General features: G+C 63.4%; 53 protein-coding genes, 1 tRNA gene and 3 pseudogenes (2 of these 57 cut by a window edge). 12 read left to right on the top strand and 45 right to left on the bottom strand.

The genetic code is table 11. The features are described 5' to 3' along the window. The 11 genes and pseudogenes from pyc to AC0L2X_RS06090 all read right to left on the bottom strand — a co-directional run. Window positions 1-325, bottom strand: partial view of a pyruvate carboxylase gene (pyc, locus tag AC0L2X_RS06140; protein ID WP_473599415.1) — the 5' portion only. Its footprint begins 3,134 nt before the window's first position; only the first 325 of its 3,459 coding nucleotides appear in the window; it begins with the start codon at window positions 323-325; the stop codon falls past the left edge of the window. A 229-nt stretch (window positions 326-554) separates the two neighbouring features. Then, entirely contained in the window at window positions 555-1,685 is a 1,131-nt protein-coding gene (locus AC0L2X_RS06135; RefSeq protein WP_473599414.1) for a branched-chain amino acid ABC transporter substrate-binding protein, read from the bottom strand. Window positions 1,686-1,823: 138 nt separating this feature from the next. After that, window positions 1,824-2,171, bottom strand: a complete 348-nt coding sequence (locus AC0L2X_RS06130) for a DUF6867 family protein (RefSeq protein ID WP_254816421.1) — start codon at window positions 2,169-2,171, stop codon at window positions 1,824-1,826. Window positions 2,172-2,189: 18 nt separating this feature from the next. Further along, window positions 2,190-2,918, bottom strand: a complete 729-nt coding sequence (locus tag AC0L2X_RS06125) for an ABC transporter ATP-binding protein (protein WP_254816420.1) — start codon at window positions 2,916-2,918, stop codon at window positions 2,190-2,192. An 8-nt stretch (window positions 2,919-2,926) separates the two neighbouring features. Beyond that, window positions 2,927-4,066 (bottom strand): annotated as a pseudogene (locus tag AC0L2X_RS06120) (ABC transporter ATP-binding protein); the annotation flags it as partial. Continuing rightward, window positions 4,066-5,274 (bottom strand): annotated as a pseudogene (livM, locus tag AC0L2X_RS06115) (high-affinity branched-chain amino acid ABC transporter permease LivM); the annotation flags it as partial. The pseudogenes AC0L2X_RS06120 and livM, both read right to left, overlap by 1 nt. 117 nt (window positions 5,275-5,391) lie before the next feature. Further along, a pseudogene (locus tag AC0L2X_RS06110) lies at window positions 5,392-5,694 on the bottom strand (DUF3382 domain-containing protein); the annotation flags it as partial. Window positions 5,695-5,698: 4 nt separating this feature from the next. Continuing rightward, window positions 5,699-6,601 (bottom strand): branched-chain amino acid ABC transporter permease, encoded by a 903-nt coding sequence (locus tag AC0L2X_RS06105; protein WP_023678052.1) that lies wholly within the window; start codon window positions 6,599-6,601, stop codon window positions 5,699-5,701. 334 nt (window positions 6,602-6,935) lie between these two features. Beyond that, the gene (locus tag AC0L2X_RS06100) at window positions 6,936-7,937 is read right to left on the bottom strand and encodes a 4-hydroxyproline epimerase (RefSeq protein ID WP_473599413.1); all 1,002 of its coding nucleotides are present in this window, start codon (window positions 7,935-7,937) and stop codon (window positions 6,936-6,938) included. A 28-nt stretch (window positions 7,938-7,965) separates the two neighbouring features. Next, on the bottom strand, window positions 7,966-9,216 hold the full coding sequence (locus AC0L2X_RS06095; protein WP_473599412.1) for an NAD(P)/FAD-dependent oxidoreductase: 1,251 nt from the start codon (window positions 9,214-9,216) through the stop codon (window positions 7,966-7,968). Window positions 9,217-9,264: 48 nt separating this feature from the next. After that, window positions 9,265-10,158, bottom strand: a complete 894-nt coding sequence (locus tag AC0L2X_RS06090) for a dihydrodipicolinate synthase family protein (protein WP_473599411.1) — start codon at window positions 10,156-10,158, stop codon at window positions 9,265-9,267. Window positions 10,159-10,261: 103 nt separating this feature from the next. Here AC0L2X_RS06090 and AC0L2X_RS06085 point away from each other — a divergent pair, with 103 nt between their 5' ends. Then, entirely contained in the window at window positions 10,262-10,915 is a 654-nt protein-coding gene (locus AC0L2X_RS06085) for a GntR family transcriptional regulator (protein WP_352714511.1), read from the top strand. A gap of 14 nt (window positions 10,916-10,929) precedes the next feature. On the opposite strand, the gene AC0L2X_RS06080 is transcribed toward AC0L2X_RS06085, so the two are convergent. The 3 genes from AC0L2X_RS06080 to AC0L2X_RS06070 form a co-directional block, all read right to left on the bottom strand. Beyond that, the gene (locus tag AC0L2X_RS06080) at window positions 10,930-11,244 is read right to left on the bottom strand and encodes a hypothetical protein (protein WP_352465658.1); all 315 of its coding nucleotides are present in this window, start codon (window positions 11,242-11,244) and stop codon (window positions 10,930-10,932) included. A 305-nt stretch (window positions 11,245-11,549) separates the two neighbouring features. Then, window positions 11,550-11,846, bottom strand: a complete 297-nt coding sequence (locus AC0L2X_RS06075; RefSeq protein WP_473599410.1) for a hypothetical protein — start codon at window positions 11,844-11,846, stop codon at window positions 11,550-11,552. Between the two features lie 306 nt (window positions 11,847-12,152). Continuing rightward, window positions 12,153-13,649 carry a CoA-acylating methylmalonate-semialdehyde dehydrogenase gene (locus AC0L2X_RS06070; protein WP_473599409.1) on the bottom strand — a complete coding sequence of 499 codons (1,497 nt, stop codon included), beginning with the start codon at window positions 13,647-13,649 and terminating at the stop codon, window positions 12,153-12,155. 376 nt (window positions 13,650-14,025) lie between these two features. Here AC0L2X_RS06070 and AC0L2X_RS06065 point away from each other — a divergent pair, with 376 nt between their 5' ends. After that, window positions 14,026-14,907, top strand: coding sequence for a LysR family transcriptional regulator (locus tag AC0L2X_RS06065; protein ID WP_473599408.1), 882 nt, complete (start codon window positions 14,026-14,028; stop codon window positions 14,905-14,907). A gap of 39 nt (window positions 14,908-14,946) precedes the next feature. Here AC0L2X_RS06065 and AC0L2X_RS06060 read toward each other — a convergent pair whose 3' ends face one another. The 8 genes from AC0L2X_RS06060 to rsfS form a co-directional block, all read right to left on the bottom strand. Next, window positions 14,947-16,203, bottom strand: coding sequence for a D-amino acid dehydrogenase (locus AC0L2X_RS06060; RefSeq protein ID WP_473599407.1), 1,257 nt, complete (start codon window positions 16,201-16,203; stop codon window positions 14,947-14,949). Window positions 16,204-16,341: 138 nt separating this feature from the next. Then, window positions 16,342-17,523: an alanine racemase gene (gene alr, locus AC0L2X_RS06055; protein WP_473599406.1), complete on the bottom strand. Its 1,182-nt coding sequence runs from the start codon at window positions 17,521-17,523 to the stop codon at window positions 16,342-16,344. Between the two features lie 29 nt (window positions 17,524-17,552). Beyond that, complete coding sequence (locus tag AC0L2X_RS06050) at window positions 17,553-18,074, bottom strand: RNA pyrophosphohydrolase (protein ID WP_473599405.1); 522 nt, start codon at window positions 18,072-18,074, stop codon at window positions 17,553-17,555. Between the two features lies 1 nt (window position 18,075). After that, entirely contained in the window at window positions 18,076-19,272 is a 1,197-nt protein-coding gene (locus AC0L2X_RS06045; protein WP_473599404.1) for a divergent polysaccharide deacetylase family protein, read from the bottom strand. Between the two features lie 201 nt (window positions 19,273-19,473). Next, the gene (locus AC0L2X_RS06040; protein ID WP_352489210.1) at window positions 19,474-20,799 is read right to left on the bottom strand and encodes a S41 family peptidase; all 1,326 of its coding nucleotides are present in this window, start codon (window positions 20,797-20,799) and stop codon (window positions 19,474-19,476) included. Then, a complete protein-coding gene (locus tag AC0L2X_RS06035) occupies window positions 20,800-22,143 on the bottom strand; it encodes a murein hydrolase activator EnvC family protein (protein WP_473561866.1) in 1,344 nt (447 codons plus the stop codon). Window positions 22,144-22,294: 151 nt separating this feature from the next. After that, window positions 22,295-22,777, bottom strand: coding sequence for a 23S rRNA (pseudouridine(1915)-N(3))-methyltransferase RlmH (rlmH, locus tag AC0L2X_RS06030; protein WP_473561865.1), 483 nt, complete (start codon window positions 22,775-22,777; stop codon window positions 22,295-22,297). A 61-nt stretch (window positions 22,778-22,838) separates the two neighbouring features. Beyond that, the gene (rsfS, locus tag AC0L2X_RS06025; RefSeq protein ID WP_023678068.1) at window positions 22,839-23,216 is read right to left on the bottom strand and encodes a ribosome silencing factor; all 378 of its coding nucleotides are present in this window, start codon (window positions 23,214-23,216) and stop codon (window positions 22,839-22,841) included. Between the two features lie 239 nt (window positions 23,217-23,455). On the opposite strand from rsfS, the gene AC0L2X_RS06020 reads away from it, so the two are divergent. Continuing rightward, entirely contained in the window at window positions 23,456-24,313 is an 858-nt protein-coding gene (locus tag AC0L2X_RS06020; protein ID WP_352489207.1) for a mechanosensitive ion channel family protein, read from the top strand. A 26-nt stretch (window positions 24,314-24,339) separates the two neighbouring features. On the opposite strand, the gene AC0L2X_RS06015 is transcribed toward AC0L2X_RS06020, so the two are convergent. The 5 genes from AC0L2X_RS06015 to obgE all read right to left on the bottom strand — a co-directional run bounded on the left by AC0L2X_RS06015 (window position 24,340) and on the right by obgE (window position 30,028). Beyond that, complete coding sequence (locus tag AC0L2X_RS06015; RefSeq protein ID WP_473561863.1) at window positions 24,340-25,629, bottom strand: MFS transporter; 1,290 nt, start codon at window positions 25,627-25,629, stop codon at window positions 24,340-24,342. Between the two features lie 72 nt (window positions 25,630-25,701). Continuing rightward, window positions 25,702-26,289, bottom strand: coding sequence for a nicotinate-nucleotide adenylyltransferase (locus AC0L2X_RS06010; RefSeq protein ID WP_352489440.1), 588 nt, complete (start codon window positions 26,287-26,289; stop codon window positions 25,702-25,704). Window positions 26,290-26,539: 250 nt separating this feature from the next. After that, window positions 26,540-27,826 (bottom strand): glutamate-5-semialdehyde dehydrogenase, encoded by a 1,287-nt coding sequence (locus AC0L2X_RS06005; protein WP_473561861.1) that lies wholly within the window; start codon window positions 27,824-27,826, stop codon window positions 26,540-26,542. A gap of 13 nt (window positions 27,827-27,839) precedes the next feature. Then, window positions 27,840-28,994 carry a glutamate 5-kinase gene (proB, locus tag AC0L2X_RS06000; protein WP_473561859.1) on the bottom strand — a complete coding sequence of 385 codons (1,155 nt, stop codon included), beginning with the start codon at window positions 28,992-28,994 and terminating at the stop codon, window positions 27,840-27,842. 2 nt (window positions 28,995-28,996) lie between these two features. After that, window positions 28,997-30,028: a GTPase ObgE gene (gene obgE, locus AC0L2X_RS05995; protein WP_352465645.1), complete on the bottom strand. Its 1,032-nt coding sequence runs from the start codon at window positions 30,026-30,028 to the stop codon at window positions 28,997-28,999. 172 nt (window positions 30,029-30,200) lie between these two features. On the opposite strand from obgE, the gene AC0L2X_RS05990 reads away from it, so the two are divergent. Continuing rightward, complete coding sequence (locus tag AC0L2X_RS05990; protein WP_473561858.1) at window positions 30,201-31,070, top strand: endonuclease/exonuclease/phosphatase family protein; 870 nt, start codon at window positions 30,201-30,203, stop codon at window positions 31,068-31,070. A 172-nt stretch (window positions 31,071-31,242) separates the two neighbouring features. Here AC0L2X_RS05990 and AC0L2X_RS05985 read toward each other — a convergent pair whose 3' ends face one another. The 3 genes from AC0L2X_RS05985 to AC0L2X_RS05975 form a co-directional block, all read right to left on the bottom strand. Beyond that, a complete protein-coding gene (locus AC0L2X_RS05985) occupies window positions 31,243-31,830 on the bottom strand; it encodes a GNAT family N-acetyltransferase (RefSeq protein WP_473558450.1) in 588 nt (195 codons plus the stop codon). Window positions 31,831-31,947: 117 nt separating this feature from the next. Continuing rightward, window positions 31,948-32,217 (bottom strand): 50S ribosomal protein L27, encoded by a 270-nt coding sequence (gene rpmA, locus AC0L2X_RS05980; RefSeq protein ID WP_023678077.1) that lies wholly within the window; start codon window positions 32,215-32,217, stop codon window positions 31,948-31,950. Window positions 32,218-32,314: 97 nt separating this feature from the next. Beyond that, window positions 32,315-32,992 (bottom strand): 50S ribosomal protein L21, encoded by a 678-nt coding sequence (locus tag AC0L2X_RS05975; RefSeq protein WP_473558448.1) that lies wholly within the window; start codon window positions 32,990-32,992, stop codon window positions 32,315-32,317. A gap of 338 nt (window positions 32,993-33,330) precedes the next feature. On the opposite strand from AC0L2X_RS05975, the gene AC0L2X_RS05970 reads away from it, so the two are divergent. The 6 genes from AC0L2X_RS05970 to AC0L2X_RS05945 all read left to right on the top strand — a co-directional run bounded on the left by AC0L2X_RS05970 (window position 33,331) and on the right by AC0L2X_RS05945 (window position 38,631). Then, window positions 33,331-33,420, top strand: a tRNA-Ser gene (locus AC0L2X_RS05970). A gap of 263 nt (window positions 33,421-33,683) precedes the next feature. Next, on the top strand, window positions 33,684-34,322 hold the full coding sequence (locus AC0L2X_RS05965; RefSeq protein WP_023719685.1) for a DUF1326 domain-containing protein: 639 nt from the start codon (window positions 33,684-33,686) through the stop codon (window positions 34,320-34,322). 60 nt (window positions 34,323-34,382) lie between these two features. Then, window positions 34,383-35,192, top strand: a complete 810-nt coding sequence (locus AC0L2X_RS05960) for a DUF2182 domain-containing protein (protein WP_473558445.1) — start codon at window positions 34,383-34,385, stop codon at window positions 35,190-35,192. Window positions 35,193-35,865: 673 nt separating this feature from the next. Then, entirely contained in the window at window positions 35,866-36,783 is a 918-nt protein-coding gene (locus tag AC0L2X_RS05955) for an alpha/beta fold hydrolase (protein WP_473558443.1), read from the top strand. Window positions 36,784-36,956: 173 nt separating this feature from the next. After that, window positions 36,957-37,211, top strand: a complete 255-nt coding sequence (locus AC0L2X_RS05950) for a hypothetical protein (protein WP_473599403.1) — start codon at window positions 36,957-36,959, stop codon at window positions 37,209-37,211. 688 nt (window positions 37,212-37,899) lie between these two features. Then, complete coding sequence (locus AC0L2X_RS05945) at window positions 37,900-38,631, top strand: hypothetical protein (protein ID WP_473558438.1); 732 nt, start codon at window positions 37,900-37,902, stop codon at window positions 38,629-38,631. Between the two features lie 2 nt (window positions 38,632-38,633). Here AC0L2X_RS05945 and recQ read toward each other — a convergent pair whose 3' ends face one another. From recQ to uxaC, 9 genes are all read right to left on the bottom strand, one after another. After that, on the bottom strand, window positions 38,634-40,463 hold the full coding sequence (gene recQ, locus AC0L2X_RS05940) for a DNA helicase RecQ (RefSeq protein ID WP_473599402.1): 1,830 nt from the start codon (window positions 40,461-40,463) through the stop codon (window positions 38,634-38,636). Window positions 40,464-40,823: 360 nt separating this feature from the next. After that, window positions 40,824-41,162, bottom strand: a complete 339-nt coding sequence (locus tag AC0L2X_RS05935) for a cupin domain-containing protein (protein WP_352489193.1) — start codon at window positions 41,160-41,162, stop codon at window positions 40,824-40,826. A gap of 23 nt (window positions 41,163-41,185) precedes the next feature. Further along, on the bottom strand, window positions 41,186-41,953 hold the full coding sequence (gene kduD, locus AC0L2X_RS05930) for a 2-dehydro-3-deoxy-D-gluconate 5-dehydrogenase KduD (protein WP_473599401.1): 768 nt from the start codon (window positions 41,951-41,953) through the stop codon (window positions 41,186-41,188). Beyond that, window positions 41,950-42,807 (bottom strand): 5-dehydro-4-deoxy-D-glucuronate isomerase, encoded by an 858-nt coding sequence (kduI, locus tag AC0L2X_RS05925; protein ID WP_473599400.1) that lies wholly within the window; start codon window positions 42,805-42,807, stop codon window positions 41,950-41,952. The genes kduD and kduI overlap by 4 nt, the downstream gene beginning before the upstream one ends. 28 nt (window positions 42,808-42,835) lie before the next feature. Then, entirely contained in the window at window positions 42,836-43,612 is a 777-nt protein-coding gene (locus AC0L2X_RS05920) for a FadR/GntR family transcriptional regulator (protein WP_352489190.1), read from the bottom strand. Between the two features lie 10 nt (window positions 43,613-43,622). After that, on the bottom strand, window positions 43,623-44,903 hold the full coding sequence (locus AC0L2X_RS05915; protein ID WP_352489189.1) for a TRAP transporter large permease: 1,281 nt from the start codon (window positions 44,901-44,903) through the stop codon (window positions 43,623-43,625). 4 nt (window positions 44,904-44,907) lie between these two features. Beyond that, entirely contained in the window at window positions 44,908-45,435 is a 528-nt protein-coding gene (locus AC0L2X_RS05910; protein ID WP_473558469.1) for a TRAP transporter small permease, read from the bottom strand. A 103-nt stretch (window positions 45,436-45,538) separates the two neighbouring features. After that, window positions 45,539-46,516, bottom strand: a complete 978-nt coding sequence (locus AC0L2X_RS05905; RefSeq protein ID WP_352489188.1) for a TRAP transporter substrate-binding protein — start codon at window positions 46,514-46,516, stop codon at window positions 45,539-45,541. Window positions 46,517-46,553: 37 nt separating this feature from the next. Further along, window positions 46,554-47,963 (bottom strand): glucuronate isomerase, encoded by a 1,410-nt coding sequence (uxaC, locus tag AC0L2X_RS05900; RefSeq protein ID WP_473558423.1) that lies wholly within the window; start codon window positions 47,961-47,963, stop codon window positions 46,554-46,556. A 175-nt stretch (window positions 47,964-48,138) separates the two neighbouring features. Here uxaC and AC0L2X_RS05895 point away from each other — a divergent pair, with 175 nt between their 5' ends. Together AC0L2X_RS05895 and uxuA are read left to right on the top strand one after the other, a co-directional pair. Continuing rightward, window positions 48,139-49,638, top strand: a complete 1,500-nt coding sequence (locus AC0L2X_RS05895) for a mannitol dehydrogenase family protein (protein ID WP_473558420.1) — start codon at window positions 48,139-48,141, stop codon at window positions 49,636-49,638. After that, window positions 49,635-50,813, top strand: a complete 1,179-nt coding sequence (gene uxuA, locus AC0L2X_RS05890) for a mannonate dehydratase (RefSeq protein ID WP_473599399.1) — start codon at window positions 49,635-49,637, stop codon at window positions 50,811-50,813. The genes AC0L2X_RS05895 and uxuA overlap by 4 nt, the downstream gene beginning before the upstream one ends. Before the next feature lie 169 nt (window positions 50,814-50,982). On the opposite strand, the gene AC0L2X_RS05885 is transcribed toward uxuA, so the two are convergent. The 6 genes from AC0L2X_RS05885 to AC0L2X_RS05860 all read right to left on the bottom strand — a co-directional run. After that, window positions 50,983-51,390: a F0F1 ATP synthase subunit epsilon gene (locus tag AC0L2X_RS05885; protein ID WP_473599398.1), complete on the bottom strand. Its 408-nt coding sequence runs from the start codon at window positions 51,388-51,390 to the stop codon at window positions 50,983-50,985. Window positions 51,391-51,508: 118 nt separating this feature from the next. Then, window positions 51,509-53,071 carry a F0F1 ATP synthase subunit beta gene (gene atpD / locus AC0L2X_RS05880; RefSeq protein WP_473599397.1) on the bottom strand — a complete coding sequence of 521 codons (1,563 nt, stop codon included), beginning with the start codon at window positions 53,069-53,071 and terminating at the stop codon, window positions 51,509-51,511. A gap of 67 nt (window positions 53,072-53,138) precedes the next feature. After that, window positions 53,139-54,023, bottom strand: coding sequence for a F0F1 ATP synthase subunit gamma (locus tag AC0L2X_RS05875; RefSeq protein ID WP_473599396.1), 885 nt, complete (start codon window positions 54,021-54,023; stop codon window positions 53,139-53,141). Window positions 54,024-54,051: 28 nt separating this feature from the next. Beyond that, a complete protein-coding gene (gene atpA, locus AC0L2X_RS05870) occupies window positions 54,052-55,581 on the bottom strand; it encodes a F0F1 ATP synthase subunit alpha (protein WP_352489181.1) in 1,530 nt (509 codons plus the stop codon). Beyond that, a complete protein-coding gene (locus AC0L2X_RS05865; RefSeq protein ID WP_352636906.1) occupies window positions 55,581-56,141 on the bottom strand; it encodes a F0F1 ATP synthase subunit delta in 561 nt (186 codons plus the stop codon). The genes atpA and AC0L2X_RS05865 overlap by 1 nt, the downstream gene beginning before the upstream one ends. Window positions 56,142-56,387: 246 nt before the next feature. Continuing rightward, on the bottom strand, window positions 56,388-56,639 hold the 3' portion of the coding sequence (locus AC0L2X_RS05860) for an AGROH133_08824 family phage infection protein (RefSeq protein WP_473599395.1). The gene runs 144 nt beyond the window's last position; only the last 252 of its 396 coding nucleotides appear in the window; its start codon lies off the right edge, out of view; it ends in the stop codon at window positions 56,388-56,390.

Genomic DNA, 56,639 nt, shown 5'->3' with positions numbered 1-56,639 from the left:
TGATGCCGGCCTTGGCGCAGGCTTCGGCGAATTCCGGGCTTTCCGACAGCAGGCCGTAGCCTGGATGGATGGCATCGGCGCCCGAAAGCCTGGCGACGCGGATAACCTCCTCGATCGACAGATAGCTTTCGATCGGCCCCATATCCCTGGCCAGATGCGGCCCGCGCCCGACCTGGTAGCTTTCGTCGGCCTTGAAGCGATGCAGCGAGTATTTGTCCTCCTCTGCCCAGATCGCCACGGTTTTGAGACCGAGCTCATTGGCCGCGCGGAAGACGCGGATGGCTATTTCGGAGCGGTTGGCGACAAGGATCTTCGAGATTGCCAAGGACAGGGCTCCGGACGCGGGGAAGGGAACTGCCGGACATGATTAGCGCGAAAATGCTGCAGTGCAAACAAAATCGGAGCGAGGATTAAACCGATTTAGTTTGATCTATCGCTGACACATTGCGTGTCGGTCCGAAGAACGCCTGGGCAGTTCCGATCCAGGCTTTCGGGAACTCTCATAAAAAATGCCCGGCGCGCGGCGCCGGGCATTTTCATCTAGCAACGTCCGGTTATTTGCCGGGTGCGTTCTCGACATAGGTGTACTTGCCGTCGTCACCCTTCTTCCAGGTGTACATGACGTAGTCCGGACGGGTGATATCGCCCTTCGCGTCGTAGCCGATCTCGCCGATCGCGGTCTTCCAGGGGCCGGCCGACTTGATGGTCTCGGCTACCTTCTGAGCGTCGTCGGCTGAACCGGCCTTGGTGATGGCGGCCGCGATGATTTCCATCGCTGCGTAGGAGTAGAGGGTATAGGCTTCAGGCTCGAAGCCGGCCGCACGGAACTTCTCGACGAGCTCCTTGGCGTTCGGATTCTTGCGCGGATCCGGAGCGAACGTCATCAGCGTGCCCTCGACGGCGTCGCCCGCGATGGAGGCCAATTCGTTCGACACGATGCCGTCGCCGGACATGAAGGTTGCCTTGAGGCCCTGGTCAGCGAGCTGGCGTATGATCAGGCCGGCTTCGGTGTGCAGGCCGCCATAGTAGACGACCGTGACGCCCGCGTCCTTCATCTTGGCGATGAGGGCCGAGAAATCCTTGTCGCCGACATTGATGCCTTCATACATGGCCTCAGTCACGCCGTTGGCTGCGAGCGCCTTCTTGGTTTCGTCGGCGAGGCCCTGGCCATAAGGCGTCTTGTCATGGATGACAGCGATCTTGGCATCCTTGAAGTTCGCGGCGAGATAGTCGCCGGCGACCTTGCCCTGCTGATCGTCGCGTCCGCAGGTGCGGAAGGTGTTCCACATGCCACGTTCGGTGAACTTCGGATTGGTCGCGGCCGGCGTGATCTCAAGGATGCCGTTCTCGGCGTAGACTTCCGACGCCGGAATCGAGACGCCGGAGTTGAAGTGGCCATCGACGTACTTGACGCCGTCGGCGACGAACTTGTTGGCGACCGAGATGCCTTGCTTGGGATCGGAGACGTCGTCGCCGACTTCAAGCTTCAGCTGCTGGCCAAGAACGCCGCCCGCCGCATTGATATCGGCGACTGCCTGTTCGGCACCCTTCTGAAGCTGGGCGCCGAACGCTGCGTTCGGACCGGTGATCGGACCGGCAACGCCGATCAGGATGTCAGCCCACGCGTTGCCGCTGAACGCGACAAGCGCGGTCAGGGCGACGGCGGACAAAAGTGACTTTTTCATTGAAACGCTCCCATTTACCGAGTGGGCGTGGATGTTGCTTTCATGCGATGCCCACTCTTGCTCGCAGAAAGAGTACTTTGCCGATTTTCAGGCACTTGTCACGCCGATTCATCCCTGAAACGCCGTTAATGATAAATGTCAACCTTTTGGTTTCCAGCTCAAAAGAGAGGCTCTTTCGTAAAGCCAATTATACTGCGTTACCATCTGGTTGGTGCGCGTGTATTGGTAGCCAATGAAGCCCAATATCATCAGCACGATGGTATCGACCACGTAGTAATGCAGCGAAAACATCGTTCCGCCGAACAGCGCATGATGGATGAATCTTACGCCGATGCCGAGCCCCAGCATATAGGCGAATAGCTGGGCGAAGCTGCGCCATGTTTGGGCACACGCCTTGCCCGTCATCCAGGCCGCCCAGCCACCGAGCAGGCAGGTGACGAAGAAGAACTGCCAGATCGAGGGTTCCTCATAGAGAATGCCCTGCATGATGAAGACTCCTGAAACTCAGTGATGGCCGCCCTCGAGATAGGCGGCGCGCACTTCCGGATTGGCGAGCAGTTCCTTGCCGGTGCCGCTCATCGTCACATTGCCGTTGACCATGACATAGCCGCGCGTGGCGAGCTTGAGTGCGCCGAAGGCGTTCTGCTCGACCAGGAACACGGTCAGTCCCTGCGTGCGGTTTAGCTCGCGGATGGCGTCGAAGATCTGCTTGACGATCAAAGGCGCCAGGCCCAGCGACGGCTCATCCAGCAAGAGCAGCTTCGGCCGTGCCATCAGCGCGCGGCCGATCGACAGCATCTGCTGCTCGCCGCCCGAAAGCGTGCCGCCACGTTGGCCGACACGTTCCTTGAGCCGCGGGAACAGCGTGAAGACCCTTTCGACGTCCTCGTCGTAATGCTTGAGACCGTCGAGGCTGGCGCCCATCTGCAGGTTTTCCATCACCGTCATGCGCGGAAAGATGCGCCGGCCCTCCGGCGACTGCGCGATACGCATGCGCGCAATCTCGTGGGTCGGCATCTGGGTGATATCGGTGCCGGCGAAGGTGATGGTGCCGGCGCGGGCGCGCGGCGCCCCGAAAATGGTCATCATCAGCGTCGACTTGCCGGCGCCGTTGGCGCCGATCAGCGCCACGATCTCGCCCTGCTTGACGGTGACGTCGACGCCGTTCAGCGCCCTGATGTTGCCGTAGTAGGTCTGGACGCCCTTGATATCGAGCAGCGTTGTGCCGGCCATTATTTCCGCCCTCCGCGCCGATTGGAGGTGCCGGGAGTTTTCGGCTTCGCCGGAGCCTTGCCCGGCTTTGCCGTGGAAGATTTCGCGGCCGATTTGGCTTTGGCCGACGATCCGGACTTTGCAGCAGCGCTCGACTTTGCATCGATCTGCCCGGCCTTCGAAGCGCCCTTTGACACTGTGACGCGTTCGCCCTCGCTATGGCCGACCGTATCGACCACCGGCCCGGCGAGATAGGAAGACGATGTGCCCGGGCCGTGTGCGTAATCCGGACCGGTATCCAGTTGCTCGATGACGTCCTCGTCGCCGACCTCGGTCAGCACCGTCTCGACGTCCTCGTCTTCGACACCGAGATAGGCGGCGATGACGCGCGGGTCGGTTCGTACCGATTGCGGATTGCCGTCGGAGATCTTGCGCCCGTATTCGAGCACGACGACATGGTCTGAAATCTGCATGACCACCGCCATGTCGTGCTCGATCAAAAGGATCGACGTGCCGGTGTTGTCCTTGATGTCCATCAGCAGCGCATTGAGTGCCGCCGATTCCTTCGGATTAAGGCCGGCAGCCGGTTCGTCGAGGCACAGAAGCTCAGGGCCGGTGCACATGGCGCGAGCAATTTCGAGCCGTCGCTGCGCGCCATATGGCAGATCGCCGGCAGGATCGTCGGCGCGGTCGACGAGATCGGCCTTCTCCAGCCAGTGCTCGGCCAGTTCAACCGATTCCGCCGAAGCCTGTCTGTATCCGCTATAGCCGAACAGGCCGAGAATGGTATAGCCGGACGCCTTCATCAGCTTGTTGTGCTGGGCGACCAGAAGGTTCTCCAGCAGCGTCATGCCCGAGAACAGGCGGATGTTCTGGAAGGTGCGCGCCACCTTGGCACGCGCCGGGATCTCATGGTTCGGCAAGCGTTCGAGCAGGAAGGTCGAGCCGTCGCGCCGGTTGAGCGTGATCATGCCTTCCGACGGCTTGTAGAAACCGGTGATGCAATTGAACACGGTGGTCTTGCCGGCGCCGTTGGGACCGATCAGAGCGGTGATCTCGCCACGTTTGGCCTGGAATGACAAATCGCCGATGGCGACGAGACCGCCGAACTTCATCGACAGATGCTCGACCTGCAGGATGGCATTGTTCACGGAGGGGTTCGCGTTCATCAGCCGTGTCCCTCCTTGGTGAAGGACCCCGACACCGCCCTGCGCACCTTGAGGAAGGCCGTCGGCTCGCGGCTGCCGACGAAGCCACGCGGCTTCCACAGCATGACGATGACCATGGCCATGCCGAACAACAGCATGCGATAAAGCTCCGGCGTGAAGTCGGGGCCGAACCCGGGTATGACCTTGATGTTGCCCCAACTCAGGCCGGTCTTGAGGAAATCCAGTTCGCGCAGGATTTCGGTGCCGCCTATCATCACCATGGCGGCGACGGCAATACCGACCAGCGAGCCCATGCCGCCGAGCACGACGATGGCAAGGATGATCGCCGATTCCAGAAAGACGAAGGATTCCGGGCTGACGAAGCCTTGCCGCGCGGCGAAGAACGAGCCGGCGAAGCCGCCGAACATCGCGCCCGTGGCAAAGGCCGTGAGCTTGGTGGTGGTGGTGTTGATGCCGAGCGAGCGGCAGGCGATCTCGTCCTCGCGCAGCGCTTCCCAGGCGCGGCCGACCGGCAGCCGCCTGAGCCTCACCGTGACGAAGGCGGTCAGCAGGCAGAGTCCAAGGATCAGGTAGTAGAGGAAGATCTTGTAGTAGGCGCCGGACTGCGCGATGCCGAGCACCTTGGAGATGTAGTTCGGGTCGGAGACGTTGAACGACATCAGGCCGAAGAAAGAGACCTTCGGGATGCCGGAAATCCCGGCCGAGCCGTTGGTCACTTCGCGCCAGTTGATGATCACCAGCCTTATGATCTCGCCGAAAGCGAGCGTCACGATCGCCAGATAGTCACCGCGCAGGCGCAGCACCGGGAAGCCCAGCATCACGCCCCAGAATGCAGCCATCAGGCCGGCGGCGGGTAGCAGGATCCAGAAGGAAAGGCCGAAATGCGTGCCGAGCAGCGCATAGGCATAGGCACCGACGGCGTAAAAGGCGACATAGCCGAGGTCGAGCAGGCCGGCCAAGCCGATAACGATATTCAACCCCCAGGCCAGCATCACGTAGATCAGGATCTGGATGCCGAAATTGTCGACATACTTCAGCGAACCCTGGAAACCGACCGCCATGGACCCGGCATATAGCGCCAGCACCAACACCACGACGATCGGGTAGAGCGCCAGTGCGGTTATGCCCAATGCCGAGAAATGAGCATGAATGAAGGCCCGGAAACGATAAATCAGCCACGCCAGCGCATAGATGATTGCGAGCGCCCGCAGGAACCGCACAAAATCGGAAATTTCCGGCCCTAAGGCCTCGGTCAGGAAGCCACTGAGCGCGAGCAGAATAACGGCGACGGCGAGCGCCACGATGAACGCGGGAAGGCGGAAGAATCGCGAAGCCAGGCTGACCGGCAGCAGGCCGGTGGCGACGTCGACGATCTTCTGGTTCGCCAGGAAGGGTTGGCCATAGGCGACGTAAAGGAAGCGTCCGGCCATGGTGGCGATCACGACGCCGGCGAGCAAGCCCCAGCGCTGCACCAGGATCAGTTCGTTGGAGATGTTCTGGTCGGTCTTCAGGCCGATGAACAGCACGAACAGGCCAAGCGAGATGGCGCCGGCATAGAGTGCTTCGCGAAAAGCGCGCTGGACCGGAGTGGCGACGACGGTGCTATCCGGAGATACGGTAACCGCCATGATCTCAGACCTTTTCGACTTCTGGCCGGCCGAGAATGCCGGAAGGCAGGAAGATCAGCACGATCGCCAGGATGGAGAAGGCGGCGACGTCCTTGTAATCGATCGAGAAATAAGCCGACCACATGCTTTCGATAAAGCCAATCATCAGCCCGCCGAGCACGGCGCCGGGCAGTGAGCCGATGCCGCCGAGCACCGCAGCAGTAAATGCCTTCACACCGGGCGTAAAGCCGTCGGAAAACACCACCACACCGTAATACATCAGGAACAACGTGCCGGCGACGGCGGCAAGGGCGGCGCCCATGATGAAGGTGATCGAGATGGTGCGGTCGACGTCGATGCCGAGCAGTGCGGCCATCTTGCGGTCCTGCTCGCAGGCGCGCTGCGCCCGGCCGAGCGAGGTCTTGTTGACCAGGTACCAGAACAGCGCCAGCAGGACTATGGTGACCAGGACGATGATGATCTGCTTCAGCGAGACGCTGATGCCTTCGATGTTGTAGACCTTGGACACCATTGGCGGGACCGGCTTGTTGCGCGGCCCTTGCGTCACCTGGACGAAATTGGACAGCGCAATCGACATGCCGATCGCGGTGATCAGCGGCGCCAGCCGGAATGAACCGCGCAAAGGCCGGTAGGCCACCTTCTCGATCGTCCAATTATACAGGCTGGTCAGCAGCATCGCGACGATCATCATGATCAGCAGCGCAACGACGATCGGCAGCGAATAGAACAACGCACCGAGGATAAGGAAAACGATGAGCGCGGTGAAAGCGCCGATCATGAAAATGTCGCCATGGGCGAAATTGATCATGCCGATGATGCCGTAGACCATCGTATAGCCGATCGCTATCAGCCCATAGATCGATCCCAGCGTCAGCCCATTGATAAGCTGCTGGACAAAATACTGCATGCTGTCGTGGCTCCCCTGGAATGTCGTCCATGCAGACGCATTCCTTTTCGTATTTCCCCTAGTCGTAAAGTTTCGAGCCCGGATTGCAACGTGATTTTTCGATCATTATGCGTGTTTTCGCCGCACGCCATCCGATTGCCCGTTTTGTTCCCGGCCGACCCCTGGACCATCGCGGACCCTATCATTGGCCTAACGCAATGTCTTTGACGATTCAATCGCAGCATGAGCCCCATTTCGAAGAAATCGGCGTCAAAATAAGTTAATGAGCGGGATCGTTGCGTGATCGATCGCAATTCGTTTGCGCTCTCTTTCCTTCCCCTGCGTCAGTGATTTCCTATTTGACGACGAAACCATGCGCGAACGGGTCGCGGTCGTCCATGAAGATCGTGTTCAATCCGGTCATCCGCGCCCAGCCGCCGATCGAGGGAATGATTGCCGGCTTGCCAGCGACGGTGACCTCTTTCTCCACCCTGCCCTTGAACCGCGACCCGATGATCGATTCATGGACGAAGTCCACGCCGACCCCAAGCTTGCCCTTGGCGTGAAGCTGCGCCATCCGCGCCGAGGTGCCGGTGCCGCAGGGCGAGCGGTCGATTGCCTTGTCGCCGTAGAAGACGGCGTTGCGGGCATCGGCTTGCGGGTTGGTCGGCGCGCCGGTCCACAATATGTGCGACAGCTTGTTGATGCCGGGATTCTCCGGATGTACGAAGGTATATTTTTCGTTGAGCCGTTGCCGCACCACCGGGCTCCAGGCGATCAGTTCGCCGGCCGAATGCTCGGCCATGTCGCGATAGTTCTTTTGCGGTTCGACGATGGCGTAGAAATTGCCGCCATAGGCGACATCGACGCTGATCTCGCCGAGCCCGGGGCATTCGACCGTCAGCCCTTCGGCATAAAGGAAGGACGGCACATTGGTGATGCGCACCTCCTCGACATAGTCGCCGACTTGGCTGTACTCGGCGACGACCACGCCCGCCGGCGTATCCAGCCTGAGCACGCCCGGCGTCTTCGGTTTGATCAATCCATGTTCGACCGCAAAGGTCACCGTGCCGATGGTGCCATGGCCGCACATCGGCAGGCAGCCCGAGGTTTCGATGAACAGGATGGCGATGTCGCAATCTTCACGCGTCGGCGGATAGAGGATCGAGCCGGACATCACGTCATGACCGCGCGGCTCGAACATCAGGCCGGTGCGGATCCAGTCATATTCGGCCAGGAAATGCGCTCGCCGCTCCATCATCGTCGAGCCCTTGAGTAAAGGCCCACCGCCGGCGACCAGCCGCACCGGATTGCCGCAGGTGTGGCCGTCTATGCAGAAGAAGGAATTCTTGGCCATGCCGGCTCCCAACTGAATGTCTTCGATCTCAAAACCGTTGCGGGCTGAACGGGCCGAGATCGAGCGATGGATCCTGCCCGAGAACGAGCTCGCGGATCAAGCGTCCGGTCGCCGCGGCCTGGGTCAGCCCGAGGTGACCATGGCCGAAACCATACACCACCGACGGCGTTTGTTGCGATCGCCCGATCACCGGCAGCGAATCCGGCAGCGACGGTCGGAAGCCCATCCATTCGCGACCATTTGCCGGATTCAGTCCCGGCAGGAATTTCTGCGCCTTTTCGAGCAGCGCTTTCGAGCGCGCATAATTGGGCGGCCTCTCGAGGCCGCCGAGTTCGACCGCACCACCGACCCGCAGGCCCGTCTCGAGCGGCGTGATGACGAAGCCATGCCCGGAGAAGATCAATTGTCGCTTTACGTCGAAGGCAGTCTTCGGCAACGTCGTGTTGTAGCCACGCTCGGTCTCCAGCGGGATGCCGTCGCCGAGATGTCTCGCCAGCAGATGCGACCAGGCCCCGGCAGCAATGACGACGTGCTTCGCCCGTCGCCGCGTGCCGTCGGCCGTGGTCAGGATCGCGCCGTCCTGTCCCGCCTCGACACGCTCGATCCGGGCCTTTTCGAACCCGGCGCCCAATCCCTCGGCATAGGCCCACAAGGCCTTTCCAAGCAGCTTGGGATCGGCTACGGTTTTCCACCCCGGCACGAACGTTCCCGTGACGAAGCGCGGCGACAGGCCGGGCTGCAGGGCTGTGAGAGCCCTGCCCTCGACATGGCTGAAGCCGATGCCGAAGCGCTGCCTTGCCGCCCAGCCGGGCAGCGAAGCCTTGAACTCGGCCTCGCTTTCGTAGAGTTCGAGCGAGCCGTCCTCGTGCAGCATCGGCCGTGTCCCGGAACGGTCGAGCAAGCCCATCCATTCCGCCTCGGCGAGCTTCATCATCCCGGCCTGCGCGGCAAGGCCGGCTTCATAGCGGTCGCTTCGGCCGGCACGCCAGAAGCGGACCAGCCAGGGCAGCAGCTTCGGCAGATAGGCGGGCGGAATGCTGAGCGGGCCGAGCGGGTCGGCGAGCCATTTCGGCAACTGCCTGATCATGCCCTTGTGGGTCAGCGGCAGCACGTCGGAGAAGGCAAAGGCGGCGGCATTGCCGGAACTGGTCTCCTCGCATATCCCTGTCCGATCGAAGATCGTGACGTTTCGGCCCGCCTCGGCCAGAAAGGCGGCGGCACAGATGCCGATAATGCCGCCACCAATGATGGCGACATCGAGCGTAGCATTGTCATTCATTGCCATGCGCCGCGCTGCACATCTGCAAATGCCATCAAAGCGACTGGATCAGAATGCCGGCAGCTCTGGCCGCACCGCCAGCGCATCCCTGACGATCTTTTCGACTGCCTTGCGCCGCTCGCCCGACAATGGCTGGCGCGGCATGCGCACGCGGTCGTTGGTGTTGATCGCCAAGACTTCGGCGAGCTTGATGTTCTGCACCAAATAGGTCGAGACGTCGAGGTCGAGCAGCGGCCGGAACCAGCGGTAGATTTTCAACGCCTCCTCGCGGCGGCCCTGTCTCATCAGCTGGTAGATGGCGACGGTCTCGCGCGGGAATGCGGTGACCAGGCCCGCCACCCAGCCGATGGCGCCGACCGACAGCGCCTCGAAGGCAAGATTGTCGACGCCGGTGAACAGGTCGTAGCGGTCGCCGAGACGGTTGATGATCTCGGTCGAGCGGCGGATGTCGTCGGAGGACTCCTTGATGGCGACGAAGCGCTGGTCCTTCGCCAACTCCTCCATCTGGTCGACAGTGACGTCGACGCGGTAGGCAAGCCGGTTGGAGTAGATCATCACCGGCAGGTCGCCGGCCGCGGCGACGGCGCTGAGTGCCGCGACCGTCTCCTCGGCATTGGTATGGTAGATCGGGCTCGGCACCACCATCAAACCGTTGGCGCCTTCCTTTGCGGCGCGGCGCGCGATCGCCGCAGCCTCGCGTGTACCGGCCTCGTTGACCGTCAACAGCACCGGTTTCTTGCCGGCGATCTTCTGCGCGGTCTTCAGCACGTCGATCTTCTCGTCATGCGACAGCATCGGGCCTTCGCCAAGCGACCCGCAGACGATGATGCCGTCACAGCCGGCCTCCATCTGCAGCGCAAAGCAGCGCTCCATCTCGGCATGGTCGAGGCGGTCGTCCTCGGTGAATTTGGTCGTAACGGCGGGGAAGACTCCGGCCCACATGTCGGTCGCTCCATCTGATATATCAGTCGTATATTTCTTAAGAAGCCGGCTGTCAACATTGAATCCGCTATGATATATCAACAATATATCAGGAGACACCGCATTGGTATATGACAACCCGGGCTCCGAGCCGGCAACTGCGAAGGCCTACCGCAGGCTCGAGCACATGATCGTAACGCTCGAACTGGCGCCGGCGAGCTTCATCACCGAGGGGGCGCTGATCGACAGGCTCGGCCTCGGCCGCACCCCGGTTCGCGAAGCGATCCAGCGGCTGGCCTGGGAGGGGCTGCTCGAGGTCCGGCCGCGCGCCGGCATCGCCATCGCGCCGCTTCACCCCGGCGACTGGCTGCGTGTCCTCGACGCCCGCCGTGGCGTCGAGGTGGTGCTTGCCCGCTCGGCCGCCCGCTTCGTCACCCGCGAGGCCGCCGACCTGTTTCATGACGCTGCCCTTGCCATGCAAAAGGCGGTGATTTCGGAAAATGTGTTTTATTTCATCCAGGCCGACAAGGCGCTCGACGAAGCGCTGGCGCTGGCTGCCGACAACCCGTTCGCCGCGCGCCTGGCGGCGCCCTTGCAAACCCACAGCCGCCGCTTCTGGTTCCGCTACAAGGCCGATACCGGACTGGCCGAATCCGCCGAGCACCACGTCGCGCTGATCCGCTCGATACTCGCCGGCGACGAAGAGGCCGCGGCCAAGGACGCCAAGCGGCTGATGGCGCTGCTGCGCGGCCACGCTGAGGCAGCTGCTACGCGCTGACGCCGCCCGCTCCCTCATGAGTTTTGGCCGGGCAGGGCCTCCACGCTTTCCCAATTTTCGCCGGCTGCGACAATGCAGCTTCTGCCGGCGACGTCGGTCACGATGACCGTCCAGCTTCCGCTATCGGCGACAAAAACTTCCATGACCGCCTCCTGACCGATCAGTCCGAGAGCAAACTGTTTTTCCTGGAAATTCTCAGTCAGGTGGGCGACGAGGGCGCCATGTTCAACGCAGTATTGATATTGGGCGCTTGCGGCATTCGTACCCACCGCGAACAAGCCGGCAAAAGCTACGGTCTTCACCCATCCTAACAGCGATTTGCGTGCCATAGGGCACCTCCTTTGCCATCGCGATCCGGCAAAGGGAGGTGATTGACGGCCTCATTTTGCCGGAGCGATCCAGGCCGGTTCCGACGTCATCATCGCGTCGCTCCTTTCCGTGTTCCGGTCTGCCGTCAGCGGGAACGATTCTGGATGTTCTCGCTATGTTCGATATATGGTATCGCTAACGAAAAATAGCAAGCGATGCGCGCCTCAAGCGGGCGCGGGGAGATCCGTTTCAAGGTCGCCGAGAATAAGGCCGCTGCCCGGCTACCGTGCCGAGGCTGCGGCCAGGTGAATAGGAAAGGCCTACTTCAGGTGCCTGGCAGCGCCGCTATCGTCATCGCGCTTTCCCAGCCTTCGCCGACTGAAATCACGCAGCTTTGACCTTTTGTGTCGCTGGCGAGGATGGTCCATGTGCCCTTGTCGGAAACGAAGACTTCAAGCACCACATTCGGATTGACGACGCCGACCGCGCTAGGGTTTTCATGAAACTTCTCGCCGAGCGCCTTGACCATATCGGCGCGTGCCGCACATTGCTCGGCAGTCATTGCCGGGACGGCGGAAAGCGCCATCGCAGCGCAAGCTATAGTCGCCATGAGACGTGTCATCTGACACCTCCTTTGCGCCGGACGATGTCCCCCGGAGCCGTCACCAGCGCCGTTGGTTGATCTGCCAGCGTCTCCTTCGCGGCAGGACTGAAACCTAAGAAGATTGCTGGCTTCTTGGTTCCATCACATTAGTGTTCATGCCGATGAAGACCGCGACAAAAAGGCCCGAGCTTGGTGCTCGGGCCTTGTCTGCTTTCTGCGATTTGGATCAGTTCATCGTCGGAATGACGAACTCGGCGCCATCCTTCACGCCGGCCCGCGCGCCCGAAGCCGAAGGCGAGGACGCGCAGACAGAAAACCGTCCGGCTAATTCATCGTCGGGATGACGAACTCGGCACCATCCTTCACGCCGGACGGCCAGCGCGACGTCACCGTCTTGGTCTTGGTGTAGAAGCGGAACGCGTCCGGCCCGTGCTGGTTGAGATCGCCGAAGGAGGACGCCTTCCAGCCGCCAAAGGTGTAGTAGGCGATCGGCACCGGGATCGGCACGTTGATGCCGACCATGCCGACCTGGACCCGCGAGGCGAAGTCGCGCGCCGCGTCGCCGTCGCGGGTGAAGATGGCGACGCCATTGCCCATTTCGTGCTCGTTGGCGAGCTTGATGGCGTTCTCGTAGGTCGGTGCGCGCACCACCGACAGCACCGGCCCGAAGATCTCTTCCTTGTAGATGCGCATGTCGGCGGTCACGTTGTCGAACAGGCAGCCGCCCATATAATAGCCGTTCTCGTAACCCTGCATGGAAAAGCCGCGGCCGTCGACGACCAGCTTGGCGCCTTCCTTGACGCCGGTGTCGACATAGGACTTGACCCGCTCCAGGGCCTGCGCCGTGACCAGCGGGCCGAAATCGGCGGACGAATCCGTCGACGGACCGACCTTCAGGCTCTCGACGCGCGGCACCAGTCTTTCCATCAGCCGGTTGGCGGTGTCGTTGCCGACGGGGACGGCCACCGAGATCGCCATGCAGCGCTCGCCGGCCGAGCCGTAGCCGGCGCCGATCAGCGCGTCGACGGTCTGGTCCATGTCGGCATCCGGCATGATGATCATGTGGTTCTTGGCGCCGCCGAAGCACTGCACGCGCTTGCCGGCCGCGCAGCCGCGCGAATAGATGTACTGGGCGATCGGTGTCGAGCCGACGAAACCGATAGCCTTGATGTCGGGATCGTCGAGGATGGCGTCGACCGCTTCCTTGTCGCCGTTGACGACATTGAGGATGCCCGCCGGCAGGCCGGCCTCGATGAACAGTTCGGCAATGCGCATCGGCACGCCCGGATCGCGCTCCGAGGGCTTGAGGATGTAGGCATTGCCGCAGGCGATGGCCGGCGCGATCTTCCACAACGGAATCATCGCCGGAAAATTGAACGGCGTTATGCCGGCGACGACGCCGAGCGGCTGGCGCATCGAATAGACGTCGATGCCGGGGCCGGCGCCATCGGTGAACTCGCCCTTCATCATATGCGGCGCACCGATGCAGACCTCGACCACTTCGAGGCCGCGCTGGATGTCGCCCTTGGCGTCGGCGATGGTCTTGCCGTGTTCGCGCGCCAATATCTCGGCCAGCGCGTCATACTCCTTGGCGACCAGCTCGAGGAACCGCATCAGGACGCGGACACGCCGCTGCGGATTGGTCGCCGCCCAGCCGGGCTGTGCGGCCTTGGCGTTTTCGACCGCAGCGCGCAATTCCGCCTGCGAAGCCAACGCCACCGTGCCGCGCACCGTGCCGTCCATCGGCTGCATGACGTCCTGCTTGCGGCCGCTGGTTCCGGCGACGCGCTTGCCGCCGATGAAATGACCGTATTCGATCATGATCTCTCTCCCTGGTTCGTGATCATGCATTGTCCGCCTTTGCGGAAGCGATGGCAACGCGAGCGAAAACGCAACCGTTGTGCAGAGAATAGAGTGCGATTGACGACAGGGCATCAATTCCCGCAAATGAGAGAGATGTAGTTGCAGATATACGGATTGAGATTGAGATCCTTCACCGCCCCCCTCTGTCCTGCCGGACATCTCCCCCTCAAGTGGGGAGATTGGACGTCACGCCCGCCTTCGCAAATCTTCACCGCAGCAAGAGAGGCGCCTGCAGCGAAGCTGCTAATCTCCCCCCTTGAGGGGGAGATGTCCGGCAGGACAGAGGGGGGCGCCGTAGAGCGCTGCTGTAGTCGTTATCATCCGGACCATCCCGATGAACTGGGATGATGCCCGCATCTTCCTTGCCGTGGCGCGTGCGGGCCAGATCCTGGGCGCTGCCAGGCGGCTGGAGCTCAATCACGCGACCGTCTCGCGCCGCATTGCCGCACTCGAGGATGCGCTCAGGACAAAACTGTTTCGCCGGCTTACCACCGGGAGTGAGCTGACGCCGGCGGGCGAGCGTTTCCTCGAGATCGCCGAACGCATGGAGGGCGACATGATCGCCGCGCGCTCGACTGTTTCAGGCGAAGGCGACGACGTCTCGGGCACCGTGCGCATCGGCGCGCCGGACGGTTTTGGCGTCGCCTTCCTGGCCAGGCGCCTCGGCGCGCTGACTGCTCTGCACCGTGAACTCACCATCCAACTGGTGCCGGTGCCGCGCTCCTTCTCTTTGTCCCGGCGCGAGGCCGACATTGCCATCACCGTCGAACGGCCGACGGAAGGCCGCCTGGTGGCGGGAAAGCTGGTCGACTACACGCTCGGCCTGTTCGCGTCGCGCACCTACGCCGGCACGCATGGCCTGCCGGGAACCGCCGCCGAGCTAGGCCAGCATACGCTGATCGGCTACGTGCCGGACCTGATCGTCAGTCCCTCGCTCGACTACGCGGCCGAATTCAGCGCCGACTGGCGCACCAGCTTCGCCATTTCCTCAGCGCTCGGCCAGGCCGAAGCGGTGCGTTCCGGCGCCGGCATCGGCATACTGCACACCTTCGTTGCCCGCTCGATGCCGGAGCTGGTGCCTCTCGATATCGTCGCACCCATCCGCCGCGCCTACTGGCTGGTCTATCATGAATCGGTCAGGCCGCTGCGCCGCGTCCAGATCGTCTCGAGCTTCATCACCAAGGCCGTCGAACGGGACAGGGGTTTGTTCGCGTGAAGCCTATCGGCCGGCGGCTGTCTTAAGCTGCTGGGGGTCTTACTTGGCGTATCGTCCCGGCCCGAGATCGCCGACGTCGATGTCCGGCACTCGGCTGGAGATGATGTCGGCCAGAACCTTGGCCGAGCCGCAGGCCATGGTCCAGCCGAGTGTGCCATGGCCGGTGTTGAGATAGAGATTGGAGAAATCGGTGCTGCCGATCAACGGCGGCCCGTCCGGTGTCATCGGCCGCAGCCCGCACCAGAAGGTCGCCGATCGCATGTCGCCGCTGCCCGGGAACAGGTCGCCGACCGAATGTTCGAGCGTGCGCCGCCGCGATTCGTGCAGCCGCAGGTCGAAGCCGGAAATCTCCGCCGTGCCGCCGACCCGGATACGGTCGCCGAGCCTGGTGATCGCTACCTTGTAGCTCTCGTCCATCACGGTCGAGACCGGTGCGGCGGCGGCGTCCCTGATTGGCAAGGTGATCGAATAGCCCTTGACCGGGTAGACCGGGATGGGCCGCTTCAGCATGCGCATGAACCGCGCCGAATAGCTGCCCATCGCCATCACATAGGCATCAGCGACCATCCAGCCCTTGCTGGTGCTGATATTGGTGATGCGATCGCGCTTCTTGACGACGCGCCGTATCTCCGTGTCGTATTCGAAAGTGACGCCGCGTGCCGCGCAAAGCTCGGCAAGCCTGTCGGTGAACATCTTGCAGTCGCCGGTTTCGTCGCCGGGCAACCGCAGGCCACCGACGAATTTTTCGCGCACGCCGGCCAGCCCAGGCTCGGCCGCAATGCAGCCGTCGGGGTCGAGGACCTCGTAGGGGACGCCATAGGTCTTCAGCACCTCGACATCGCCGCCGACGCCGTCGAGCTGCTTTTGCGTTCGGAAGAGCTGCAGCGTGCCCTTGGCGCGCTCGTCATAGGCGATGCCGGTCGCCGCGCGCAGCGCCTTCAGCGTGTCGCGGCTGTACTCGGCCAGCGGCACCATGCGCGCCTTGTTCAGCGCGTAGCGTTCAGCCGTGCAATTGCGCAGCATCTTGATCAGCCATATCCACATATGCGGATCGAGGGCCGGTCGCACCACCAGTGGACCGTGCTTCATCAAAAGCCATTTGATGGCCTTCAGCGGAACGCCGGGCCCGGCCCAGGGCGAGGCATAGCCGGGCGAGATCTCGCCGGCATTGGCAAAGCTGGTTTCCAGCGCCGGGCCTTTCTGGCGATCGATCACCGTCACCTGATGGCCGGCCTCGGCAAGAAAATAGGCGGTGGTGACCCCGATCACGCCGCCGCCCAGCACGAAGATCTTCATCGTTTGGTTCTCCGCGGCGGCATCTCGTCGGGATTCGAGACCGGGATCATCGCCGCCTTCTGTCTGCCGGATTCTGTGGCGTCAGCCAAGTGCCGATGCTTAGGGAAAAGACATGCGTGAGGACAACAAGCTTGCGTCCTAGCCATTCACATAGCGCCGGTGGAAACGGTGGCCTAGGCTGGTCAAGACCTCATAGCCGATAGTGCCGGCCTGGCCGGCTACCTGGTCCACCGTCTGCGACGACGGCCCGATCAGTTCGACAAGGTCGCCGGCCTGCAGCCTGCCGGGCGGCAATGCGGAAATGTCGAGGATGATCGAATCCATTGAAACCCGGCCGATGAAGGGCAGCCGTACATTTTCGAACCAGGCGGCAGAAGCGGCGCGTCGATGCCAGCCATCGCCATAGCCGAGCGAGATCGTCGCAGCGGCAAGCGGGGCCTTGGTGTGGAAGGTGTGGCCGTAGCCGACACCGGCGCCGGCCTCCAATATCCGCGTCTGGATGACCTTGGCTTGCAATCGCACCACCGGCAGCATCGGATTGTCCTTCGCCGGCGTCGGATTAATGCCGTAGAGAGCGGCACCCGGACGGACGAGGTCGTAGTGATAGCGCTGCCCGAGAAAAATGCTTGATGAATTGGCAAGCGAAGCCGGCGCCTCCGGCAGCATCCGGCGCAGCCGTTCGAATTCCAGCCGCTGCCGCTCGTTGGCCGGTTGCTCGGGTTCGTCGGCGCAGGCGAGATGGCTCATCACGAACGTCAGTTCGACACCGTCGAAAGCCTGCGGATCCCGCGCCACTGCCTTCACCTCGGACGGCGTCATGCCGAGCCGCGACATGCCGCTGTCGATCTGGAGGGCGGCCGGCAACTTACGGCCCACCCGCCCGGCCATCTCGCGCCATGCCGCGAGTTGGCTGGCGCTGTTGAGTACGGTGCAAAGCCCCGCCGCAACCGCTTCAGCCTCCGCACCCGGCGGAATGCCGTTCAGCACGTAGATGGCCGGGTCTGAGCCGAGCGCCTTGCGCAGCAAGATGCCGCCGGCCAAATGCGCGACAAAGAAAATGTTACAGCCCTCAGCCATCAGCGCCGCGGCCACCGGCGCCGCGCCAATCCCGTAACCGTCGGCCTTGACCACTCCAGCGCAGCCGACGCCGCCCAGCCGCGCCTTCAGCCGCCGGTAATTCTCACGGACGGCGCCGAGATCGATGGTCAGGATCGCCCCCGCCGCCGATTCGCTGATCGGCTCGCTCGGGGCGCCAGCCTGCGGTGGAGCGACGGTCTGCGGAAGAGATTTGCTGGATTTCCTGGAGGAGATGTCGTTCATGCCGACCTGTTTTAGCGGAAGGCCGGCGGCTACGCCACCAGGTGCCGGAACGCTGCCACCACGTCTTCGTAGACCTTGCGCTTGAACGGCACGATCAGATCCGGCAATTCCAGCATCGGCCGCCACGCCCACCGGTCGAACTCGGCCTTGTGGCCACCAGGTGGCGGATTGATCGCGATCTCGCTTTCGTCGCCGTGGAAGCGGAAGGCAAACCATTTCTGCGTCTGGCCGCGATATCGTCCCTTGAAGGCGACGCCGACCAGATGCGCCGGCAGGTCGTAGTTGATCCAGTGCGGCGCCTCGGCCAGCAGCGACACCGAGCGCATGCCGGTCTCTTCGTAGAGCTCGCGCTCCGCCGCGAGCAGCGGCTCCTCGCCATCGTCGATGCCGCCCTGCGGCATCTGCCAGAGCTGTGTCGTTCCAGCGAATTCACTGTCCGGCTCGGCAATGCGACGGCCGACCCAGACCAGGCCGGCCTCATTGAGGACCATCACCCCTACGCAGGGCCGGTAGGGCAGTGTCTCGGCGTCAACGAGCTTGTTCTTTGCCATCTCAGCCTTTTTCCGGATCTCTGGCCACCGCCGAAATCGGCACGATCTCGATGCCGCGCTTCTTGGCCTCGGTCACCCAGGAAGACACGGTATCCACCGTCAGGTCGAAGGCCGAGCCGATGCCGACGGCAAAGCCTTTCGCTCGCGCCGTCGCTTCCAGCCCATCCAGTTTCTTCAAAATGGCGCCGCGGTCCTGCACCGCGTCGATCGCCGTATCGCCGCCGACGAACGGCACGCCGTCCTTCAGCGCCAATTCTGGTGCTAGGCTGCGCGCCGACGAACCGTCGTCGACATAGGCCAGACCACGCTTGCCAAGCTCGGCCATCAACGGCCCCATCGCCGTCGCGTCGGCCGAAAAGCGGGCGCCCATATAGTTCATGACGCCGGTGTAGTTGGTCGTTCGTGACAGCGCCCAGCGTAAATTCTTCAAATTCTCATCCGGCGTTGCAGCAACGGTCAGCGTGTTACGGCCGGGATTGACGTTCGGATAGTCGAACGGCTCGAGCGGCACCTGCATGATGACCTCATGGCCGCTCTGCCGCGCCACCTGCATCCAGCGGCCGATGCTGTTGCCTTGCGGCGCGAAGGCCAGTGTCACTTCCGCCGGCAGCTTGGCGATGGCCGCCTGCGTGCCGGTCTGCGACACGGCAAGCCCGCCGATGACGAGCGCCACGCGTGCGCCGCGAGCCCCGGACCACGGCCGCGCATAGACATCGAACGGGCGCCGGCCGTCGGCGGCGCGGATCGGCAGCAGACCGGTCTCGCTGGCCTCGACCAGCGCCTTGTCGGGAATGTGCGCGATCCTGAGATTCTGGCCGATCGTCGAAGGGTCGCGAATGACGATGGCCGCCTCGGGTGGACCGTCGCCCTCTTCGGTCTGGACATGGATGATCTGCGGACCGCCCGTCTTCGGCCCGCTTATGTTGGCGCCACTTGCGTTGCTTGGCGCTGCTAAGTCGGGCGTCGCCTTGGCCGACGCCACGGCGGTATCCGCCGCCGGCGTCTTCGGCGTCGAAACGGCTACTTCTTGCAGCTTCCGGAACGGCTTGTCGCGTAGGGCGATCGCGCTGGAGACGCCGACCACGGACAGCACGACAAGCGCGGCCGCGAACGCACCGGCGCTGATCCCGCTGCCTGAGCGCGGCGGCCGGATCGCCTGTCCAAGCGGTCGTTCTATGTCCCTGCCGATATCAGCCAAGCCCGCACCCCCGGCGTGCATCCCCGAAGTAAACCTTCTCCGGAGGCGCAAAATCCAAAATGTCGGCGCGTCCCCTTGCTTCACTGGACGCGCAGCATGCCGGCCGCAGCCCCGAATCAAACTGCCGGAGCCTCGCGGCCCCGGCAGCATCGCATCGCTTCGCTCAGGCAGCCAGACCTGTTTGGCCCGGCTTGCCCGCCCTTACTGGTTCAACACGGCCTTTTGCGGATTCGGCGGGAACGCCGGATCGGTCTTCTGGCCGCGCAGCAGCTGCTCGGCAAAGATGAGCTGCAAATCGTCCTTCGGTTCCGGCGGCACATAGGCTGCCGAACCCGAACCGGTCGTGCCTTCGTCGGCGCCCTTGATGTGGCCCTTGAGGTCGGATTCACCGCGCGTCAGGTCCCTGCCCTGCAGTTCCGCCGGCAGCGGCTGGTCGACCTTGATGTCGGGCGTGATGCCCTTGCCCTGGATCGACTTGCCGGACGGCGTGTAATAGAGCGCCGTCGTCAGCCGCAGCGCCCCGTTCTCGCCAAGCGGGATGATGGTCTGCACCGAACCCTTGCCGAAGGACTGCGTGCCGACCACCGTGGCGCGGCGCAGATCCTGCAGCGCGCCGGCGACGATTTCCGAGGCACTGGCCGAGCCGCCGTTGACGAGCACGATCAGCGGCTTGCCGCCGATGTCGTCGCCGGCCCGCGCGTCGAAGCGGGTGACGTCCTTCGGATCGCGGCCGCGCGTCGAGACGATCTCGCCACGGTCGAGGAAGGCATCCGACACGCTCACCGCCTGGTCGAGCAAACCGCCCGGATTGAGGCGCAGGTCGAGCACGTAGCCCTTGAGCTTGTCGTTCGGCACCTGCTTCTTGATGGTGTCGATGGCATTCTCGAGGTCGTCATAGGTCTTTTCGGTAAAGGAGGTGATCTTCATGTAGCCGATGTCGTTTTCGACCCGGAACTTGACCGCCTTGACCTTGATGATATCGCGCACGACCGTCAGTTCGATCGGCTTGTCGGCGCCCTGGCGCAGGATGGTGAGCTTGATCGGCGTGTTGACCAGCCCGCGCATCTTCTCGACGGCGTCGTTGAGCGTCAGGCCGCGAACCTCCTCGCCGTCGATCTTGGCGATATAGTCGCCGGCGAGCACGCCTGCCTTGGCGGCCGGCGTATCGTCGATCGGCGTGATCACCTTGACCAGGTCGTTTTCCATGGTGACCTCGATGCCGAGGCCGCCGAACTCGCCCTTGGTTTGCACGCGCATGTCCTGCGCTTCTTCGGCGTTCATGTAGGAGGAGTGCGGGTCGAGCGAGGACAGCATGCCGTTGATGGCATTTTCAACCAGCGACTTGTCGTCGGGCGGCGTCACATAATTCGCACGTACCCGTTCGAAGATGTCGCCGAAGATCGCCAGTTGCTTATAGGTCTCGGAGCCCGCAGCCTTCGCCGTCGAGCCGGGCGCGCCATAGACCAGGCTCATCGCCGATGCACCCATCAGCGCACCGGCAAACAGAAGCGACAGTTTCCGCATCATTCACGTCCTTCCAGAAAAACGGTCCGCCCACCATGGGGCCGGATCGACGGGTTTTCCATCCTTGCGGAACTCGACATAGAGCTCCGGCGTGGCATTTCCATTCTTCGATGCCGAGGTGCTCGCCACCCGGGCCTCTCCCATCGCGCCGACCGGCTCACCTGCGAGCACCGACTGGCCAGACGCGACGCTGATTCTGCTCATCCCCGCCAGGACGACATGATAGCCGTCACCCGCATTCAGGATCAAGAGTTGACCGTAAGAGCGGAAAGGCCCCGCATAAAGCACATTTCCATCCGCCGGCGCTGTGACGATGGCTCCCGATTGTGTCGCAACCATGTCACCGAGCATCACCGCGCCGTTACCGTCATTGGCCCCGAAGCGCCGCTTGATCCTGCCGGTGACCGGCAGCGCGATCTGTCCTTGAAGCGCGGAAAACGGCGCAGCAGCGGTGAGCCTGTTGCTCTCCGGCACCGGCAGCGAGGCCAATTCCGTGGGCGGTGGGGCTGATGCCGGGCCCTTGTCGGCGTCCGCGGTCTTTTGCTCGGCCGCCTTGGCCGCATCCGCCGCCTTGCGGGCCCTGTCGGCCTCGAGCGATGCGATCAGCTCTTTCAGGCTGCCGGCCTTGGCCGCCAGCGTCGCGGATCGCTGCTTTTCGGCGGCCAGCGCGGTTTGCGTATCGGCGGCGAGCTTCTGCTTGGCTTCGAGCAGCATGCCGAGCCGCTTTTTTTCCGCCGCCTGCTCGCCGACCGCTGCCGTCAGCCGCGCCCGCTCGGCCTCGATCGAGGCCGTCACCCGCGACTGCTCTTTGAGGTCGGCCAGCAACATGTCGGTCTGCAGGCGCAGTTCCGGCACCACGGCACCGAGCAGGATGGCACTGCGCACCGACGACAGTGCGTCCTCGGGCTTGACCAGGATCGCCGGCGGCGGGTTAAGCCCCATGCGCTGAAGCGCGCCGAGCACTTCGGCCAGAACGTCGCGTCTGGCGGCCAGTGAGGCGCGGATTTTCCGCTCCTGCGCCTTCAGCCCTTCGAGCTTGCCGCCAATGTCCTCGATGTCCTGGCCGAGCTTCTGCTCGGTCATCGCCGACTGGATCAGCGCCGCGGTGATCGAGGCGTGGTCCTTCTTGACCGCCGCTATGTCGGCGGCGAGCTTGGCCAGCCGCTCGGACGACAGCGTGATCTCTTTCGATACTTTTTCGTATTCGGCGCGGCTCTGGTCCGGGTCGGGCGCCAGGTCGAGCGTGTTCTCGGCCCGCGCGACGCCGAGCAAAAGCGCGATCGTCGCCACGGCGATGCCGCAGCGTACGCGCCAGGAGCCCGTTCGTGATTTCCAGTCTTCAGACATTGAAGCCTAACTCTATGCGCGGCTTCGTTAACGAACCATCAACCATGTTCGAGCCCCGGCCGCCATCCGCAAACCCCATGCGCCCAAACTGTCGATGAGCATTGGGGCAAAAATCCGGGCGGCTGGCGTCAATTCGCCGACCGAGCCGACTTCATGAACGATGGTAGGGGTGGCCGGAAAGGATCGTGGCCGCCCTGTAAAGCTGCTCGCCCAGCATCACGCGGACCAGCTGATGCGGCCAGGTCGGCGCGCCGAGCGACACCGTCAGATCAGCCAGGTCGCGCAGCGACTGGTCATGGCCGTCGGCGCCGCCAATGGCAATCACCAGCGCCTTGCGCCCGCCATCGCGCAGCGAACCTATGCGGCCGGCGAAATCCTCGGAGGAAAGGTTCTTGCCGCGCTCATCCAGCAGCATCAGCGCCGTGCCCGGCTGCAAGTGCGTCTGCAGCTTCTGGCCTTCCTCGCGCCGGCGCTCATTGGCCGTCTGCGCGCGGCCTTCGGCAATCTCGACGATCCCGGCGAATTCGAGGCCTACGGCAGGACCGCTCTTGGCAAAACGCTCGAAATAGCGATCGGCCAACTGCTTCTCGGGGCCGGCTTTCATTCGGCCCACGGCATGAACGGTAATCTTCATCCTTGCCTCGAAGAGCCGCTGATGCATGTCGGACAACGACATGCATCAAGACGAGTACGGCTCAGTGGAGGGTCTCCTCCTCGAGATCAGGCGCCTGCCACATCTTTTCGAGATTGTAGAAGTCGCGGACCTCGGGACGGAAGACATGGACGATGATGTCGCCCGAATCGATCAGGACCCAGTCGGCGCCAGCCAGCCCCTCGACGCGCGCCGTGCCGAGCCCGGCATCCTTGAGCGCCTTGAGGAGATGATCGGCAACAGCCGAGACATGACGGTGCGATCGACCCGATGCGACGACCATGTAGTCGCCGAGGCTCGATTTCCCCTGAATGTCGATTGAGACGATGTTTTCGGCCTTGGAGTCTTCCAGACTGGCAAGGACTGTCTTGATGGCGCGGGACACGGCGTCGTTTACGCTGATCCCGGCCGGCGAAGGCACGATGTCGGCCTTCTTCCGAAGTGCTGTTCTCAGTGTATTTCCTTTCGCAGCAAGAACAACCAAATCACCTATGAAATCAGGTGACACTGCTTAGATAGGCAGAGTTAGGTTGCAGTTTCAAGACACCGCTCGCAAGCAGGCGCCCGGCAGCGGCCGAATATGCGGCTTTTCGGGCGAGAAATTCGGAACCGCCCCGCCCCGCAGCGGTTATCGGCTCATCCACGAACCGGAATCCCGACATGCCAATCGATCCCCAGAACGCTCTCCTCACTGTGCAATCCGGCCTTGCGCAACTTAGCACGCTGATCGTCTCCTACTCGCTTTCGGCGGTCGGCGCCGTCATCCTGCTGGTCATTGGCTACATCGTCGCCGGCCTCGCCGAGCGTTCGATCTACGCCGGCCTCGGCCACGTTCACGGTTTCGACGAAACGCTCCGCCATTTCTTCTCGCAAGTCGTCCGCTACGCTATCCTGGGACTGGTCGTGATCATGGTTCTCGGCCAGTTCGGCGTGCAGACGGCTTCGATCATTGCCGCTATCGGTGCCGCCGGCCTGGCCATCGGCCTGGCGCTGCAAGGCACGCTGCAGAACATTGCCGCCGGTATCATGCTCCTGGCGCTGCGGCCGTTCCGCATCGGCGAATATGTCGAAGTCGGCGCCATATCCGGTACCGTCGAGGAGATCGGGCTGTTTGCCACAACGCTGAGAACGGTCGAGGGCGTCTACGTGCTTGCACCCAACTCGACCCTGTGGAACCAGCCGGTCCGCAATTTCACCCGCAACGGCGTGCGCCGCGGCGACATCACGCTCAGCATCGGCTCGTGGAACGACATCGATTTCGCGCAAAAGACCATGCTTGGCGTTGCCGCCGCCGACCGGCGTGTCAGGCGGCAGCCGGCGCCGATCGCCTTTGTCGCGACTGTCGGCGATAGCACCGTCACCATCACCTTGCGCTACTGGACGGCAGCCGCCGACTTCTTCGCCGCCCAGATCGACCTCACCAAGAGTGTCAAGCAGGCGTTCGATGCCGAGGGCCTTTCGGTCCCGGCGCCGGCGCCGAAAGCGCCGCAGCCCGATGCCTCAGCCACACGGCAATAAAGCATTTGAAACCAGCTGGAGGGCGTTCAAAGCTCTCCGCGCCCGCGCTGACCTTCGGGCGCGAAGGCGAGATCGACGGGCAACGGCGCCTGCGCCGTCATCGGCGCGAAACTGCCGGTCTCGGTGGCGGGCACCGGCCGCACCATGACGACCCGCCAAAGAACGAACAGGCAGTAGGCTGCGGCAATGACGATCGCCACATAGATGAAGGCCTGCGTGCCGTAGATGGCGGAAAGCCCGGTCACAATGCCGGGCACGACGAAGCCGGACAGCGACCAGGCGAACAGAAGCGAGCTCGACAGCGCCACCATGTCGTCCTTGCCGGCGCGGTCGCCGGCATGGGCGCTGGCCAGAGAGTAGATCGATTCCGAGGCGCCGTCCCAGACCACGTAGATGACGAGCAGCGCCGCCAGCGCGCCACCGTCGAAACCCAGCGCAAACAGGCCCGCCGCGGTGGCAAGCGCCGACGCCGCGATCAGCACAAAGCGCCGGTCGGTGCGGTCGGAAATCCAGCCGAGCGGGATCTGCAGGATCAGCGTGCCGACCGGCATTGCCGAAAGCAGCAAGGCGACGTCGGCCTGGCTGTAGCCTCTGGCGGTGGCATGGATTGGCGCAAAACCCGAAATCGTCATCGACAGGCCGCCGACGGCAAGCATGCCGGCAACGCCGACCGGCGAGATCCGCCAGGCGCGGCCGAGCGCCACCGACGCCGCTTGCGGCGCCGGTGGCTGCGCGAGGCGCGTCAGCCCGACGGGAAGGATCGACAGCGCGGTGAAGGCAATGCCGATCAGCGGCGCATCGGCCGAGCGGATATCGATCAACGCCAGGGTCGAATAGCCGACGCCGAGTCCGGCGACATAGGCAACGTAGAAGATAGCCATGACCCGGCCGCGGATGGCGTTGGCGACGACATCGTTCAGCCAGCTCTGCGCGACAATGAACAGGCCGCATATGGCAAAGCCGTAGAGCGCCCGTGCAGCGATCCATGGCAATGGGTGCGGCCCGACGCCGACCGCGGCGTTGGACAGCACGATCAGTGCCGACAGCACCATGAACACGCGGGCATGACCGACACGCCGCACCAGCGGCCCGGTCAGGATGCAGCCGGCGAGGCCGCCAGCCGAAAGACCCGTGACGATCAGCCCCGCCCATGTCGGATCGAAGCCCTCGGCGCCGAGCCGGACTGGGATATAGGCGAACATCAGCCCATTGCCGACGGCGATCAGCCCCATCGACAAGAGGATGCTGGCAATGGCGATCGACGGCGCCGGCTGCCCTAGACCGTTCTTGTCCTGGTCGCGCTCGAGAATCGTCATGACCGAGGATCGCCCATCAAGCAGGTCAAGGCAGCGGCAAATGCGACATGGCTGGACTTGCCTTCCGCCCGCTCAGCCCTTTGCCACATTGCGGATCGCGCTCGACGACAGCGACGAACGCGGGCCGTGGATGAAGGTCCAGGCCGGCGCGTCCATGCGGGCGAGCCGCGGTGCGTCGCCTTCGTCGACGCGGGCATAGTCGAACGTCTTGGCGACCACGGACGACAGGAACGACAGCGTCGCACCTGGCCGGTCGACCACCGCGATCGGGAACGTCATCACGATACGGCGCCAGCGCTGCCAGCGGTGGAAGTCGCGAAGCGAATCGGCCCCCATGATCCAGACGAAATCGACGCCGGGGTTACGCGCCTTGACCAACGCCAGCGTGTCGGCGGTGAAGCGGACGTGGTGGGCCGCCTCGAAGGCGGTAACCTTGATCTTCGGGTTCTTGGCGATCTTTTCAGACAGCTGCAGCCGCTCGGCCAGCGGCGCCAGGTCTCCGGCATTCTTGAGCGGATTGCCGGGCGTCACCATCCACCACAGCTGGTCGAGCGCAAGCCGTCTGAGTGCGATCTCGGCGACCAGCGCATGGCCGGCATGCGGCGGGTTGAACGAACCGCCGAACAGCCCGACCGCCACGCCTTTCCCGGCATGCGGCATCTTCAGATAGCGGGAGGATATGGCATGTTCGGACAAGGCAAGCATGCGTCAGGCACCCCGCTCTGCCCTGCCGGGCATCTCCCCCTCAAGGGGAGAGATCGTCAGTTTCAATGACGGCATGAACTCTGCCCGCCCGGCAATTGGCGAAATCGCGAAAGAGAGCTGATCTCCCCCCTTGAGGGGGAGATGCCCGGCAGGGCAGAGGGGGGTGGCTGCGCGCACGCCTCTCAGGCTCGGACCGCGGACGGATTCAAGGCCTCACCTGTCCTGACCCGCGCACGCGGTATTTGAACGAGGTCAGTTGCTCGACGCCGACCGGCCCGCGTGCATGCATCTTGCCGGTGGCGATGCCGATCTCGGCGCCCATGCCGAACTCGCCACCATCGGCAAACTGGGTCGAGGCGTTATGCAGAAGGATCGCGGAATCGATCTCGTTGAAGAACCGTTCGACGGCGTTTGCATCCTCGGCGATGATCGCCTCGGTGTGATGCGAGGAGAACGTCTCGATATGCTCGATCGCGCCGCCAATACCGTCGACCAGCTTCACCGCAATGATGGCGGCGAGATATTCGGTCACCCAGTCTGCATCGGTCGCGGGCTGGGCATCGGCATAAAGCTTCAGCACCTCGGCATCGGCATGGATCTCGCAGCCTGCCGCCCGTAGGGCCTCGAGGATCGGCACCAGGTGCGTGGCGGCGACGGCACGGTCGACCAGCAGCGTCTCGGCAGCACCGCACACCCCGGTGCGCCGCATCTTGGCATTGACCGCGATCCTGACCGCCATGTCGAGATCGGCCGATCGGTCGATATAGAGATGGCAGATGCCCTCGAGATGCGCGAACACCGGCACCCGCGCCTCGTTCTGCACACGCTCGACCAGGCTGCGGCCGCCGCGCGGAATGATGACTTCGAGATTGCCGGAAAGCCCTTTCAGCATTTCGCCGACGGCGGCACGATCGGTGGTCGGCACCAATTGTATGGCATCCTCCGGCAGCCCGGCTGCCTTCAGCCCCTCGACCAGGCAGGCATGGATCGCGGCGGAAGAATTCACCGAATCCGAGCCGCCGCGCAGGATCACCGGATTGCCCGCCTTGAGGCAGAGCGCACCGGCATCGGCGGTCACGTTCGGCCGGCTCTCATAGATGACGCCGACGACGCCGAGCGGCGTGCGCACCCGTTCGATATGCAACCCGTTCGGCCGGTCCCATGCGGCAATGACATCGCCGACCGGATCGCTGAGGTTTGCGATCTCGCGGATACCGTCGGCCATGGCCCGGATCCGGGCGGGATCGAGCTTCAGCCGGTCCATCGACGCTGCCGATAGGCCAGCCTCCTCGCCATTCCTGATATCGATGGCATTAGCGTCGAGGATATCCTGCTCATGCCTAAGGATAGCCTGAGCCATGCCGACCAGCGCCGCGCGCTTGCGCTCGGCCGCAGCTATGGCCAGCGGCCGGGCCGCGGCACGCGCGCGGCGGCCGATATCGGCCATCAGCACGACGGTATCATCCCGGGATTTTTCATGCAGCGTCAGCATGGCTCATCCTCCGCTATGTAACCTGGTCACCGACTACTTGCTCGCCACCGGCATGGCTCACCACAAGGTCGTCGCGGTGGATCATCGCCGAACGCGCCTCGTAGCCGAGCACGGTTTCGATCTCGGTCGTCTTCAGGCCAGCGATCCTTACGGCATCGGCCGCATCATAGGCAACCAGTCCGCGCGCAATCTCGCGGCCCTCGGGCGACAGGATCGCCACCGTGTCGCCACGCGCAAAATTGCCGCTGACCAGTTTGACACCGGCCGGCAGCAGCGACTTGCCGGAGAGCAGCGCGCCGATGGCGCCGGCATCGACGGTCAGCCGCCCCGCCGGTTCGAGCTGCCCGGCGATCCAGGTCTTGTAACCTTTGACCGGGCTGCTGCTCGGCCGGAAGAAGGTGGCGCGCTCGCCGCGCTCGATTGCCAGCAGCGGCGACAGCCGCGTGCCTGATGTGATGATCATGGCGGTGCCGGCGGCGGTTGCAATCTTGCCGGCATCGAGCTTGGTGCGCATGCCGCCGCGCGACAATTCCGAAGCGGCGGCACCCGCCATCGCCTCGATGTCGGGGGTGATGCGGTCGACGATCGGAATGAACCGAGCTTGCGGGTCACGCGCAGGCGGTGCCGTGTAGAGCCCGTCAATGTCGGAGAGCAGCACCAGGAGATCGGCGCCCATCATGGTGGCAACGCGCGCTGCCAGCCGGTCGTTATCGCCATAACGGATTTCCGATGTCGCCACCGTGTCGTTCTCGTTGATGACCGGCACCGCCTTCATCTTGAGCAGCGTCGAGATCGTCGCCCGCGCGTTGAGGTAGCGGCGGCGCTCTTCGGTGTCGCCGAGCGTCAGCAGGATCTGGCCCGATTTCAGGCCATTCTTGCCGAGCGCATCCGACCAGGCGCCGGCCAATGCGATCTGCCCGACGGCAGCAGCGGCCTGGCTCTCCTCGAGCTTCAGCGCTCGTTTGCCGAGGCCGAGGATGGTGCGGCCAAGTGCAATCGCCCCGGAAGACACGACGAGAATTTCGGCGCCGCCATTGGCCAGCACGGCGATGTCGTCGGCAAGCGAGGCCAGCCAGTCGCGTTTCAGGCCCGCCGTGCGGTCGACAAGCAGCGCCGAGCCGATCTTGACGGCAATGCGCCGATAATTTTTCAGCGATTGCGTGGCCATGGCTATGTGTTCCAGCGCGTCTCGACCGGCGCAGCGACAGCTTCGCGCGCATCGGCCACCACAGCCATCAGCGCGCGCAACACCGCCTCGACGCCTTCGCCGGTGACCGCCGAAAGCAGCATCGGCGCGCGGCCGGCGGCGCGTTTCAGCGAGGCGGCTTTCGTCTTGCGCGCGGCGGCATCGAGTATGTCGACTTGGGAAAGCGCGACGATCTCGACCTTGTCGGTCAGCCCGTTGCCGTAGGCGTCGAGTTCGGCGCGCACGGTCTTGTAGGCCTTGGCCGGATTTTCTTCCTGCGCCGAGACAAGATGAAGAAGGACACGCGTGCGTTCGACATGGCCGAGGAAGCGGTCGCCGATGCCGACACCTTCATGTGCGCCTTCGATCAGGCCGGGAATGTCGGCGATGACGAATTCGCGCCCGTCGATGCGGGCAACGCCAAGGCCCGGATGCAGCGTGGTGAAGGGATAGTCGGCGATCTTCGGCTTGGCCGCTGTGACCGCCGCCAGGAAGGTCGACTTGCCGGCGTTGGGCAGCCCGACAAGGCCGGCATCGGCGATCAGCTTCAGCCTGAGCCAGATATTGAGCTCTTCGCCCGGCAGTCCGGGATTGGCGCGGCGCGGCGCCTGGTTGGTCGAGGTCTTGAAATGCTGGTTGCCGAAGCCGCCATTGCCGCCCTTGGCCAAAAGAAAGCGCTGGCCGACGACCGTCAGATCGCAGATCAGCGTCTCATTGTCCTCGGCAAAGACCTGTGTTCCGGCCGGCACTTTCAGCGTCACGTCGGCACCCTTGGCGCCGGTCATGTTGCGACCCATGCCGTGCGTCCCGGTCTTGGCCTTGAAATGCTGCTGGTAGCGATAGTCGATCAGCGTGTTCAGCCCATCGACCGCCTCGACCCAGACATCGCCGCCGCGGCCGCCATCGCCGCCGTCCGGGCCGCCGAACTCGATGAACTTTTCGCGTCGGAACGACACCGAACCGGCGCCGCCGTCGCCGGAGCGGATGTAGACCTTGGCTTGATCGAGAAATTTCATCGGATTGTATGGTTTCTGTTATTGGCTTTGCGGGATTGCTCTAAACCAAGGCGGGTCGAAGGGCGAGGGCCGTTTTTGCTACTGTAACGTCGCACGTATCTCTGGACGCGTAGCATTTGGTTGACCCCCTTGCCGAAAATCGATCCTCGGCTTCCAAGCGCGAGATGTCGGAATGAAGCTGGTAACTTACAATATCCACTACGGCGTCGGTCTCGACGGCCGCTACGATGTCGGCCGTATCGCCGATGCCGTGCGCGGCGCCGACGTGATCGCGCTGCAGGAGGTCACTCGCGCCAACCCGAAGAATGGCGGCCGCGACATGGTGGCCGAGCTCGGCGAGGCGCTGCCCGACTATTTTGCCGTCTACGGCAGCAATTTCGAGGCCGACGCCGGCTCGCGCCTGCAGAACGGCCGCGCCATCACGACCACCTTCCAGCTCGGCAACATGGTGCTGTCTAGCACGCCGATCCATCTGTCGCGCAATCTCCTTTTGCCGCGCAGCCGCAGTTTCGAGGCGATGAACTTCCAGCGCGGCGCGCTGGAGGCGCTGATCGAAACGCCGCTTGGTCCGATCCGCTTCTATTCCACCCATCTCGACCACCGCAGCCCGGTTGAACGCCTGAGCCAAATCCGCTTTCTGCGCCAGCGCCTGTTGAACTACCCGCTCGAGGGCGGCGGGCTCTCCGGCGTCGCCGAGATCGGCTTGCCGGAGCTGCCTTGTCCCGATGGCTTCGTCGTCATGGGCGACTTCAACATGCTCGCCGGATCGCCGGAACACGTCGAACTCGCCGGCCAGCCTGACCATGAATTCGGCATGCCGGTGACCGCCGACCTCGCCGTCGATGCCGCCTTGCGCCTCGGCGCTGCCGGCGCCGATCTCGTCACCTGGGTCGACCCCAAACGGCCGGGCGATACCAGTCGCTACAAGCGCATCGACTACATCTTCACCAGCGCTTCGCTTGCCAAATCGCTGAGGCGCCTGTGGGTCGACCGGCAAGTGGCCGGTTCGGATCACTCGCCGGTCTGGGTCGAGATAGCGTGACGTCAACGTTGGTCCGCAATCTTTCGCGCCGAGGTGTGTCGAGATTCAGGTCAGGCCGTGCCGAGAGTGGTGGCTTCCGAGAACCGGAGCGGAGCGTACTTAAAGTACGTGAGCACCGGAAGCGCAGGAAGCCGCCATTCGCAGGCCGGCATCACCTGAACATTGGCATGCCTCAAAAATGCACCCAGTTCCGCAGGCTGGTCCAGGTCTTGCGGTCGAGGCGGTAGCGCTCGACCGGCACCTGGCCGGCAACGATCGAATTCAGCATGCCCTGGCCGGCATACTGGAAGCCGCATTTGTGGATGACCCGGCGCGAGGCCGGATTGATAACCCGCGTCGAGGCGTGCAGCACCTGGATCGTGGTTCTCTGGAAGGCAAGGTCGACCAGTGCGTGCGCTGCTTCCGTCGCATAGCCGCGTTTCCAGTACGGCTCGCCGATCCAGTAGCCGAGCTCCAGCCCACGATCCGTAGTGTTGAGCCCGGCACAGCCGACGAAGGTCTCGGTGCCGGCCAGCGTCAACGCATAGGCGATTCCGTGCCGGCGCGATGCCGTCATGGCCAGGAAAGCGCGTGCCTCCGCCTCGCCATAGGGATGCGGCATGCGAGCCAGCATTTCCGCGACATGGCGGTTGTCGGCGAGCGCCACCAATTGCTCGATGTCGCTTTCACGCGGGGCACGCATGACCAGCCGCTCGGTCGCGAGCACCGGACAATCTATCGTGTAACTTTCGTCGTCTGTCGCTTCCGCTTCGGCAACCATGTCAAAGTCCTCCAGGCAAGAAAAAAGGGAGATGGAAACCCATCTCCCCTGATCCTTTTCCTGGCTTGGCCAGACACCGGTCCCGAGATGGGTGCCGGTGTTCTCGTGCGGAACCGGCTACTCCGCTGCCTTCGTCATCGGGTTCACCGATACGTAGGTTCGGCCATTGGCTTTTTTGTTGAAGGTGACTGCGCCAGCTTCGAGCGCAAACAGCGTGTGGTCCGTGCCAATGCCGACATTGGTGCCGGGATGCCACGTCGTGCCACGCTGACGAATGATGATGTTGCCCGGAATCACGGCTTCGCCGCCGAACTTCTTCACGCCGAGCCGCTTGGAATGGGAGTCGCGACCATTGCGCGACGATCCGCCAGCTTTCTTGTGTGCCATCTAACTACTCCGATGCGCCGCGAGGCGCCTAAACGATCTTATGAACGCGTTCGCGTTCCGTTTCAAGTCCGATCCGGCGACGATTGCGCCGTTCGTTCTACTTCTTCGCCAATTCCTTGGCCTGCTCGCGCCAGTCCTTGATCTGGTCGGCGCTGAACGGCATGTGCTCGTCGATCTTGGCGACATCCTTGTCGGACAGCTTGGCGATCTGGGCGAAGGTGGTGATGCCCTGTTCGTTGAGCTGGCCGGCCGCGACCGGGCCGATGCCCTTGATCGCCGTCAGGTCATCCGGCTCGCCCTTCGGCGCCTTGAACAACGGCGCGGCGGCTTCGGCAGCCTTGTCCTCGGTCGTCTCGGCCTTGGCTTCCTTCTTCGGCGCAGCCTCTGCCTTCGCTTCGGCCTTTGGCGCGGCTTCTGCCTTCACTTCGGTCTTGGCGGCGGCCTTCTTCGCCGGCTTGGCGCCGCCCAGCAGGATTTCGGCGATCCTGACAGTGGTCAAAAGCTGGCGATGGCCGATCTTGCGGCGGGAATTCTGCCGGCGACGCTTCTTGAATGCGATGACGGTGCGGTTCTTGCCCTGCTCGACGACTTCGGCGGTGACCATCGCACCATCGACGAACGGCGCGCCGAACGTGACGTTCTCGCCCTCGCCATGCGCGAGCACATTACCGATTTCGACGATGTCGCCGACATTGGCTTCGAGTTTTTCGATCTTCAGGAGATCGTTGGCGGCAACGCGATACTGCTTGCCGCCCGTTTTGATGACTGCGAACATTTTTTGCCTTTCGCTGTTCGGTCGGCCTTGATGAACCGCTTCAGGCGGTTCGGCCGTCTTTTTGTCAGTCTGCGGGTTCAAAAAACAAGCGGCGCGGAAGATCCCTCCACGCCGATTGCGCGCTGTCCCTAACCGAAGGTTCGGCTTGAGTCAAGGCAAGCGCCGCGGGCAAGCGGCGAGTGAGTTGAGCCCAGTCCGGCAAATATCGAACAGCGGCTACCGGAACCTTGAAGAAAGCACGAACGGGAACCTGCGGCGCCGGGGCAGATTGGCCCTTGTAACCTGCCGGTCCAGCCGTTATCTAGTGCGCCGCGCCGGCAACGGCGGACCATGACCGCGGAGAGGTGGCAGAGTGGTCGAATGCACCGCACTCGAAATGCGGCATGGGTGCAAGCCCATCGGGGGTTCGAATCCCTCCCTCTCCGCCACTGATAATTTTTGATTTTACCTGCCGAACTCAGCCGTAAACGCTCGTGACGGCGCGAAGCTCAATTGCAGTCCTGTGACGATTCTACTGGAACAGAGGGTGAGCGCAAAGCTGCTGGGTTCTGTTGCGAGCAGTTGCTGATCAAAACGCGGTGACTTGTTTCTGGGGCGGCAAGTCCACCAAAATCAGCGAGCGATGCACTAACTGCTGGAGTGTGCCCCGCCTTCGACGTATAAATGGCGCTACATTCCGGGAGGAAGAGCCATGAATGCAGTGCCTCAATGGCGGCTCGCAGGCGACTGGTTCGACATCTGCAGCTGCGATATCCCTTGCCCTTGCGAGTTCGCCCAGCGGCCGACCGGCAACCATTGCCAGGGCGTGCTCGCCTGGCATGTACGCGAGGGTCAGTATGGCGACGTGAAGCTCGACGGCCTGTCGCTGGTGGCGCTCGGCGAGTTCGAAGGCAATCTATGGGCCGGCGAGGCAAAGGCCGTGATGGGCATGTACCTCGACGAGAAGGCGAACGAGCGGCAACGTGAAGCCCTGCAAGCGATCTTCGGCGGGCAGGCCGGCGGCTGGCCGGCGGGTTTTGCCGCCAACATCGGCGAGATGCGTGGCATGGAGTTCGTGCCGATCACTTTCGAGGTGGCGGGCGACCTTGCCACCTGGCGGGTCGAGATTCCTGGCCTCGTCGTCGGGCATGCGGAAGCGCTTTCAGGTCCCACAACACCACCCGGCAAGCGGGTGCAGACGATCAACCCGCCGGGCTCGGAGGTCGGCCCGGGCCAGGTTGCCACCTGGGGGCGTTCGGTCGAGGTGAGCACCAAAGGCTTCGGGCTCGACTGGACGGGCACGGCCCGCTCGAGCAAACACATTCCGTTCGACTGGACCGGCCCGAACTAGGGCGTGCCGATGCCTGACGCGTTTCCCGGGAAATCGTGGCGGCTCCGGAATTTGCGTGGCATGCCGCTCGGTCTGCTCGCATCGCTCGTCGGGCTGACTGCAGCGGCGTGGGCGCTCACCCTCTATCAGACCTTCAGCATGGATATGCCTATGGGCATTGCGGTGCGCGGCGGGATGGAGGGTATGGAAGGCATGGCCGGCATGGCGATGGCCGGAATTGCCGCCGACGGCTGGTCACTCGCCGGCGCCGCCGCCTTTCTTGCTGTATGGACGGTGATGATGGCTGCTATGATGCTGCCGGCGGCCGCGCCCATGATCTTTATGTTCGCGGCGGCGCAGGCTAGGCGCGAACAGCACGTCGCCATTCCGGCGTGGATATTCGTCGCGGGCTACCTGCTCGTCTGGGCGGCGGCGGGCCTGCTCGTGTATGTCCTGGTCCAGCTCGGAAGCGAGTTTGCGGCGAGCCTCGATCCGCCTCAGCGTTCGAAATGGGCGCCGCTCGCGCTCGGCATCACGCTTGGCGTCGCCGGACTCTACCAATTCACGACCCTCAAGCACATTTGCCTCAGCCATTGCCGTTCGCCGCTCGCTTTCGTTGCGCAGCATTGGCGCGACGGGCGGGTTGGCGCGCTCGAGATGGGGCTGCGGCACGGACTCTATTGCTTTGGTTGCTGCTGGGCTCTGTTTGCCGTGCTGGTCGCGGTGGGCATCATGAGCGTCGCCTGGATGCTGCTGTTGACGCTGGTCGTCTTCGTCGAGAAGCTGCTGCAGCGCGGCCGGCGCTTCGAAGTTGCTTTGGGCATTGCGCTGATGGCCCTCGGGATCGCTGTATCGTTCGGCGCGATCGAGATGCCTTGGATGAGCGGCTAGCCCCCAGCCGGGTGGTGAAATTCCGAACACATCGGTCTCATTTTCAGTCCGTAGGAGCAAGCGTGGGCCGCAATTCAAAAGCGCCGGGTGTTTGTCGACCGAGGTAGCCGTCCCACTTCGGAGGCGGCGACACCCTCCGACCGACCGGATCATCGCAATCGCCGCGCGGCTCTGGGCGTTTGCACCGACTGCGCTATCTCCCCATCGTTAGCCTTGTTCTATCGCTGGTTGAAGATCGGGAGGTTTCCATGGATCGGCGACTATTTTTGACTGGAATGTTTGGCATTGCCGGGGCTGCGGCCCTTGCAAGCACAGTTCGGCCAATCAACGCAGTGGCCGGCGTTCCAACTGCCAGAAGCGGCATTCTCGATGAACTCGAGGCGCCGGATGTCGAGACCTTCGACGACGAAACTCAAGCAGAGTTGCAACCAGTCTATCATCGCCGGTGGCACCGGCCGCGTCGCCGCCGCCGGCGCGCTTGGCGAAGGGTCTGTCGCGTTTACTGGCGAAACGGCTATCGGCGCAGGCGGTGCTTCCGCAGGCGCGTTTGGGTCTGGTTTCGATTCTAGCAACTGACCGGCTTGAGCCCTGGCCATCGCGGCCGGGGTTTTCGCCTCAGGCGGCCGTTTGCGCCCTTAGGGAGCTTTCCTAAGGGGCGCGGAGGAGGCTGACGGTGTTTGCAGGTTTCAGAGCCACCAGCTTACGACTGGACGATACGACCATTTTCGCAAGGGTCGGCGGCGCCGGTCCGCCGCTGCTGCTTCTTCACGGCTTTCCAGAAACGCATCTGATGTGGAGGGATATCGCCGCAGCCTTGGCGCCCCGCTTCACGGTGGTCGCTGCCGACCTTCGAGGCTACGGACGAAGCGGATGCCCGGTTTCGTCTGCCGATCATAGCCCATACGCCAAGCGCCCCATGGCCGGCGACATGGTTCAAGCCATGAAGCAACTGGGGTTTGAGCGATTCATGGTTGCCGGGCATGATCGTGGCGGGCGGGTTGCCTATCGCCTGGCGCTCGACCATCCCGACAAAGTCCTCAAAATCGCCGCCCTCGACATCATCCCCACCGCCGCAACATGGGATCGGGCCGATGCCAGACTGGCACTCGGCTTTTGGCCCTGGAGCCTTCTTGCTCAGCCGGAGCCCCTGCCGGAGCGTCTGATAGGCGCGGCTCCCGATGCCGTCGTCGACGATGCGATGACGCAGTGGGGATCGTCGGCGAAAATGGTCTCCAAAGAGGTCAGGAACGCCTATGTTGATGCGCTTCGCGATCCCGCGCATATTCATGCCATCTGCGAAGAATATCGCGCCGCTGCGACGATCGATCGTGAACATGACGCGCTGGACCAGGCAAACGGTCGTCGCATCGAGTTTCCGCTACTGGCGCTATGGAGTGGCGAAGGCGCCCTGGAGAACTGGTATGCGCAAGAAGGCGGGCCGCTGGCCATCTGGAGGAAATGGGCCGACAGAGTGGAAGGACGCGCTGTCCAAGGCGGGCACTTTTTCCCGGAAGAGCACCCCGAAAAGATCGCAGCGGTTCTCTCGGAATTCTTCGAAGACAAGCAGGACGGTCGGCACGGAGTGTTGTAGAGGTCACATGCTTCAGTTACGCGGAACCTCGGGAGTGCTTCGCGGCCCGAGATCGAGAACCCTCCGAAATCCGCCCGTCCGGCATCAACGTGCTTGATAAGGGAATGAAGGCGATCTCCACGGCCACGCCTATGATGTGCAGCCTGATGTTTGTCGGAAGTTGCGCATCGCCTTTGCCGGCATCCTTTGATGCTGCGAAATACGACAAGATGAGTTGCGTCGAGATCAACGTGGCGATAGGCGCGGTCGCCGACGAAATGTCGGCAACGGCCATTGCTCGCGGCAAAGTCGTCCACACCAACATTCCGGGCTGGCTGTTGGGAGGACAGCGTGTCGCCGCGACCGTCGCTGCCCGCCAGAGTGCGAAGATCGAGCGCTTGCGGCAGCAGGAGGCGGCGATTGCGGCGGCGAGACGAAGCAGGTGCTGATTGCGGCGCCGGAGTGAGAGCCTGCGAGGCGAAGGCAGAATCGATGTCACAGCGCGCGGCATTGAGCCGAGGCTCGAAAGGCTCCATGAATTCGGTCACCTCACAGTCACGGCTTCGGTCTCGGCGACACGGCCAAACCGAGGAAAACGACAACGGCCTGATTGATGCGCAGGATGCACGTGTGGCTGCATCTTTGAATGTGTCTGAGCTTCCAAGAAATGCCCAGCCGCGTTTCATAATTAAGGTCTCCAGATGACTGATGAAGAACTCGATTCGGCATACGAAGAGCTTGCCCGCGCAATCGAAACGGCGGCTAAAAAGGCATCTCCCATCGTGCTATCGGCGCCCAACGATGGACGCGCCAGTTGGGCCCATATACCCGAGGCGCTAGTTGGCCCCGTAATAGAGCTGGTGGCTTCTCCCATGACGCGACGAGCATTTATCTGGTTGATCGTGCTATACATGGGCTAATGCGGACGAAATTGCATTTAGCCTCAGGCGGATTGCTCAAACGAAGCAATCTACGGTTGTCACCGTTCAGGCTGTACGAGGCCTAGGACTCGAAAGCGTAATCGATCTCGGTGCCGGCCTCACCATTGAACCTGCGGAGGCTCTGGCCAAGACCGACGCCTGGTTTTGGGCCTTTGCCTCGTTTGACGATCGTCAGCTTCTTTTTACGGAGCGTCCGATGGCTGCGATTGTCGTTCGCGAACTGGATCGCAGAGTGATCTTCGATGGCCCGCCGTCCGACTTTCCAACCTCACCGGAAGACCCTGCCGAAATACTGATCAAGAGGGCAATTCAGGCACTGATCGTAGGTGGCGGCGCAGCACCTGGGCTGGATGCTCGCTATGTCTACTTCGACGACTCTGGATGGCCCCACATGACAGGTGGCAGCATGGTATCCGTAGGCTCAGGTGTTAAACCAACCGTTACCTTGGGCATAGAACGCGCGGCGCAGGTAGCCGCTGTAATGAAGGCGATGGCTAGACCTTCTGAACCGGTAATAGTTCGAGCCATTGAGCGACTTGCATCGGCCCGGGGTCGATCCGATCAGGTCGAGAAGGTGACAGATCTTGGCGTTTGCCTGGAGATGCTGTTGATGCACGACGGCAGCGGCGACAACAGCGAGATTACCTTCAAGATTGCTCAGCGTGCCGCTTGGTTGTTGGGGCGTGACGCCGCCGATCGTTCGCGGATATTTAGTTTAGTTCGAGATGCCTACAAGCTTCGGTCTGCAGCCGTCCATACGGGCTCACTCAAAGAGCCCAAGTCAGCAGACGGTTGGAACGCCCGGGCCGCCACCCTTCGGTCAACCGAGGAGCTGTGCGCACAGCTTATTGTTACACTGCTGGATGGCTGGCCAGATTGGCAAGCCGTAGTTCTTCAACTGCACCAGACGGCGGCTCCAGGGCCCTAAGACTAACCGGACTGATGCGCAGCGATCGCGCCGAGGAATATCTCGCCGAAATCCTTGAGCTTGGCGGCGCCGACGCCGTTGACCGCGGCGAAGGCGTCCAGATCACGCGGGCAGCGTTCGGCCATATCGATCAGTGTACGATCCGAAAAGATCACGAAGGCCGGGACCTGGCGTTCGCGGGCAAGACGCAGCCGTACCGCCTTGAGCGCGGCCAGCAGCGCCGAATCCAGACCTTCCGTGCCTGCTGCGGTATCCTGTACGGTCCGTATCTTGCCTCGCGATGACTGGCGCGCGTCCACGCGATACCGGAACGAAGCCTCGCCCCGAGCCAGCGCACGGCCCTTCTCGGCAATGGCGAGGCCGCCATGGCCGGCTGAGTCCAATGTCAGAAACCCTCCCGCGACGAGCTGGCGGACCAGTGACAGCCACACGTTTTTCTTGTGCGCCACACCGGTGCCGAAGCTGGCAAGCCTGTGGTGGTTCCTGTCTAGAACCTTCTCGGTCTCATGGCCGAGCAGGACATCGACGACATGGGCGGCGCCAAAGCGCTCGCCGGTCTGTGCGATCGCCGCCAGGATGATCCGCGCCTCCGCCTCGCCATCCGCATGCGGCGCCTGGTCGAGGCAGTTGTCGCAATTGCCGCAAGGCGAAGCACTTTCGCCGAAATAGCCAAGCAGGATCTGACGGCGGCACTGCGTCGTCTCGCAATAGCCGATCAGCGTATCGAGCCGGCCATGCGCGCGCCTTTTGTGCTCAGCCGGCGCGTCCTCGTCTTCGATGAAAAGCCGGCGCATGCGGATATCGCCGAGACCGAAGAGCATATGTGCCTCGGCCGCCCGCCCGTCGCGGCCCGCCCGCCCGATTTCCTGATAATAGGCCTCAAGACTGCCCGGCAGGTCGGTGTGGAAGACATAGGCGACATCCGGCTTGTCGATCCCCATGCCGAAGGCGATGGTCGCCACCATCACCACGCCGGACAAGGTCATGAAAGCGTTTTGATTCGCTTCACGCGCGTCCTTGCTCATGCCGGCATGATAGGCGAGCGCGCGTACGCCGTTCCGCTCGAGGAACGCCGCCATCTCTTCGGTCTTTTTGCGCGACAGGCAATAGACGATCCCGCTGCGGCCCGCATGGCGCTGCACGAAGCCTAGCAACTGGCGCTTGCTGTCCTGCTTGGGCTCAATGCTTAACTTGATGTTCGGCCGGTCGAAGCCGAGCACCACGGTATCGACGCGCCCGTCGAACAGTTGCGCGGCAATGTCGGTGCGCGTCGTCTCGTCCGCCGTCGCCGTCAGCGCAATGATCGGCACATCGGGGAAGATGCCGCGCAGCCGTGACAATTCTTCGTATTCGCGCCGGAACGCCGGTCCCCATTGCGAGATGCAATGTGCCTCGTCGATGGCGAGCAGCCGGACATCGAGCTTGATCAACGCCTCGAGCATTCGCACCGTCATGAGCCGCTCCGGTGCAAGGTAGAGCAGGCGCGTCTGGCCTGCCGCGACGCGGCGCCATGCAGCGACATTGGCATCGCGGTCGAGTGAGGAATTGATCGTATCGGCCGCCACGCCCGCAAGGCGCAATGCGGCGACCTGATCCTGCATCAGGGCCACTAGCGGCGAAACGACAATGGTGAGCCCGCCCAGCACCAGCGCCGGGACCTGGTAGCAGAGCGATTTGCCGGCGCCGGTCGGCATGACAGCCAGCACATGGCGCCCGGCCAGCAGCGCCTCCATCACAGCCGCCTGGCCGAGACGAAAATCATCGAAGCCGAATACATCCTTCAGGACGCGCCGCTTGGAATCCTCCGGCGGGATGCTCGCTGCTGCCTGCATTACAGAACTTTCGCGGACACGGCCTGCCGAAATTTCCCGGCGAATCGCCAGGTGATTGCCTGGACAGCAGATTCGAACATTTATCGACCCCTCCGGTCCTCCTCGGCACCGCCTGAAGCGAACCTCTCTCTCATTGGCCGATATCAGACCGTCGTTCCAGCCCCTATTCGCTTTGGCTGTGAATATCGCGCCGCCTCGGAGCGGTTAATCCTATCTTCACCATCATTCGGCAGGTTCAGGTTCTGCGGTGATGTTTTGAGTACCGCGGCGCCACAAGCGCCCAGGCAACACGCCCGCGTCTCTCCGGAGGCGCGGGTTTTTCGTTCCGAGAACCGGCTGCCTGATCTTCGGGCCAGCGGCTCAGTCGAGGAAATCGGCGCGGTGCGGCGTAAAACTGTCGACCAGTCGTCCCGCCTCCAGCGCCGTGACGCCATGGACAAGGTTGGACGGAACGATGAAGCTGCTTCCGGCCTCCAGGATCTCGGTCCTGCCGTCGATGGTGACCTCGAAGCGGCCCTCGGCGACGTAGCTCGCCTGGACATGCGGGTGCGAATGCAGCGCGCCGACGCCGCCCTTGTCGAAACCGAACTCGACCATCATCAGTTCATCGGTGTGCAGGAGCACGCGCCGGCGGTTGCCGTCGGGCGTCGGCGTCCACGCACCCTCGCCGGCATGCGAGAAGATTTTGGTTCCGGTCATCGCCAAACTCTCATTTTTGTTGTTCATCGCGCCAGCCAGCCGCCATCCACCGGCACCACCGCGCCATGCATGTAGTTCGACGCCGGCGCCAGCAGGAAGACGGCTGCGTCGCCGATGTCCTCCGGCGCGCCCCAGCGCCCGGCCGGAATGCGCGCCAGGATCGACGCGCTGCGGTCGGGATCGGCGCGCAGCGCCTCGGTGTTGTTGGTCTCGACATAGCCGGGCGCAATGCCGTTGACGTTGATGCCCTTTGCCGCCCATTCGCATGCCAGCAGCCGGGTAATGCCGAGCACGCCATGTTTGGAGGCGGTGTAGGAGGCCACGCGGATGCCGCCCTGAAAACTCAGCACCGAAGCGATGTTGACGATCTTGCCGCGCCGCGCCGGATCGGCGAGCACGCGCCTGGCAAAGCGCTGGCTGAGGAAGAATACCGTCTTCAGATTGACACCGATGACGTCGTCCCAGTCGGCTTCGGTCAGTTCGACCGCATCGGCACGCCGGATAATGCCGGCATTGTTAACCAGGCCGTCGAGCGGCCCGGTGTCGTCCCAGACGCGGTCAAGCATCGCCTGGGCGGCTGCATCATCGCCAAGATCGCAGCGGACGGCCTCGAAGCGGCCGCCGGCCGCTGCAATCTTCTCCGCGGTCTCGTCCATCGCCGAGCGGCCGACCCCGACCACCGCGCCGCCGGCGCGCGTGATCGACACGGCGATGCCCTGGCCGATGCCGGTATTGGCGCCGGTGACGAGGATGCGCTTGCCGGCAAGGCTGAAGGCCGAGAGATCGCTCACTTGAGCTCCTCCACCGCCACCAGGTCGACATCGGTATAGTCGACATTGTCGCCAGCCATCGCCCAGATGAAGGCGTAGTTCGAGGTGCCGGCGCCCGAATGGATCGACCATCCCGGCGACAGCACCGCCTCCTCGTTGCGCATGACGAGATGGCGCGTTTCGTCCGGCTCGCCCATGAAATGAAACACCCGCGCCGCCTCCGGCAGGTCGAAATAGAGATAGGCTTCCATGCGCCGGTCATGCACATGGCATGGCATGGTGTTCCAGACCGAACCGGAGGCAAGCTGGGTCATGCCGACGACAAGCTGACAAGTCTTTACACCATCGGCATGGATGAACTGGAAGATCGAGCGCTCGTTGGAGGTTGCCTGGCTGCCGAGATCGAGCCGCTTGGCATCGCCGATGCGGATCAGCCGGTTGGGATGGCTCTGATGCGCCGGCGCGCTGAGCAGGTAGAATTTAGCCGGCTCAGCCAGATTGATCGCAGCGAACGATGCCTCATCAGTGCCCATGCCGAGATAGAGCATATCGCGCGCCTGCAACTCATAGGATTGACCGCCGGCTGTCACAATGCCCGCGCCGCCGATGTTGACGATGATCATCTCACGGCGATCGAGAAAATTCTTCGTCCCGGTCGGTTTGATCGCCTGCAGCGGCAGCGGTGTGCCGGCGGGCATAGCGCCGCCGACGATCATGCGGTCGTAATGGGTGTAGGTCAGGCTGATGCGGCCGGGCTGGAACAAGTCCTCGATCAGGAAATTGTGACGCAGTTCGTCCGTTCCCATGGCTGCGGCAGAAACAGGATCGATGGCGAAGCGGGAGGTGAAATCCGTATGATTGTCAGTGTGATTCATTGCTGTCCCATGGGGCTGCCTCAATTGCTTATTCGGTTGCCGCGGCCTTGACCGAGTCGGCATAAAAAACCTGGCGCGCGTGCAGGCGCTCGCGATAGCGCTGCTGGCTGGCACCGAGATGCGCGCGCATCGCCTCCCGGGCCGCCTCGGCATCGCCTGCCGAGATGGCATTGAGGATCACCAGATGCTCACGCTGCAGGCCGCGCTGATAGGCGTCCGATTGGGCGATCTCGGTCGACCAGGGCGAGGTCACGTCGCAAGGAATGGCGCGTCGGCCGAGCACGTCGAGCATCTCGACATAAAATGGATTGTTGGTGGCGCTGGCGATTGCGCGGTGGAAGGCAAGGTCGGCCGGTCCCGTCGGCTCGCTATTGAGGAGCAGCCGCTCGAATTCAAAGAAGGCTTCCTGGATCGCCGCTTCCTGCGCGGCGTTGCGGCGGATGGCCGCGAGCCCGGCGGATTCGATCTCGATCGCCAATCTGACTTCGAGCACGTTGAGGGCGATCGAGTCCTTGCTGCCCATCTCCGCTGCCAGAGCACCGAACGCTGTCGAGATATGCTCGGTGACGAAGACGCCGGCGCCTTGGCGTGGTTCGACCAGGCCGTCCGCGGCAAGCTTGGCCAGCGCCTCGCGTATCACGGTGCGGCTGACCCCGAAGGTTTCAGTCAGCTGACCCTCTGTCGGCAGCTTTTGCCCCGGCTGGATCTCGCCCGCCTGCAACTGCTTGCGGATCGCCGCGACGACCGTTTCCGAAAGCTTCGGTCTTCGTTCGACGCGGAGCCCGACTGCGGTATCCGAGGCCATGTCGCACCCCCTATTTGAAGACGCTCGGCAGCCATAGCGAAATGGCCGGAATGTAAGTGACGAGCGCCAGCACCACGAGACCTGCCGCATAGAACGGCCAGATCGAGCGCATCGATTCCCAGACGGATATCTTGCCCACTGCACACGCCACGAACTGCACTGCGCCCACCGGCGGCGTGTTCAGTCCGATGCCGAAATTGAGGATCATGATGACGCCGAAATGCACCGGATCGACGCCGTAGGCCTGCGCCACGGGCAGGAAGATCGGCGTGCAAATGATGATCGTCGGCCCCATGTCCATGAACGTGCCGAGGAACAGCATCAAGAGGTTGAGCAGGAGAAGCACGACCAGCGGATCGTCCGAGATCGCGTTCATGGAGGCTATCAACGCTGCCGGCACTTTCAGGAAGGCCATCAGCCACGAGAACGCCGCCGCCATGCCGATGATGAGCAGCACCATGGCCGTGGTGCGCACGGCGCCATGGGTGGCATGAACGAACCCTTCCCAGGTCATCTGCCGGTAAACGAAGACGGTCACGAGCAACGCATAGATGACGGCGATACAGGAACTCTCGGTGGCGGTGAAGACGCCCGATCGCACGCCGCCGAAGATGATCGCGATCAGCAGCAGGCCGGGCACCGCAACGGCGAAAAGATGCGCGACGGCGGCGAAGCCCGGAAACGCCTCGGTCGGATAGCCGCGGGAGCGCGCCACGATATAGGCGGTGACCATCAGCGACAGGGCCAGTAGCAGGCCCGGGATGATACCGGCCGTGAACAGATCGGCGATGGAGATCTTTCCGCCTGCCGAGATCGAGTAGATGATCATGTTGTGCGACGGCGGCAGCAGCAGCGCAATCAGCGCCGCCATCGACGTGACGTTGACGGCGTAGTCCGCTCCATATCCACGCGCCTTCATCTGCGGGATCATCAGGCCGCCGACCGCCGCTGCCTCCGCAACCGCCGAGCCGGAAATGCCGCCGAACAGTGTAGCGGTGGCGATATTGACCTGGCCGAGGCCGCCGCGCAAATGGCCGACGAGCGAGCCGGCGAAGGCAACGATCTTGCTGGCGATGCCGCCGCGCACCATCAAGTCGCCGGCGTAGATGAAAAACGGAATGGCCAGCAGCGAAAAGACGCTCATGCCGGAATTCAGGCGCTGGAATACGATGAGCGGCGGCAGGCCCATATAGAGGACGGTGGCAAGACTTGCGACGCCGAGGCAGAAAGCGATCGGCGTGCCGATAAGCATCAGCAGGGTGAAGACGCCGAAGAGAATCCACAGTTCCATGGCGTCAGACCTTCACATCAGCTGTGTCGAGTTCGGCTGCGACTTCCGCGGGCGGCAATTCATCGAGGGCATCGTCGATCGGCGCGCCGGAGAGGCGAAGCACGATGCGCTCCAGTGTGAAAAGCACGATGAGCGCGCCTCCGGCGACAAGCGGGACGTAGTCCCAGCCCCCCGATATGCCGAGTGACGGCAAGACGGAGCCCCAGGTCAATGCGACCAGCTGGCTGCCATACCAGATCATGCCGATGCCGAAGGCGAGCGCGACGAGATCCGAAATCATCCGCAGCCAGCGCTTGCCGCCTTTCGGCAGCACGTAGAGCAGGACGTCGAAGCCAAGATGATAGTTCTCGCGCACACCGACGGCAGCGCCGAGGAAAATGAACCAGCTCATCAGCATCACCGAACCCGGCTCGGTCCAGCTCGGCGAGCGGTTCAGGACGTAGCGGCCGAACACCTGCCAGGCGACGAACGCGGTCATCAGCACCAGCCCGATGCCGGCGATCGACAGCGCCGCCGTGCTGACGCGCGACATCACTTGCGCGACGCCCGACAGGAGCGGTGTTGGTTTTGGGCTGGAAGTCACCGGTTTTCTCCCCAGGAGGATGGCGGCGCGGAATGTCCGCGCCGCCGCTTGATCACTGCACGGCCTTGATGGCTTCGACCATGGCCTTCAGCTTGTCGTCCTTGACGTGCTTCTCGTAGACCGGCCCCATCGCGTCGATGAAGGGCTGCTTGTCCGGCGTCGTGATCTGCGAACCGGCCGCCTCGACCTTGGCGCGCGATTCCTTGACCTTGGCGGTCCACAGCTCGCGCTGCTTGGCGACGCTTTCCTTGGCGGCCGCCTTGAAGATCGCCTGGTCTTCCGGCGTCAGCTTGTCCCAGCTCGACTTCGCCATCACGAAGGCTTCCGGCACCATCGTGTGCTCGTCGAGCGAATAGTACTTGGCGACTTCCGCGTGCTTGGCGGTGTCGTAGCTCGGAAAATTGTTCTCCGCGCCGTCGATGACCCCGGTCTCGATCGCCGAATATACTTCGCCATACGGCATCGGCGTCGCGTTGGCGCCGAGTGCCGCCACCATGTCGACGAAGATGTCGGACTGGATAACGCGGAACTTCATCCCGGCCATATCGGCGACGGTGTTGATCGGCTTCTTCGAATTGTAGAAGGAGCGCGAACCGCCGTCGTAAAAGGCGAGCAGCACCAGCCCGACCTGGTCGAACGCCGCTGCGATCTGGTCGCCGATCGCCCCGTCCATGACCTTGTGCATGTGCTCTTCCGAACGGAAGATGTAGGGCAGCGAGGGCACGGTGGTCTCCGGGATGAGCCCGTTGAACGGCGCCATCGAGACGCGGTTGAGATCTATCACGCCGGTGCGCACCTGCTCGATCGTGTCCTTTTCCTCGCCGAGTTGCGCGGAAGGATAGATCTCGACCACATAGCGGCCGGCCGTGCGCTCCTTCACCAGCTCGCCGAAATATTTGACCGCCTCGACCGTCGGATAGCCGTCCGGGTGCGTGTCGGACGAGCGCAGGACCGTCTGGGCGCTTGCCGTTCCGGCCAGCAGTGCGGCGGCAAGTAGCGTAGCTCCCGCCAATCTCGAAAAATGCAGCATTGGTTCCTCCCGTTTTGAACGATGGCGGCAAGCGCCGTTAGAGCCGGTACGCCTTTTTCGCGAGCGTATAGGCAAGTTCCTGCGCCAGCTCGTGCGCCTCGTCTTCGCCGAGCCGATGCTCGGCGACGAGACGCGCCAGATATGCGCAATCGACCCGGCGCGCCACATCATGGCGGGCCGGTATGGATGGAAAGGCGCGGGTGTCGTCGTTGAAACCGACGGTGTTATAGAAACCGGCCGTTTCGGTGGTCATCTCACGGAACCGGCGCATCCCTTCGGGGCTGTCGTGGAACCACCAGGCTGGCCCGAGCTTCAATGCCGGGTAAACGCCGGCGAGCGGCGCCAGCTCGCGCGCATAGCTCGTCTCGTCGAGGGTGAAGAGGATGATGGTGAGGTCGCGCTCCAGCCCGACACAGTCGAGCAACGGCTTCAGCGCCGTCACATAATCGGTGCGGGTCGGGATATCGAAGCCTTTGTCCCTGCCGAACTTGTGAAAGATAGCCGGCGAATGATTGCGCCAGGAGCCGGGATGGATCTGCAGGACCAGCCCGTCGTCGCGGCTCATCTTGGCCATCTCGGTCAGCATCTGGGCGCGAAACAGTTTTCGCTCCCGCTCGTCGTCCGAGCCCCGGCGGATGCGGTTGAACAACTCCTGCGCGGCGGCATCCGAGAGATTGGCGGTTTCGGCCGTTGGATGGCCGTGATCGGAGGACGTCGCACCGAAACTTTTGAAGAAGGCCCGCCGCTGGCGATGTGCATCGAGATAGCCGGCCCAGTTGCCGGTATCGCACCCGGTGATCTCGCCAAGCCGGTCGAGATTGGCCGAGAACCCTTCGAAATCGGGATCGACGACCGCGTCCGGCCGATAGGCGGTGACGACGCGGCCCTCCCAGCCGCTGTCGCGGATCATCTGGTGCCATCTGAGATCGTCGAGCGCTCCTTCGGTCGTCGCGATGACCTCAATGTTGAAGCGCTCGAACAGCGCTCGGGGGCGAAAATTCTCCCACTGCAGCAGCATCGCGATCGTGTCGTAATGGCGGTCAGCCGTCTTGGCATTCAGCGGCTCTTCGATGCCGAACAGGTGGGCAAGAACATGGTCGAACCACAGCCGGGTCGGCGTGCCGCGAAACAGGTAGTAATGCTCGGCGAAGCGCCGCCAGATCGTCCTGCCGTCGGTCTCCACCGGCGAGCCGTCAAGAGTCGGCACGCCAAGCTCCTCAAGGCGAACGCCCTGGCTGAACAGCATACGGAAAATGTAGTGGTCCGGCACGATCAGCAATTGCGCCGGATCCGGAAACGCCTCGTTGAGCGCATACCAGCGCGGGTCGGTGTGGCCGTGCGGGCTGACGATCGGCAGGTCCTTGACCGCGGCATAGAGATCGCGGGCCAGCGAACGCGGGCGCGCCTCGGCGGCAAACAGCAGATCCGGATCCGTCAATGCGGCCACGTAAATCCTCCCAATCCGGACATCGGTAGGGTTCGAAAGAAATAATGTCAACATACAAAAACTGGGTTGTTGTATGATGACTTTTCGTGGGCCATTGCCCATTGTGCATGATGGCATCGGGTGTTACGCCGCCTGCCAGCAGTGACCCAACAATCTCGATCAGACACGTGGCGCAATGACCAATAGACGCCTTTCCAACAGCACGCTGAAGGCACTGCCGGCTTCGGTCGCGGTTCCCCGCTACGCCCGCGGCGTCGTCGCACCGGGCATCGTCCATCTCGGCGTCGGTGCGTTCCATCGCGCCCACCAGGCGGCGTATGTCGACGACTGCCTGGCGGCGGGAGAGGCGGACTGGGGCATTGTCGGCGTGTCCTTGCGCAGTCCAGACACGCGCGACGCACTGGCGCCGCAGGATGGCCTCTACACGCTGGCGATCAGAAGCAGCATCGGCGAAGAGCTGCGCGTCATCGGTTCGATCCTGTCGCTGCTGGTCGCGCCGGAAGATCCGGTTGCGGTGCTCGCAGCTCTGACCGATCAGCGCACCCGCATCGTCACGCTGACGATCACCGAAAAGGCCTATCTGAGAGCAGCCGGCGGCGGACTGGACAATACCCACCCCGACATCGTCCATGATCTGGCCAACCCGCAAATGCCACGGACGGCGCATGGTTTTCTGACCGAAGCGCTGTCGCGCCGCCGTGCCGCCGGCATCCAGCCTTTCACCGTGCTCTGCTGTGACAACCTTCCGGCCAATGGCGCCACGCTGCACCGCCTGCTGGTCGAATTCGCAGCACTGCGCGATTCCAGGCTCGCCACTTCAGGCGATGCCAGGCTCGCCGCGTACATCGCCGACGGCGTCGCTTTTCCGTCGAGCATGGTCGACCGTATCGTGCCGGCGACCACCGATGCCGACCGGGCGCGTATCGCCGTCGAGCTCGGTTTCGAGGATGCCTGGCCGGTGATGACCGAGCCGTTCTGTCAATGGGTGGTCGAGGACGATTTCCCGGCGGGCAGGCCGGCCTGGGAAAAGTTCGGCGTCACCATGGTCGGCGACGTCAGGCCGTTCGAGGACATGAAGCTGCGGCTGCTCAACGGCTCGCATTCGGCAATCGCCTATCTAGGCCTGCTCAGCGGCTACGACACGGTCGACCGCGCCTTTGCCGATCCGGCGATCCGGCAATTCGTCGACGGACTATGGGCCGAGGCCATCCCGACGCTGCCGCAGGACGCCGGGCTCGATACGGCCGGCTACACGGCCCAACTTGCCGAACGCTATTCGAACACGGCGCTCGCCCATCGCACGGCGCAGATCGCCAATGACGGCAGCCAGAAGCTGCCGCAGCGCATCGTCGCCTCGGCCCTCGATCGGCTGGGTGCCGGTGACCCGCCTGCGCATCTCATGCTGGTGGTAGCCGCCTGGATCGCCGCTTGCGAGGCGCGCGGCAAAACCCTGCCGGAAGCCCATTTCACCGATCCGATCGACACTCGGCTTACGCTCGGCAGCCGGCCGGCTGTCGAAACGGTGACAGCAATGTTCGATCTCGCCGGCTTCGCCAAGGACCACTCCCACCGCATGACACTGATCGATCTGACGGCAGCCCATCTCGAGCGCCTGCGGCGGGGCGGGCCTGGCGCCGCCTTCGCGGCGCTTGGCATAGGGAGTGAGAAGCGATGAGACAGACCTGGCGCTGGTTCGGGCCCGACGATCCGGTGACGCTTGCCCATGTCCGTCAAGCCGGCGCCGTCGGCATCGTCAGCGCGCTGCACCACCTCAATGACGGCCGCGCCTGGCCGGCGGACGAGATCGCCAGGCGCAAGGCCGAGATCGAGGCAGCAGGCCTGACCTGGGATGTGGTCGAGAGCATCGTCGTCCATGAGGACATCAAGACCCGCAGCGGTGACTGGCGCAGCCTGATCGACAAATACAAGGCCTCGATCCGCGCCGTCGCCGCCGCCGGCATCAATACCGTCTGCTATAATTTCATGGCAATCACCGACTGGACGCGCACCGACCTCGATTATCCCATGCCGCATGGCGGCACGGCGCTGCGCTTCGATGTCGTCGAGCTCTGCGCCTATGACGTCTTCATCCTTGAGCGAGAAGGGGCGGAGGCCGATCACCCGCCGGCCCGTATCGAGGCGGCGCGTGTGCGGCTGCAAGGGATGAGCGACAGCGACAAGGCAAGGCTGGAGCGCAACCTGATCGGCTGGGTGCCGGCGCGCGAATTCATCTTCGATCGGGCAAGCTTCCGCCGCGCCCTCGACCTCTACAAGGACGTCTCCACCGAAGGACTACGCGAAAACCTGTTTGCCTTCCTGCGCGAGATCGTGCCGGTGGCCGAAGAGGCCGGCGTCAGGATGGCGATCCACCCCGACGATCCGCCTTTTTCGCTGTTCGGCCTGCCGCGCATCGTTTCCAACGCCAATGACGCACGCGCGCTGCTCGACGCTGTCGCTTCGCCGGCTAACGGGTTGACACTGTGCACCGGCTCCTACGGCGCGGGCGCGCAGAACGATCTGCCGGCAATGGCCAGGGCCTTCGCCGAAAACATCCACTTCGCCCATCTGCGCAATGTCACCAAGGAGCCCGACGGCTCCTTCCACGAAGCCGAGCACCTCGACGGCGACACCGATATGGTGGCCGTCGTGTCGGCGCTGATTGGTGAAGAGCGGCGGCGCAAGGCGGCAGGCAGGGCGGATTGGCAGGTCCCGATGCGTCCCGATCATGGCCACGCCATAGTCGACGACATCGGCAAGAAGGTGAACCCCGGCTATTCCTGCATCGGCCGCCTGAAGGGCCTCGCCGAACTGCGCGGCGTCATGCGGGCGGTGGAAACGCTGACAGTTTGAGCAGCCCCTCCCTTCTCCCCTTGTGGGAGAAGGGGCCGAGCGAAGCTCGGTCGGATGAGGGGTGTTCCAGGGAACGCCAACGTCCCATTTCTTCCAACACCCCTCAACCGTCTTGGCGCTGCGCGCCAATCCACCTTCTCCCACAAGGGGAGAAGGGAGAGAGCGCCTGTCAAGCCGGCAGGATGGCGCCTTCGAGCGTGGTGAGCTGGTTAAGGAACTGCTCGGCCTTGCTGCGGGTCTGATCGTCCTTGGCGTCGGCGGCGTCTTCCCTGGCCTCCTGGATGCGGCGGGCAAGGTCGGCGCGGTCGATGTCGCCGACGGCCACAGCCGATTCCGCCAGCAGCGTGCAGCCGGCCGGAACGATGTCGGCAAAGCCGCCGAACACCACATAGCGCTCTTCCTTGCCTTGCGCGGTCTTCAGCGTAACGACGCCCGGCTTGATTGTGGTCATGACCGGCGCGTGATGCGCCATGACGGTCATCTCGCCTTCGGCGCCCGGGATGACGACGGAGTCGACCTGCTCGGAAACCAAGAGGCGCTCCGGCGAGACCAGTTCGAATTTGAAAGCTTCAGGCATGATCAGTTTAGCGACTGGTGAATGGTGAATGGTGAATGGTCAAAAAGAATGACCTTCACTCAGCCCCGATTTCCTATCCGCTACTCCCCATTCACAATTCACTATTGACCATTCACCATCAGGCCGCTTCGGCGGCCAGGCGCTGCGCCTTCTCGACCGCTTCCTCGATGCCGCCGACCATGTAGAAGGCGGCTTCTGGCAGATGGTCGTAGTCGCCGTTGCAAAGGCCCTTGAAGCCCTTGATGGTGTCGGCGAGGTCGACCAGCTTGCCCGGTGCGCCGGTGAACACTTCGGCGACGAAGAAGGGCTGCGACAGGAAGCGCTCGATCTTGCGGGCGCGGGCAACCGTCTGCTTGTCCTCTTCCGACAGCTCGTCCATGCCCAGGATGGCGATGATGTCCTGCAGCGACTTGTAGCGCTGAAGGATCGACTGCACCTGGCGGGCAACCTGGTAATGCTCTTCGCCGACAACCATCGGGTCAAGCATGCGCGAGGTCGAATCGAGCGGATCGACGGCCGGATAGATGCCCTTTTCCGAAATCGCGCGGTTGAGCACGGTCGTCGCGTCGAGGTGGGCGAACGAGGTCGCCGGCGCCGGGTCGGTCAGATCGTCGGCCGGCACATAGATCGCCTGCACCGAGGTGATCGAGCCCTTGGTCGTCGTGGTGATACGCTCCTGCAGCGCGCCCATGTCGGTGGCCAGCGTCGGCTGGTAGCCGACGGCCGAAGGAATGCGGCCGAGCAGCGCCGACACTTCCGAACCCGCCTGCGTGAAGCGGAAGATGTTATCGACGAAGAACAGCACGTCCTGGCCCTGGTCGCGGAAATATTCGGCAACCGTCAGGCCGGTCAGGCCGACGCGGGCGCGCGCGCCCGGCGGCTCGTTCATCTGGCCATAGACGAGCGCTGCCTTGGAGCCTTCGCCGCCGCCCTTCTTGTTGACGCCGGACTCGATGAACTCGTGATAGAGGTCGTTGCCTTCGCGGGTGCGCTCGCCGACGCCGGCGAAAACCGAGAAGCCGCCATGCGCCTTGGCGACGTTGTTGATCAGTTCCTGGATCAGCACCGTCTTGCCGACGCCGGCGCCGCCGAACAGGCCGATCTTGCCGCCGCGGGCATAGGGGGCCAGCAGGTCGAGCACCTTGATGCCGGTGACCAGGATCTGCGCCTCCGTCGACTGCTCGACATAGGTCGGCGCCGGCTGGTGGATCGAGCGCATTTCGATGCCGTCGACAGGGCCTGCCTCGTCGACCGGCTCGCCGATGACGTTGATGATGCGGCCGAGCATGCCCGGACCGACCGGCACGGTAATCGGTGCACCGGTATCATAGACGTCCTGGCCGCGGACCAGACCTTCGGTCGAGTCCATGGCGATGCAGCGCACGGTGTTCTCACCGAGATGCTGGGCCACCTCGAGCACCAGGCGATTGCCGACATTGATCGTCTCAAGCGCGTTCAGGATCGCCGGCAGATGTTCGCCGAACTGGACGTCGACAACGGCGCCGATGACCTGGCGAACCTTGCCCGCCAGGCCGGTTTTCTTGATTGTGGCGACCGGCGTATTCACAGCGGCGGCCTTGGTTGCTGCCGCCTTCTTGGCCGGAGTTGCCTTTGCTGCCGGAGCCTTCGCTGGCGCCGCGGCCTTGGGGGCTGCCGTCTTCGGGGTCGCTGCTTTCGCCATCGTCTTTACCCTTTTCGTCTCTTTGTTTCTCACACGCTTGAGGTCGATGACCTCCTTGTGAGCGTGCCTAGAGCGCCTCGGCGCCCGAAATGATTTCGATCAATTCCTTGGTGATCTGCGCCTGCCGCTGGCGGTTGTAGGTGATCGACAATTTGTTGATCATGTCGCCGGCGTTGCGCGTCGCATTGTCCATGGCGCTCATCTTTGCGCCCATCTCGCCGGCCGCATTCTCGAGCAGCGCGCGAAAAACCTGCACGGAAATGTTGCGCGGGATGAGATCGGAAAGGATTTCGCCCGGCTCCGGCTCGTATTCGTAGACGGCGCTGCCGCCATCCTTCACTTCCGCGGCAGCCGAAGCGACGCCCGCCGGGATAATTTGCTGCGCCGACGGGATCTGGCTGATCACCGACTTGAACTGCGAGTAGAACAGCGTGCAGATGTCGAAGCCGCCTTCGTTGAACAGGTGGATCACCTTCTTGGCGATGGCATCGGCATTGACGAAGCCCAGCGTCTTGACCTCGCGCAGGTCGACACGCTCGACGATCAGCGCCCCGTAGTCGCGGCGCAATATATCGAACCCCTTCTTGCCGACGCAGATGATCTTGACCTGCTTGCCATCAGCCAGAAGCTTGCGGATGTGGTCGCGGGCAAAACGGGCGATCTGCGAATTGAAGCCGCCGCACAGACCGCGTTCGGCGGTGCAGACGACAAGCAGATGCACGTCGTCCTTGCCGGTGCCGGTCATCAGCGCCGGGGCATCGCCGCCGCCACCGATCGCCTGGGTGATATTGGCCAGCACCGCGCCCATGCGCTCCGAATAGGGACGCGCCGCTTCCGCCGCTTCCTGCGCGCGACGCAGCTTCGCCGCGGCGACCATCTGCATCGCCTTGGTGATCTTCTGCGTCGCCTTGACCGAGGCGATACGGTTACGAAGGTCTTTTAACGAAGGCATGCTTCAAACCTGATCCCGTCCGTCCTGCTCAAGCAAAGGTCTTGGCGAAGGCGTCGATTTCTGCCTTCAGCCTGGCGCGCAGATCGTCGGACAGCGCCTTCTCCTTGCGGATGCCGTCGAGCACGTCCTTGCCGGCCGAGCGCATATGCGACAACAGACCATGCTCGAACTTGCCGACCTGGTTGATCGCCAGCTTGTCGAGATAGCCGTTGACGCCGGCGAAGATCACCGCGACCTGCTCCTCGACCTTGAGCGGCGAGAATTGCGGCTGCTTCAACAGCTCGGTCAGGCGCGAGCCGCGGTTGAGCAGGCGTTGCGTGGCGGCGTCGAGATCGGAGCCGAACTGCGCGAAAGCAGCCATTTCGCGGTACTGCGCGAGCTCGCCCTTGATCGACCCGGCAACCTGCTTCATCGCCTTGATCTGCGCCGAGGAGCCGACGCGCGACACCGACAGGCCGACATTGACCGCCGGACGGACGCCCTGGAAGAACAGATTGGTCTCAAGGAAGATCTGGCCGTCGGTGATAGAGATGACGTTGGTCGGGATGTAGGCCGAAACGTCGTTGGCCTGCGTCTCGATGATCGGCAGCGCCGTCAGAGACCCGCCGCCGTTTTCGTCATTGAGCTTGGCGGCGCGCTCGAGCAGGCGCGAGTGCAGGTAGAAAACGTCGCCGGGATAGGCTTCGCGGCCCGGCGGGCGGCGCAGCAGCAGCGACATCTGGCGGTAAGCGACGGCCTGCTTCGATAGATCGTCGTAGCTGATCAGCGCGTGCATGCCGTTATCGCGGAAATATTCGCCCATGGTGCAGGCGGTGAACGGCGCCAGGAACTGCATTGGCGCCGGATCGGAGGCGGTCGCGGCGATGATGATCGAATAGTCGAGCGCGCCGCGCTCTTCCAGGACCTTGACGAACTGCGCCACGGTCGAGCGCTTCTGGCCGACTGCGACATAGACACAGTACAGCTTTTCCTTCTCAGGGCCGTTGTCGTGCACCGATTTCTGGTTGAGCATGGTGTCGAGGATGATCGCGGTCTTGCCGGTCTGGCGGTCGCCGATGACCAGCTCGCGCTGGCCGCGGCCGACCGGGATCAGCGCGTCGATGGCCTTGAGGCCGGTCGACATCGGCTCGTTCACCGATTTGCGCGGAATGATGCCGGGCGCCTTGACGTCGACGCGCTTACGCTCGGTGGCCTGGATCGGGCCTTTGCCGTCAATCGGGTTGCCGAGCGCGTCGACGACGCGGCCGAGCAAGCCCATGCCGACGGGCGCGTCGACGATGGCGCCGGTGCGCTTGACGGTGTCGCCTTCCTTGATGTCGCGGTCGGCGCCGAAGATGACGACGCCGACATTGTCGGCTTCGAGGTTGAGCGCCATGCCGCGGATGCCGCCGGGGAACTCGACCATCTCGCCGGCCTGGACATTGTCGAGGCCGTAGACGCGGGCGATACCGTCACCGACGGACAGCACCTGGCCGACTTCGGAGACCTCGGCCTCCTTGCCGAAATTCTTGATCTGGTCTTTCAGAATTGCGGAAATTTCCGCGGCGCGGATGTCCATCAGCCGACCTCTTTCAGTGCAAGCTTGAGCGAATTGAGTTTGGTTTTGAGCGACGTATCGATCTGGCGCGAGCCTATCTTGACCACCAGTCCGCCGAGCAGCGACGGATCGACGGTGACCGTGATCGCCACGTCCTTGCCGGCGACGCTTTTCAGCGCTGCTTTCAGCTCGGTTTCCTGGGCAGGCGTCAGCGCATGTGCCGAGGTGACCTCGGCAGCGGTCTCGCCACGGTGTTCGGCGGCGATCTGGCGGAACGCCTTGATCATGCCGGGCACGGCAAACAGCCGGCGATTCTGGGCAACGACGCGCAGGAAATTGCCGGTGAGGCCGGTAATCCCTGCTTTGTCGGCGATCGCGGCGATCGCCTTGGCCTGGTCCTCGCTGGAGAAGACAGGGCTCCTGATCAGCCGCGAAAGGTCAGCGCTGCCTTCGAGCATCGCTTCGAAACTGTTGAGGTCGGCCTCGACGCTGGCGACCGAATTGGTCTGCAGCGCGAGTTCGAACAGCGAACCCGCATAGCGTTCTGCGACACCTGAGATTGGCGATGACGATTGGGCCACGGACCGTCTTTTCTCTTGTCTGACAGGCCGCAGATTGTTGGCGCGAGCAAAAACTCTGGCTAAATCTTTGACCTTACTGCATTTTTCCAAGCACGGAGGCGCGGCTTCCGCTATCCCCGGTCGAAAGTCGATTGCCGTCTAGCACAGGCATTTTCAGACCGCAATGCGTCGTCCGGCATGGTTTTCAGGCACTATTGTCGCATCCGCTGGCCGAGTTCAGCAACCAACCCCGGATTGATCCCTGATTCAGGGCAAAAAGCCGAAGGCGAAGGCAAGCGGCAGCGCCGCCAGCACCAGCTCGACGACGATGGATGCCCAGTTGAACGGCGTGTTGGCGCCGTCCGACATCATCGACAGCAGCCGGCCGAAGGCGGTGAAAAGCCAGGAGAAGCCGAGCGCCATGTAGAGCAGCGGCTGCGCCAGGAGGATGCAGCACAGGCTGACGCCGAGATAGAAGCCCGACATCCGGCCGCGCCCCTCGGCGATCGCCGCTGCCTT

The sequence above is a fragment of the Mesorhizobium sp. WSM4828 genome (genome assembly GCF_055811175.1).
Note: the sequence above shows the minus strand (reverse complement) of the source record. Positions and strands in the feature narration are given on the sequence as shown.

Excerpts from the sequence above, each read along its gene's own strand:
- atpA (WP_352489181.1), bottom strand. The coding sequence starts at position 55,581 with ATGGACATCCGCGCCGCGGAAATTTCCGCAATTCTGAAAGACCAGATC.
- AC0L2X_RS06105 (WP_023678052.1), bottom strand. The coding sequence starts at position 6,601 with ATGCAGTATTTTGTCCAGCAGCTTATCAATGGGCTGACGCTGGGATCG.
- AC0L2X_RS06075 (WP_473599410.1), bottom strand. The coding sequence starts at position 11,846 with ATGACACGTCTCATGGCGACTATAGCTTGCGCTGCGATGGCGCTTTCC.
- AC0L2X_RS06050 (WP_473599405.1), bottom strand. The coding sequence starts at position 18,074 with ATGGCAAAGAACAAGCTCGTTGACGCCGAGACACTGCCCTACCGGCCC.
- AC0L2X_RS06065 (WP_473599408.1), top strand. The coding sequence starts at position 14,026 with ATGAACTGGGATGATGCCCGCATCTTCCTTGCCGTGGCGCGTGCGGGC.
- AC0L2X_RS06080 (WP_352465658.1), bottom strand. The coding sequence starts at position 11,244 with ATGGCACGCAAATCGCTGTTAGGATGGGTGAAGACCGTAGCTTTTGCC.
- AC0L2X_RS06060 (WP_473599407.1), bottom strand. The coding sequence starts at position 16,203 with ATGAAGATCTTCGTGCTGGGCGGCGGCGTGATCGGGGTCACCACCGCC.
- atpD (WP_473599397.1), bottom strand. The coding sequence starts at position 53,071 with ATGGCGAAAGCAGCGACCCCGAAGACGGCAGCCCCCAAGGCCGCGGCG.
- AC0L2X_RS06130 (WP_254816421.1), bottom strand. The coding sequence starts at position 2,171 with ATGCAGGGCATTCTCTATGAGGAACCCTCGATCTGGCAGTTCTTCTTC.
- AC0L2X_RS05915 (WP_352489189.1), bottom strand. The coding sequence starts at position 44,903 with ATGGAACTGTGGATTCTCTTCGGCGTCTTCACCCTGCTGATGCTTATC.
- alr (WP_473599406.1), bottom strand. The coding sequence starts at position 17,523 with ATGAACGACATCTCCTCCAGGAAATCCAGCAAATCTCTTCCGCAGACC.
- AC0L2X_RS05960 (WP_473558445.1), top strand. The coding sequence starts at position 34,383 with ATGCCGCTCGGTCTGCTCGCATCGCTCGTCGGGCTGACTGCAGCGGCG.
- AC0L2X_RS06095 (WP_473599412.1), bottom strand. The coding sequence starts at position 9,216 with ATGAATGACAATGCTACGCTCGATGTCGCCATCATTGGTGGCGGCATT.
- AC0L2X_RS05920 (WP_352489190.1), bottom strand. The coding sequence starts at position 43,612 with ATGGCCTCGGATACCGCAGTCGGGCTCCGCGTCGAACGAAGACCGAAG.
- AC0L2X_RS06040 (WP_352489210.1), bottom strand. The coding sequence starts at position 20,799 with ATGATGCGGAAACTGTCGCTTCTGTTTGCCGGTGCGCTGATGGGTGCA.
- AC0L2X_RS05990 (WP_473561858.1), top strand. The coding sequence starts at position 30,201 with ATGAAGCTGGTAACTTACAATATCCACTACGGCGTCGGTCTCGACGGC.
- AC0L2X_RS06090 (WP_473599411.1), bottom strand. The coding sequence starts at position 10,158 with ATGTGGGCCGGAGTCTTCCCCGCCGTTACGACCAAATTCACCGAGGAC.
- AC0L2X_RS05885 (WP_473599398.1), bottom strand. The coding sequence starts at position 51,390 with ATGCCTGAAGCTTTCAAATTCGAACTGGTCTCGCCGGAGCGCCTCTTG.
- AC0L2X_RS06100 (WP_473599413.1), bottom strand. The coding sequence starts at position 7,937 with ATGGCCAAGAATTCCTTCTTCTGCATAGACGGCCACACCTGCGGCAAT.
- rpmA (WP_023678077.1), bottom strand. The coding sequence starts at position 32,217 with ATGGCACACAAGAAAGCTGGCGGATCGTCGCGCAATGGTCGCGACTCC.
- AC0L2X_RS06010 (WP_352489440.1), bottom strand. The coding sequence starts at position 26,289 with ATGCCGCATGCCGGGAAAGGCGTGGCGGTCGGGCTGTTCGGCGGTTCG.
- AC0L2X_RS05985 (WP_473558450.1), bottom strand. The coding sequence starts at position 31,830 with ATGGTTGCCGAAGCGGAAGCGACAGACGACGAAAGTTACACGATAGAT.
- AC0L2X_RS06135 (WP_473599414.1), bottom strand. The coding sequence starts at position 1,685 with ATGAAAAAGTCACTTTTGTCCGCCGTCGCCCTGACCGCGCTTGTCGCG.
- uxuA (WP_473599399.1), top strand. The coding sequence starts at position 49,635 with ATGAGACAGACCTGGCGCTGGTTCGGGCCCGACGATCCGGTGACGCTT.
- AC0L2X_RS06005 (WP_473561861.1), bottom strand. The coding sequence starts at position 27,826 with ATGCTGACGCTGCATGAAAAATCCCGGGATGATACCGTCGTGCTGATG.
- AC0L2X_RS05875 (WP_473599396.1), bottom strand. The coding sequence starts at position 54,023 with ATGCCTTCGTTAAAAGACCTTCGTAACCGTATCGCCTCGGTCAAGGCG.
- AC0L2X_RS05935 (WP_352489193.1), bottom strand. The coding sequence starts at position 41,162 with ATGACCGGAACCAAAATCTTCTCGCATGCCGGCGAGGGTGCGTGGACG.
- AC0L2X_RS06035 (WP_473561866.1), bottom strand. The coding sequence starts at position 22,143 with ATGTCTGAAGACTGGAAATCACGAACGGGCTCCTGGCGCGTACGCTGC.
- AC0L2X_RS06020 (WP_352489207.1), top strand. The coding sequence starts at position 23,456 with ATGCCAATCGATCCCCAGAACGCTCTCCTCACTGTGCAATCCGGCCTT.
- proB (WP_473561859.1), bottom strand. The coding sequence starts at position 28,994 with ATGGCCACGCAATCGCTGAAAAATTATCGGCGCATTGCCGTCAAGATC.
- AC0L2X_RS05965 (WP_023719685.1), top strand. The coding sequence starts at position 33,684 with ATGAATGCAGTGCCTCAATGGCGGCTCGCAGGCGACTGGTTCGACATC.
- kduI (WP_473599400.1), bottom strand. The coding sequence starts at position 42,807 with ATGAATCACACTGACAATCATACGGATTTCACCTCCCGCTTCGCCATC.
- AC0L2X_RS06015 (WP_473561863.1), bottom strand. The coding sequence starts at position 25,629 with ATGACGATTCTCGAGCGCGACCAGGACAAGAACGGTCTAGGGCAGCCG.
- rlmH (WP_473561865.1), bottom strand. The coding sequence starts at position 22,777 with ATGAAGATTACCGTTCATGCCGTGGGCCGAATGAAAGCCGGCCCCGAG.
- AC0L2X_RS05905 (WP_352489188.1), bottom strand. The coding sequence starts at position 46,516 with ATGCTGCATTTTTCGAGATTGGCGGGAGCTACGCTACTTGCCGCCGCA.
- AC0L2X_RS05910 (WP_473558469.1), bottom strand. The coding sequence starts at position 45,435 with ATGTCGCGCGTCAGCACGGCGGCGCTGTCGATCGCCGGCATCGGGCTG.
- AC0L2X_RS05945 (WP_473558438.1), top strand. The coding sequence starts at position 37,900 with ATGGCTGCGATTGTCGTTCGCGAACTGGATCGCAGAGTGATCTTCGAT.
- AC0L2X_RS05895 (WP_473558420.1), top strand. The coding sequence starts at position 48,139 with ATGACCAATAGACGCCTTTCCAACAGCACGCTGAAGGCACTGCCGGCT.
- obgE (WP_352465645.1), bottom strand. The coding sequence starts at position 30,028 with ATGAAATTTCTCGATCAAGCCAAGGTCTACATCCGCTCCGGCGACGGC.
- AC0L2X_RS06125 (WP_254816420.1), bottom strand. The coding sequence starts at position 2,918 with ATGGCCGGCACAACGCTGCTCGATATCAAGGGCGTCCAGACCTACTAC.
- AC0L2X_RS05975 (WP_473558448.1), bottom strand. The coding sequence starts at position 32,992 with ATGTTCGCAGTCATCAAAACGGGCGGCAAGCAGTATCGCGTTGCCGCC.
- AC0L2X_RS06070 (WP_473599409.1), bottom strand. The coding sequence starts at position 13,649 with ATGATCGAATACGGTCATTTCATCGGCGGCAAGCGCGTCGCCGGAACC.
- recQ (WP_473599402.1), bottom strand. The coding sequence starts at position 40,463 with ATGCAGGCAGCAGCGAGCATCCCGCCGGAGGATTCCAAGCGGCGCGTC.